The 57,671-nt window shown below is 71.8% G+C and carries 46 protein-coding genes and 1 pseudogene (1 of these 47 running past the window's edge); 37 read left to right on the top strand and 10 right to left on the bottom strand.

From position 1 onward, the window contains the following. Both AC3EO4_RS45975 and AC3EO4_RS45970 read right to left on the bottom strand, forming a co-directional pair. Positions 1-931, bottom strand: partial view of a sensor histidine kinase gene (locus tag AC3EO4_RS45975; protein ID WP_431902244.1) — the 5' end (the start) only. It extends 941 nt beyond the left edge of the window; the window shows 931 of its 1,872 coding nt (coding positions 1-931); the start codon lies at positions 929-931; its stop codon lies off the left edge, out of view. Positions 932-944: 13 nt separating this feature from the next. Beyond that, on the bottom strand, positions 945-2,609 hold the full coding sequence (locus AC3EO4_RS45970; protein WP_431902243.1) for a lysylphosphatidylglycerol synthase domain-containing protein: 1,665 nt from the start codon (positions 2,607-2,609) through the stop codon (positions 945-947). A 75-nt stretch (positions 2,610-2,684) separates the two neighbouring features. Between AC3EO4_RS45970 and AC3EO4_RS45965 the strand changes: the two genes are divergently transcribed. The 16 genes from AC3EO4_RS45965 to AC3EO4_RS45890 all read left to right on the top strand — a co-directional run bounded on the left by AC3EO4_RS45965 (position 2,685) and on the right by AC3EO4_RS45890 (position 22,314). After that, entirely contained in the window at positions 2,685-3,566 is an 882-nt protein-coding gene (locus AC3EO4_RS45965; RefSeq protein WP_431902240.1) for an NAD-dependent epimerase/dehydratase family protein, read from the top strand. After that, positions 3,563-5,032, top strand: coding sequence for a hypothetical protein (locus tag AC3EO4_RS45960; RefSeq protein WP_431902237.1), 1,470 nt, complete (start codon positions 3,563-3,565; stop codon positions 5,030-5,032). The genes AC3EO4_RS45965 and AC3EO4_RS45960 overlap by 4 nt, the downstream gene beginning before the upstream one ends. Continuing rightward, complete coding sequence (locus AC3EO4_RS45955) at positions 5,019-6,035, top strand: iron ABC transporter substrate-binding protein (protein ID WP_431902234.1); 1,017 nt, start codon at positions 5,019-5,021, stop codon at positions 6,033-6,035. Before AC3EO4_RS45960 ends, AC3EO4_RS45955 begins: the two co-directional genes overlap by 14 nt. Next, positions 6,036-7,532: an ABC transporter permease gene (locus AC3EO4_RS45950; protein ID WP_431902232.1), complete on the top strand. Its 1,497-nt coding sequence runs from the start codon at positions 6,036-6,038 to the stop codon at positions 7,530-7,532. Next, positions 7,529-8,839 carry an ABC transporter ATP-binding protein gene (locus AC3EO4_RS45945; RefSeq protein ID WP_431902230.1) on the top strand — a complete coding sequence of 437 codons (1,311 nt, stop codon included), beginning with the start codon at positions 7,529-7,531 and terminating at the stop codon, positions 8,837-8,839. The genes AC3EO4_RS45950 and AC3EO4_RS45945 overlap by 4 nt, the downstream gene beginning before the upstream one ends. Before the next feature lie 9 nt (positions 8,840-8,848). Beyond that, entirely contained in the window at positions 8,849-9,622 is a 774-nt protein-coding gene (locus tag AC3EO4_RS45940) for an enoyl-CoA hydratase/isomerase family protein (protein ID WP_379576165.1), read from the top strand. 493 nt (positions 9,623-10,115) lie between these two features. Beyond that, the gene (locus tag AC3EO4_RS45935) at positions 10,116-10,454 is read left to right on the top strand and encodes a hypothetical protein (protein WP_379576164.1); all 339 of its coding nucleotides are present in this window, start codon (positions 10,116-10,118) and stop codon (positions 10,452-10,454) included. Then, positions 10,445-11,650: a DUF6395 domain-containing protein gene (locus tag AC3EO4_RS45930; RefSeq protein WP_431902227.1), complete on the top strand. Its 1,206-nt coding sequence runs from the start codon at positions 10,445-10,447 to the stop codon at positions 11,648-11,650. The genes AC3EO4_RS45935 and AC3EO4_RS45930 overlap by 10 nt, the downstream gene beginning before the upstream one ends. 125 nt (positions 11,651-11,775) lie before the next feature. Continuing rightward, positions 11,776-12,618, top strand: coding sequence for a M55 family metallopeptidase (locus AC3EO4_RS45925; RefSeq protein ID WP_379576162.1), 843 nt, complete (start codon positions 11,776-11,778; stop codon positions 12,616-12,618). Beyond that, positions 12,611-14,164, top strand: coding sequence for a flavin monoamine oxidase family protein (locus tag AC3EO4_RS45920; protein ID WP_431902225.1), 1,554 nt, complete (start codon positions 12,611-12,613; stop codon positions 14,162-14,164). The genes AC3EO4_RS45925 and AC3EO4_RS45920 overlap by 8 nt, the downstream gene beginning before the upstream one ends. Positions 14,165-14,181: 17 nt before the next feature. After that, positions 14,182-14,697 carry a YbaK/EbsC family protein gene (locus tag AC3EO4_RS45915; RefSeq protein WP_379576160.1) on the top strand — a complete coding sequence of 172 codons (516 nt, stop codon included), beginning with the start codon at positions 14,182-14,184 and terminating at the stop codon, positions 14,695-14,697. Between the two features lie 108 nt (positions 14,698-14,805). Beyond that, entirely contained in the window at positions 14,806-17,136 is a 2,331-nt protein-coding gene (locus AC3EO4_RS45910; protein WP_431902223.1) for a serine/threonine-protein kinase, read from the top strand. A 4-nt stretch (positions 17,137-17,140) separates the two neighbouring features. Further along, entirely contained in the window at positions 17,141-18,973 is a 1,833-nt protein-coding gene (locus AC3EO4_RS45905; RefSeq protein WP_379576158.1) for a serine/threonine-protein kinase, read from the top strand. A gap of 37 nt (positions 18,974-19,010) precedes the next feature. After that, complete coding sequence (locus AC3EO4_RS45900) at positions 19,011-20,366, top strand: serine/threonine-protein kinase (RefSeq protein WP_431902219.1); 1,356 nt, start codon at positions 19,011-19,013, stop codon at positions 20,364-20,366. A gap of 195 nt (positions 20,367-20,561) precedes the next feature. Next, entirely contained in the window at positions 20,562-21,341 is a 780-nt protein-coding gene (locus tag AC3EO4_RS45895) for an electron transfer flavoprotein subunit beta/FixA family protein (protein WP_358134647.1), read from the top strand. Between the two features lie 19 nt (positions 21,342-21,360). Beyond that, positions 21,361-22,314 carry an electron transfer flavoprotein subunit alpha/FixB family protein gene (locus AC3EO4_RS45890; RefSeq protein ID WP_379576156.1) on the top strand — a complete coding sequence of 318 codons (954 nt, stop codon included), beginning with the start codon at positions 21,361-21,363 and terminating at the stop codon, positions 22,312-22,314. Between the two features lie 55 nt (positions 22,315-22,369). On the opposite strand, the gene AC3EO4_RS45885 is transcribed toward AC3EO4_RS45890, so the two are convergent. The 3 genes from AC3EO4_RS45885 to AC3EO4_RS45875 form a co-directional block, all read right to left on the bottom strand. Continuing rightward, positions 22,370-22,864 carry an HIT family protein gene (locus AC3EO4_RS45885; protein ID WP_431902216.1) on the bottom strand — a complete coding sequence of 165 codons (495 nt, stop codon included), beginning with the start codon at positions 22,862-22,864 and terminating at the stop codon, positions 22,370-22,372. Positions 22,865-22,935: 71 nt separating this feature from the next. After that, entirely contained in the window at positions 22,936-24,327 is a 1,392-nt protein-coding gene (locus tag AC3EO4_RS45880) for an MFS transporter (protein ID WP_379576154.1), read from the bottom strand. Beyond that, positions 24,243-24,743, bottom strand: a complete 501-nt coding sequence (locus tag AC3EO4_RS45875; RefSeq protein ID WP_431902212.1) for a TetR/AcrR family transcriptional regulator — start codon at positions 24,741-24,743, stop codon at positions 24,243-24,245. Before AC3EO4_RS45875 ends, AC3EO4_RS45880 begins: the two co-directional genes overlap by 85 nt. A gap of 53 nt (positions 24,744-24,796) precedes the next feature. Here AC3EO4_RS45875 and AC3EO4_RS45870 point away from each other — a divergent pair, with 53 nt between their 5' ends. After that, on the top strand, positions 24,797-25,954 hold the full coding sequence (locus AC3EO4_RS45870; RefSeq protein ID WP_431902209.1) for a cysteine desulfurase family protein: 1,158 nt from the start codon (positions 24,797-24,799) through the stop codon (positions 25,952-25,954). 36 nt (positions 25,955-25,990) lie between these two features. On the opposite strand, the gene AC3EO4_RS45865 is transcribed toward AC3EO4_RS45870, so the two are convergent. Both AC3EO4_RS45865 and AC3EO4_RS45860 read right to left on the bottom strand, forming a co-directional pair. Further along, positions 25,991-26,416, bottom strand: a complete 426-nt coding sequence (locus AC3EO4_RS45865) for a DoxX family protein (protein ID WP_379576151.1) — start codon at positions 26,414-26,416, stop codon at positions 25,991-25,993. Between the two features lie 105 nt (positions 26,417-26,521). Further along, on the bottom strand, positions 26,522-26,944 hold the full coding sequence (locus AC3EO4_RS45860) for a DoxX family protein (protein WP_431902205.1): 423 nt from the start codon (positions 26,942-26,944) through the stop codon (positions 26,522-26,524). A gap of 198 nt (positions 26,945-27,142) precedes the next feature. On the opposite strand from AC3EO4_RS45860, the gene AC3EO4_RS45855 reads away from it, so the two are divergent. Both AC3EO4_RS45855 and AC3EO4_RS45850 read left to right on the top strand, forming a co-directional pair. Next, complete coding sequence (locus tag AC3EO4_RS45855) at positions 27,143-28,729, top strand: alpha/beta hydrolase (RefSeq protein ID WP_431902202.1); 1,587 nt, start codon at positions 27,143-27,145, stop codon at positions 28,727-28,729. Next, positions 28,719-29,450 carry a hypothetical protein gene (locus AC3EO4_RS45850; protein ID WP_431902199.1) on the top strand — a complete coding sequence of 244 codons (732 nt, stop codon included), beginning with the start codon at positions 28,719-28,721 and terminating at the stop codon, positions 29,448-29,450. The genes AC3EO4_RS45855 and AC3EO4_RS45850 overlap by 11 nt, the downstream gene beginning before the upstream one ends. Here the strand turns inward: AC3EO4_RS45850 and AC3EO4_RS45845 are convergent. Then, entirely contained in the window at positions 29,443-30,003 is a 561-nt protein-coding gene (locus AC3EO4_RS45845) for a TetR/AcrR family transcriptional regulator (RefSeq protein ID WP_379576147.1), read from the bottom strand. The two genes, AC3EO4_RS45850 and AC3EO4_RS45845, sit on opposite strands and share 8 nt — an antisense overlap. A 78-nt stretch (positions 30,004-30,081) precedes the next feature. Between AC3EO4_RS45845 and AC3EO4_RS45840 the strand changes: the two genes are divergently transcribed. Further along, a complete protein-coding gene (locus tag AC3EO4_RS45840) occupies positions 30,082-31,839 on the top strand; it encodes an ABC transporter ATP-binding protein (protein ID WP_379576146.1) in 1,758 nt (585 codons plus the stop codon). 84 nt (positions 31,840-31,923) lie between these two features. Next, a complete protein-coding gene (locus AC3EO4_RS45835) occupies positions 31,924-35,118 on the top strand; it encodes a S8 family serine peptidase (protein WP_431902195.1) in 3,195 nt (1,064 codons plus the stop codon). 106 nt (positions 35,119-35,224) lie between these two features. Here the strand turns inward: AC3EO4_RS45835 and AC3EO4_RS45830 are convergent, their stop codons facing one another. Next, positions 35,225-36,277 carry a DUF695 domain-containing protein gene (locus tag AC3EO4_RS45830; protein ID WP_431902194.1) on the bottom strand — a complete coding sequence of 351 codons (1,053 nt, stop codon included), beginning with the start codon at positions 36,275-36,277 and terminating at the stop codon, positions 35,225-35,227. Positions 36,278-36,430: 153 nt separating this feature from the next. Between AC3EO4_RS45830 and mnmA the strand changes: the two genes are divergently transcribed. After that, positions 36,431-37,489 (top strand): tRNA 2-thiouridine(34) synthase MnmA, encoded by a 1,059-nt coding sequence (mnmA, locus tag AC3EO4_RS45825; protein WP_379576143.1) that lies wholly within the window; start codon positions 36,431-36,433, stop codon positions 37,487-37,489. Between the two features lie 41 nt (positions 37,490-37,530). Here mnmA and AC3EO4_RS45820 read toward each other — a convergent pair whose 3' ends face one another. Then, on the bottom strand, positions 37,531-38,160 hold the full coding sequence (locus tag AC3EO4_RS45820; protein WP_379576142.1) for an MBL fold metallo-hydrolase: 630 nt from the start codon (positions 38,158-38,160) through the stop codon (positions 37,531-37,533). 72 nt (positions 38,161-38,232) lie between these two features. Here AC3EO4_RS45820 and AC3EO4_RS45815 point away from each other — a divergent pair. From AC3EO4_RS45815 to AC3EO4_RS45745, 15 genes and pseudogenes are all read left to right on the top strand, one after another. Beyond that, positions 38,233-38,436, top strand: a pseudogene (locus tag AC3EO4_RS45815) (ATP-binding protein); the annotation flags it as partial. A 9-nt stretch (positions 38,437-38,445) separates the two neighbouring features. After that, positions 38,446-39,411 (top strand): methionine synthase, encoded by a 966-nt coding sequence (locus AC3EO4_RS45810; protein WP_431902191.1) that lies wholly within the window; start codon positions 38,446-38,448, stop codon positions 39,409-39,411. Positions 39,412-39,426: 15 nt separating this feature from the next. After that, positions 39,427-39,798, top strand: a complete 372-nt coding sequence (locus AC3EO4_RS45805) for a hypothetical protein (RefSeq protein WP_379576140.1) — start codon at positions 39,427-39,429, stop codon at positions 39,796-39,798. A 3-nt stretch (positions 39,799-39,801) separates the two neighbouring features. Beyond that, positions 39,802-43,881, top strand: a complete 4,080-nt coding sequence (locus AC3EO4_RS45800) for a caspase, EACC1-associated type (protein WP_431902189.1) — start codon at positions 39,802-39,804, stop codon at positions 43,879-43,881. Positions 43,882-43,890: 9 nt separating this feature from the next. After that, positions 43,891-44,298 carry a hypothetical protein gene (locus AC3EO4_RS45795; protein ID WP_431902186.1) on the top strand — a complete coding sequence of 136 codons (408 nt, stop codon included), beginning with the start codon at positions 43,891-43,893 and terminating at the stop codon, positions 44,296-44,298. An 84-nt stretch (positions 44,299-44,382) separates the two neighbouring features. After that, the gene (gene ligA / locus AC3EO4_RS45790; RefSeq protein ID WP_431902185.1) at positions 44,383-46,563 is read left to right on the top strand and encodes an NAD-dependent DNA ligase LigA; all 2,181 of its coding nucleotides are present in this window, start codon (positions 44,383-44,385) and stop codon (positions 46,561-46,563) included. A 26-nt stretch (positions 46,564-46,589) separates the two neighbouring features. Next, a complete protein-coding gene (locus tag AC3EO4_RS45785; RefSeq protein WP_379576136.1) occupies positions 46,590-46,799 on the top strand; it encodes an EF-hand domain-containing protein in 210 nt (69 codons plus the stop codon). A gap of 238 nt (positions 46,800-47,037) precedes the next feature. Beyond that, a complete protein-coding gene (locus AC3EO4_RS45780; protein WP_431902183.1) occupies positions 47,038-49,098 on the top strand; it encodes a putative bifunctional diguanylate cyclase/phosphodiesterase in 2,061 nt (686 codons plus the stop codon). 649 nt (positions 49,099-49,747) lie between these two features. Beyond that, positions 49,748-50,047 carry an Asp-tRNA(Asn)/Glu-tRNA(Gln) amidotransferase subunit GatC gene (gene gatC / locus AC3EO4_RS45775; protein WP_358134594.1) on the top strand — a complete coding sequence of 100 codons (300 nt, stop codon included), beginning with the start codon at positions 49,748-49,750 and terminating at the stop codon, positions 50,045-50,047. Continuing rightward, on the top strand, positions 50,044-51,534 hold the full coding sequence (gatA, locus tag AC3EO4_RS45770; RefSeq protein ID WP_379576134.1) for an Asp-tRNA(Asn)/Glu-tRNA(Gln) amidotransferase subunit GatA: 1,491 nt from the start codon (positions 50,044-50,046) through the stop codon (positions 51,532-51,534). The genes gatC and gatA overlap by 4 nt, the downstream gene beginning before the upstream one ends. A gap of 5 nt (positions 51,535-51,539) precedes the next feature. Further along, a complete protein-coding gene (gene gatB / locus AC3EO4_RS45765) occupies positions 51,540-53,024 on the top strand; it encodes an Asp-tRNA(Asn)/Glu-tRNA(Gln) amidotransferase subunit GatB (protein ID WP_431902275.1) in 1,485 nt (494 codons plus the stop codon). A 139-nt stretch (positions 53,025-53,163) separates the two neighbouring features. After that, positions 53,164-54,492: an MFS transporter gene (locus AC3EO4_RS45760; protein ID WP_431902181.1), complete on the top strand. Its 1,329-nt coding sequence runs from the start codon at positions 53,164-53,166 to the stop codon at positions 54,490-54,492. A 168-nt stretch (positions 54,493-54,660) separates the two neighbouring features. Beyond that, positions 54,661-55,221, top strand: coding sequence for an RNA polymerase sigma factor (locus AC3EO4_RS45755; protein WP_379576132.1), 561 nt, complete (start codon positions 54,661-54,663; stop codon positions 55,219-55,221). Beyond that, complete coding sequence (locus AC3EO4_RS45750; protein ID WP_431902178.1) at positions 55,214-55,984, top strand: hypothetical protein; 771 nt, start codon at positions 55,214-55,216, stop codon at positions 55,982-55,984. Before AC3EO4_RS45755 ends, AC3EO4_RS45750 begins: the two co-directional genes overlap by 8 nt. Beyond that, positions 55,981-57,588 carry a heparinase II/III domain-containing protein gene (locus AC3EO4_RS45745; protein WP_379576130.1) on the top strand — a complete coding sequence of 536 codons (1,608 nt, stop codon included), beginning with the start codon at positions 55,981-55,983 and terminating at the stop codon, positions 57,586-57,588. The genes AC3EO4_RS45750 and AC3EO4_RS45745 overlap by 4 nt, the downstream gene beginning before the upstream one ends. Positions 57,589-57,671 lie beyond the last annotated feature (83 nt).

The following is a 57,671-nucleotide window of genomic DNA, read 5'->3' as shown; positions in this document are numbered from 1 at the left end:
CCACCAGGGCGGCCAGCGTCCAGAGCCGGTGCCGCCCGTCCGACAGGCACGCCAGGAGGTACAGCGCGACGAAGCAGGCCAGCGCCACGACGAACACCGCGAGCTGGAGACCCGACGGCCGGATCTGCAGGAGGTGGCGAACCTCGTGCGGAACGATCATGAGCAGCACGGTGGCGACCACGAGGACCGTCACGACCCTGGTGGTCAGGTCGCCCGCCAGGGCCCTGGCGGGCGTGCTCTCGCGGTGGGCGTGGGAGACCGATCGGACCTCGGCGAGCGCCGTGCGCGCGGTCGTCAGGCTGGTCTCCAGCTCGTCGCGGGTCAGGTCGGGCCGCCGCAGGACGCCGACCAGCCTCTCCAGGCCGCCGCCGACGCGCGCGTTGAGCTCCTCGGCGAAGGTCAGCCGCTCGCGGGCCACCACGGCCGCGGCCAGCCCCGCCTGCGTGCTGCGCAGGTCGACGATCAGGTCGTAGAGGCGGACCACCCCGTACAGCGCCACGCCGACGAAGGCCGCCTGGCCGACGACGAGGTAGAGCACCTCGCTCAGGGTGGACCGCACGGTCTGCGCCGAGAGGAACTGGGCGACCAGCACCAGCGAGAACGCCGTCCATCGCGCCCACGGCCGCCTGACCAGCAGCAGGACGGCCGCCGCGAGGAAACCCGTGTTGCCGTACCAGGTGTTCGCGAACCACACCAGGCCCGCCGCGGTCAGCACCGCCTGGACGGCCAGCGTCCACGGCCACCAGCGCGGCCTGCGACCGTCGGTCCGCCTCACACAGTTGCGCAGGTGCAGCGCCAGCAGCACGGCCAGCAGCGCGAACGCCACCGCCTTCCGCGCGGGAGGGTCGGGGGAGTAGATGATGCCGATGACCCCGCCGAACGAGAAGCCCGCGCTGACCACCACGGCGACGAACTGGGCCAGCCGTAACATCGCGCCTCCACTGTCACGTGTTGAGCTCACGATGCACCGCGGGGATGACCTTGCGAAGGTATTTCCCGAGTTTGACGAACGATTCCCCGCTTTGTCGGAACGCGTATCGGATGGGCACCTCGCGGTAGACGAAGCCCTTGGCGAGCAGGTCGAGCGTGAGGACCTGCGCGTAGTTGTAGTCGTGGATCACTTCGGCGCTCTCGAGGGCGGCGAGGGAGAAGGCCCGGTAGCCGCTCTGGCCGTCGGTGAGGTCGCGCCGCCTGGTCAGCCGCCGCATCCACACGGTCAGCAGCCTGTTGCCGAACCTGCGGTGCGGCAGCATCCGCTCGATCGTGCCCGCGAAGCGGGAGCCGACCACGTAGTCGGCCTCGCCGTTGAGGATCGGGGCCGCCAGCGACTCGAGGTCCTCGGGGAAGTACTCCAGGTCGGCGTCCAGGTAGACGGCGGCGGCCGGTTCGAGCCGCGCCGCCTCGGCGAGGCCGCGCCGTACGGCCGCGCCCAGGCCCAGGTTGCGCGGCTGCGGCAGGACGCGGGCGCCGGCCTCCTTCGCGCGTGCCGCGGAGGCGTCCGTGGAGCCGTCGTCGATCACGAGGGTGACGATCCTTCTGCCGGCTACCCGTGTGGGGAGCCGCCTGACCACTTCGCCGATCGTGGCCTCCTCGTTGAAGACGGGGATGAAGGCGACCACGGGCGCGCTCTCGGGCACGGCCCGCGGGGCCGGGCGCGGCGGCAGGTGCCGGGGGAGGCGCAGCCGGCCGAAGTGGCCGGGGGCGGGCGCCACCAGAGCGACGCCGCCCACGGCGAGGGAGTAAGCGGTCTTCACGGCGTGGGTGAGCAGCGCGATCGCGAACGCGGTCCCCCCGGGCACGCCCAGCGCGACCATGGCGGCGGTGGCCGCGGCCTCGTAGGAGCCGAACCCGCCGGGCGTGATGGCCACGGTCTGGGCGGCGATCGTCACGGCGGTGACGGCGACCGCGTCCGCTGCGGTCAGGTCCGCCCCGGCCAGCCTGGCGACCTCGTACACGATGGCGGCCTCCAGCACCCACGCGAGGGCCGCGCATCCGAACACCGCCAGGGCACGCAGCCACGGGCGGCCCCGTCCGCCGCGAGAGTCTCTCTGCGACGGCCCAGGTGGGGCCGCGGATCCCTGTGGGCTTCCCCTGTGCCGGGCCGTGATCACGAAACCGGCGACGGCCGCCGAGGCGAGGACCGCCGCCACGGGCCACACCCACCATCCCGCCAGCGACGACACGAGGGCGGGCGCGGCGGCCAGGGCGAGCAGGACCACGGCCAGCAGGTCGGCCGAGCGCGCCCCGACCGCCGAGGCGATCACCTTGGCGGGGGCCAGCCCGGTCCTGCGCAGCACGGACGTCACACGCAGTGCCTCGCCCAGGCGGAACGGCAGCACATGGTTGCCGAGCAGCGACACGTGGATCGCCGCCCACGAGTGCCAGAACGGCAGCCCACGCAGCACCCGGGTCCACGCCCACGAGCGCAGCGCGAACGCCGCGCCGTAAAGGAGGATCGCGAAGGACAAGCCGAGGGGGTCGGCCAGCAGTGCGCGCGCGGCCGCGGCGAGCGAAGGGCCGGAGACCACGCCCGCGAGGTACCAGACGGACACGCCGAGCACGACGACGCCGACAGCGCGACGCAGTGCCTTGAACATGACGTGCCTCACGAAGTCCTTGGAGGTCAGGCCGAGTGAGGTTAGGCTACCTTTACCCTCCTATCAGCGACGAGAGGCGGGTCGCAGGTGACGGTGGTCGTGACCGGTTCCGCCGGATTCATCGGAAAGGCGCTGACCGGAACACTGCTCGCGGCGGGACGGAAGGTGATCGGGATCGACAGGGTCCCGCAGCCGCCCCGCCCGGGGCTGACCGTGCTGACGGCCGACCTCCTCGACGACGACGAGCTGGTCCGCGCCGCGCTGGAGGACGCCGACGCCGTCTACCACCTCGCCGGATGCCCTGGCGTACGCGACCACAGCCCCGGCATCGCCTGGCTCCGCCACCGCGACAACGTGCTCGCGGGCGCCAGGGTGCTGGCCGCCGTGCCACGCCGGGTGCCCGTGGTCGTCACCTCTTCCAGCTCCGTCTACGGCGGAGCGCGCCACGGGCGGCCCAGCGCCGAGACCGATCGGGTGCGGCCGCTCGGCGGCTACGCGCGCAGCAAGGCCAGGCTCGAAGCGCTCTGCGCGGGACGGCCGGCCACGATCGTCAGGCCGTTCACGGTCGCGGGAGAGGGGCAGCGGGCCGACATGGCGCTGGCCGTCTGGCTCAAGGCCGCGCTGGCCGGACGGCCGCTACGGGTGCTCGGGTCGCTGGAACGCACCCGCGACATCACCGACGTACGACAGGCGGCCCAGGCCCTCGTGGACCTGACGGGAGTGCCGGGCGTGGTCAACCTCGGCACGGGCCGGAGTCACTCGCTGCGCTCCATGGCGGCGGCCGTCGCCTCGGTGACGGGCGCGGACGTCGGCTTCGCCGTCGAGGCGGCGTCCGGTGTGGAGCCAGGCGACTCGCTCGCCGACACGCGGCGGCTGCGGTCGCTCATCGGCTGGGCGCCCGAGACGGACCTGCTGGACGTGGTCAGGCGGCAGCACGCGGCGGCGAGCCTGCTGGCGGGGGCGGCATGACGCGGTCCGAGACACCCGCCGAGGCCTCTCGCCAGGCCGCGGCCCCCGACGCCCGTGCGGCCGGTTCCCCTGCGGGGCGGAAGCTGGGCCGGGCGATGGCGGGGGTGGCTGTCCTCGCGACCGTGGCGGCCCTGCTCGGGATCGGGGTGCGGGCGAGCTTCGGCGCGCACGTCGCGGTGGACGAGCCGCAGTACCTGCTCACCGCCCTGTCGATGTACGAGGACTTCGACCTCGACATCACCGACGAGCTGGCCGAGCGCAGGTGGGCGCCGTGGGGTGGTGAGGGGCTGCCTGTGCAGACCGAGGTGCTCGACGACGGCACGCAGATCAGCCCGCACGACCCGCTCCTTCCGCTGCTGCTGGCCGTGCCGATGGGGCTCGGCGGATGGGTGGCGGCGAAGGTGACGCTCGCGCTGATGGCGGGGGCGCTGGCGGCGCTCACGCTGTGGACGGCGGTGCGCAGGTTCGGCGTGCCGTACCGGACGGCGACGCCAGGGGTGGCGGTGGCCTGCGCGAGCGCGCCCTTCGCGGTGTACGGTCAGCAGGTCTACCCCGAACTGCCTGCCGCCCTCGCGACGGTCGCCGCCGTCGCCCTCCTCACCGCCTGGCCCGCCCGCCCCCTCTCACGGTCCGCGGCGGACCCTGGTCCGCTCGCCGCGCGGCCCGCGGGCACGCCGGGGTTGTGGACGTTCGGCCTGGTCGTCACCGCCCTCCCGTGGCTGTCGGTGAAGTACGCCCCTGTGGCCGCGGTCATCGCCCTCCTCGGCCTCTGGCGCAGCAGGTCCACCGCCCTGTTCGCCGGGTTCGTCGCGATGGGCGTCGCCTACCTGGCCGTCCACCGCCTGGTCTGGGGCGGCTGGACCGTCTACGCCAGCGGCGACCACTTCCAGCAGTCGGGCGAGTTCGGTGTGATGGGCTTCGACCCCGACTACGCGGGCCGCGCCTTCCGCCTGCTCGGCCTGCTCGTCGACAGGGGCTACGGCCTGGTCGCGTGGCAGCCCGCATGGCTGCTTCTGCTGCCCGCCGCCGCCTTCGCGCTCCGCAGGCCGAGGCAGCCCGTGCTGCTGCTGCCCCTGGCCGCCGCCTGGCTGACGGCGACGTTCGTCGCGCTGACCATGCACGGGTTCTGGTGGCCGGGCAGGCAGCTCGTCGTCGCGCTCCCGCCGGCCGTGATCCTCGTCCTCGTGTACCTGGCCCGCGCGCCCAGGACGGTGAAGGCCCTGGCGGGACTGCTCGGCGCCGCGGGCCTGGTCACCTACGGCCGGCTGGTCGCCGACGGGTTCGCGGGGCGGATCACCTGGACCTCCGGGTTCGAGGACGTCGGCTCCCCGATCCACCAGGTCCTCCGCCTGGCGCTGCCGGACTACCGGCAGGGCTGGGCGCTCTTCTGGCCGTACCACGTGGCGTGGCTCGCCCTCGCCGCCGTTCTTGTGCTCACGGTAAGGAAGTCCCATGTCGCTCCGTAGCCTGGTCGCCGCCTTCCTCGTACCCATGGCGCTGCTCACCGCCTGCGGCGGCGGGGCCACGGGCCAGAGTTTCGACGACGACGCCCTGGTCGTCTACTCGGGACGCAACCAGAACCTCGTGGGCCCGCTGCTGGAGAAGCTGAAGACGGCCACGGGCCTCGACGTCCAGGTGCGCTACGGCGACAGCGCCGAGCTGGCCGCCCAGATCATGGAGGAGGGCGACCGCACCAGGGCCGACCTGTTCTTCTCCCAGGACGCGGGGGCGCTCGGCGCGCTGTCCAAGCACGGCATGCTTCGCCCGCTCCCGCAGGACCTGCTCGGCAAGGTCGACGCGAGGTTCCGTGCGGCGGACGGCACGTGGGTGGGCGTCTCAGGGCGCTCCAGGGTGATCGTGTACGACCCGCGGACGGTGTCCGCGCCGCCCAAGAGCGTGTTCGAGCTGACCGACCCCAAGTGGAAGGGGAAGATCGGCTGGGCGCCCACGAACGCCTCCTTCCAGGCGTTCGTCACCGCGATGCGACTGCTCGACGGCGAGGACAAGGCCAGGCGGTGGCTGGAGGCGATGAAGGCCAACGGCACCCAGAGCTACCCGAACAACGTCGAGATCCTCAACGCGGTCGACGCGGGCACGCTGCGGCTCGGCCTCATCAATCACTACTACTGGTACGAGAAGGTGGCCGAACGCGGCCAGAACGGCGTGCCGTCCCGCCTGGCCTACCTGCCGGGCGGCGACCCCGGCGCGCTGGTCAACGTGGCGGGCGTGGGCGTGCTGAAGAAGGTCCAGCACGCCGACGCCGCTCTCAAGGCCGCGACCTACCTGCTCGGCACCGACGCCCAGCAGTACTTCGCCACCACGACCAAGGAGTACCCGCTGATCGCGGGCGTGGCGCCCGAGCGCGGGCTGCCCAAGCTCGACACGCTCAACGGGCCCAAGATCGACCTGGGCAGGCTCGACTCGCTGGAGCAGACGCTCAAGCTGCTCCAGGACGTGGGCCTGGTCTAGATGGCCCGCCACATCCCTCCGGCCCTGCTGGCGCCCGCGGCCGTCACCGCGGGGCTCTCCCTCGCACCTGTGGCGTACCTGCTCGTGCGGGCCGTGGAGGGCGGGCTGCCGGCCTTCGCCGCCGTCCTTCTCCGCTCACGTACGGCGGAGCTGGCCGTGCGCAGCATCGGCCTGGCCGCGGCCGTCACGGCGCTGTGCGTGGTGGTGGGGCTGTCGCTGGCCTGGCTCGTCGTGCGGACCGACCTGCCGGGGCGCAGGGTCTTCGGGGTGCTCGCGGCGTTGCCGCTGGCGGTGCCGTCGTACGTGGCGGCATACACCTGGATCGCCTTCTACCCCGAAATCTCGGGATTCTGGGGGTCGGTGTTGGTGCTCACGCTCTGCTGCTACCCCTACGTCTACCTTCCCGCCACGGCCACGCTGAGCAGGATGGACCCGGCGATGGAGGAGGTGGCGCTCTCTCTCGGAAGGGGCCGCGCGCCCGTCGTGGTGCGCCAGCTGCGCCCCGCCGCGGCGGCGGGCGGGCTGCTCGTGGCCATGTACGTGCTCTCCGAGTTCGGCGCCGTCTCGATCATGCGCTTCGACGTCTTCACCACGCAGATCTACACCGCCTACCGCGCCTCCTTCGACCGGACGCCCGCCGCCGTGCTCGGCCTGCTGCTCGTACTGATCACGCTGCTGATCGTGCTGGGGGAGGCGCGCTCGCGAGGCAAGGCGGCCTACGCGCTGCAAGGCGCCCCTGCCAGACGGCGAACGGTCGTGCGCCTGAATCCCGCGGCCAAGGCCGCATCCACCGGATGGGCGGTGGCGGTGGCCGCGCTCGCCGTCGGGTTCCCGCTGGCCAGCATCGGCTACTGGCTGGTGGACGGCTCGTCGCGTGGTCTCGACCCCGCCGTCCTCGGCGCGTCCGTGGCCGCCACGCTCGGCGTCTCGGCGGCCGGGGCACTGCTGACGGGGGCGCTGGCCGTCCCTGTCGGCATCATCGCCGCCAGGCACCGTTCGTGGGCCGCCAGATTCGTCGAGCAGTCGTCCTACGTGGGACACGCGCTACCCGGCATCGTGATCGCGCTGTCGCTGGTCTTCTTCGCCGTCCGCTACGCCTACCCGCTCTACCAGCAGTGGCCGCTGCTGGTGCTGGCGTACGCGGTGCTGTTCATGCCCGCTGCCGTCGGCGCGGTACGAGCCTCCGTCGTGCAGTCGCCGCCCGTCCTCGAGGAGGTCGCGCGCTCGCTCGGACGCGGCCCGCTCGGCGCGGTCAGGTCCGTCACGCTGCCGCTGGCGCTGCCGGGCGTGGCGGCGGGCACGGCACTGGTCTTCCTGACGGCCATGAAGGAACTGCCCGCCACGCTCCTGCTGCGGCCCACCGGCGTGGACACGCTCGCCACCCAGCTGTGGACGCAGACCGGCTCGGGCTCATACGGCGCCGCTGCCCCCTACGCCGCCCTGCTCATGCTGCTGGCCGCGGTGCCTGGATTCCTGCTCGGGAGGCGTGAGATATGAGCGGGCTGACCGTTTCAGAGGTGGTGAAGGCGTTCGACGGCGTTCGGGTGCTTCGCGGCGCCTCACTGTCGGTGCGGGAAGGCAGTTTCGCCGCGGTCCTCGGGCCATCGGGGTGCGGGAAGACGACGCTGCTGCGGATCATCGCGGGTTTCGAGCGCGCCGACGCGGGGTCGGTGTCGCTCGGCGAGCGGGAGGTCACCTCGCTCCCGCCGGAGAAACGGCGGGTCGGCATCGTGCCGCAGGAGGCGGCGCTGTTCCCGCACCTGTCCGTCGCGCGCAACGTCGGATTCGGGCTTCCCCGTGGGGCGTCGCGGGCGGAGACGTCGTCGCGGGTGGAGGAGTGCCTGGAACTGGTGGGGCTGTCGGGGTACGGCTCGCGCATGCCGTACGAGCTGAGCGGCGGACAGCAGCAGCGCGTCGCCCTCGCCCGAGCGCTGGCGCCGCGCCCCGGAGTGGTCCTGCTCGACGAGCCCTTCAACGCGCTGGACAGGTCGTTGCGCGGCGTGGTGCGCGACGAGGTGAGGTCGGCGGTGAAGCGGGCGGGCGCGACCGTCGTCCTGGTCACGCACGACCAGGAGGAGGCGCTGTCGATGGCCGACGTGGTCGCGGTCATGCGGGACGGCGTGATCGTGCAGTCGGACACGCCCGCCGAGGTGTACGCGTCCCCTGTCGACCTCGGCGTGGCCACGTTCGTGGGGGAGGCGGTCGTGCTGGACGCGGTGTCGTCCGGCGGGGTGGCCTCCTGCGTGCTGGGGCGGCTACGGCAGCGGTCGAACGGCGTCGCGGGGACCGGCTTCGTCGCCCTCCGGCCCGAACAGGTCACGCTGACGGCTCCCGCCGTACCGGCCGAGGCCGGCGTTGCGCGCCCGGCCTCCCGTGCCTCCAGGAACGGCGCCGACCTGCTCGACCCCGCCGGTTCTCCCCCTGAAGCCGGAGAGGACCACGATCACGGGCCCTCCGGTCCCGCGTCGCACACCGGAGAGGACCACGATCATGGGCCGGCCGGGTCGTCAGCGGAGGGCGGCCTCGCAGGGAACGGACACGGCCGACCTGCAGGCTCGTCCCACGGCGGCGGTGTGAAGGACGCGGGCGGCGGGGACGGCGAGGGCCTCGGCACCGGGGCGGCGGCGCCGAGGGGGCGGGTGGCGCGGGTGGAGTTCTTCGGGCACGACGCCGCCGTCACCGTCACCATGGACGACGGCGTCGTGATCCGCGCCAGGACCAAGGGAGCCGCCCCCCATCAGGTGGGCGACATGGTCGAGATCGGCGTGGACGGCCCCGTGCTCTTCTTCCCCGCCGCCGGATAAGGTCGCCCCATGGGTGAGTTTGTACGCGTCGAGGTGTCCGGCCAGATCGCCACGATCAGGCTCGATCGTCCGAAGATGAACGCCCTCAACGGGCAGGTCCAGCGCGAGATCGCCGAGTGCGCCCGCGCCGTGGACGCCGACCAGGACGTCCAGGCGGTGGTCCTGTACGGCGGGGAGCGGGTGTTCGCCGCCGGCGCCGACATCAAGGAAATGGCCGACATGTCCTACGCGGACATGGCAGCCCACTCGAAGATCCTCCAGGACTGCTTCACCGCGGTCACCCGCATCGGCAAGCCGGTCATCGCCGCGATCACCGGCTACGCGCTGGGCGGCGGCTGCGAGCTCGCCCTGTGCGCCGACTTCCGCGTGGCGGGTGAGGGCGCCAAGCTCGGCCAGCCCGAGATCCAGCTGGGCATCATCCCCGGCGCGGGCGGCACCCAGCGCCTTCCCCGCCTGATCGGCCCCGCCCGCGCGAAGGACCTCATCTTCAGCGGACGTCATGTGACGGCCGCCGAGGCGCTGTCCATCGGCCTGGTCGACAAGGTCGTCCCCGACGTCGAGGTGTACGACGCGGCGCTGGCGTGGGCGGCCACGTTCGTCGGCGGCCCCACCGTCGCCCTGCGCGCCGCCAAGCAGGCCGTGGACCAGGGCCTGGAGGTCGACCTGGACACGGGGCTCGAGGTGGAGCGGCTGCAGTTCTCCGGCCTGTTCGCCACGGAGGACGCGAAGATCGGCATGCGGGCCTTCACCGAGAAGTCCAAGCCCAAGTTCACCGGCCGCTGACCCCGGGCGCCGCATCGGCCTCGCCGGTGCGGCGCCTCGCGTTCCCCTCATGCGCCGGTGCGGCGCCTGGTGTTCCCCTCATGCCCCGCCCTGGGATGCCGCCCGCCCGGGCGATGCCGCCCTCGTCCGTGGGCCGAGGACGGCCGGCCTCGGATCGGGGCCGCGTGGGCCGGGATGGTCGGATGGGGGTCGTGTGGCCCTGGGATGGTCGGTCCTGGGATGGGGATGGTCGGCCCTGGGATCGGCCCTGGGATGGTCGGCCCAGGGATATCGGTCCGGGGATGCCGGGTCGGGGTGGTGCCGGGTCGGGGTGGCGTCGGGTCGGGGTGGCGTCGGGTCGGGGTGGCGTCGGGTCGGGATCGCGGTGGTGTCAGGGAAGGTCCTGGTCCGACGATCATGGGCCCGCCGGCTCGTGCGCCGGCCCGAAGCCGGGGCGAGCGAAGGTGTGTGACCGGCCCAGGATGATGATGGTTTGCCGCTATCGTGACGTTTCATGATGCGCGTCCTGGTCCCGGCGCGGCTGAGGAAGGCCGTGCGCTCATGGTTCGACTCCCGCTACATCTCGGTCGCCGACCACCGGCAGGACATCAAGGACGCGCTGTGGGAGGTCCAGACGCTCCGCCGTGAGGTGACCACTCTCCAGGCGGAGGTGCAGCGGCTGAGGACGACTCCCAGGCCGTCCGAGGCCCGCGCCGAGCACCGGCCTGACCCGAAGGCGGAGGAGGCGCACCGGCTGGCGTTCGAGACCGCCCAGGCGCTCGACAAGGTGCTCCAGAACGAGGTGCTCGTCTGGCAGGCCATCGACGAGCTCAGGGAGCACTCGTGCGCGTGAGGTGGAACGGCGGCGAGCTGACCTTCAGGCTCGACCCCGAGGACGAGATCACCGGCAGGGCCGCCGACGGCCATCCGGTGAAGCTGGCCACCGGTTCGTGCGAGATCAGGGGCGTGCCCGGCGACGCGCACGACGATCTGTGGGCGGTGGCCGCCTGGACGATCGTGGCGCCGTGGACGCGCAGGCGGATCACGTTCGACCGGCCGGTCTCGCCGGAGCTGGCGCGGGTGCTGCACGACGGGTGGGGTGTCGAGGCGGGGCCCGTCGGCGGGACGCCGCGGGTGGCGGGCGGGACGCTGGCCCTCTCCTACAGCGGCGGCGCCGACTCCGTGGCCGCGGCGACGATCTTCCCCGAAGCACCGTTCGTGCACTTCAGGCGGGTCTCGCACCCGCGGGTTCCGAACCGGTGGCCGCACTACAGGTCGGACGTGCTGGCCAAGCTCGCCGTACAGACCGGGCGTGAGGTGACCACGGTCGACTCGGACCTCGAGTTCACGCTGGCCGAGCCGCGGCCCGGCTATCCCGAGCACCACGCGGTCGCGGCGGGCGCACTGCTGCTCGCCGACCGGATGGACCTGGGCGGGCTCGCGTTCGGCTACGAGCTGGGCTCGCGCTGGCTGGGCGGCGACCGCTACCTGCTGCGCTACACCCCGGACAACCTCATGTGGGCGCCGCACGGGGCGTGGGGGCGGCTGTTCGCGGCGGTGGGCGTGCACATCGTGCTGCCCGTGGGTGGTGTGAGCGAGGCGGTTACGATGCGGATCGCGCTGGAGTCGCCGCTGAAGGCGCAGGTCAGGTGGTGCCTCCGGGGTACCGGTGGACCGTGCCGCACCTGCGGGAAGTGCCTGTACAAGGAGCTCATCCAGGCCGCGGTCGAGCGCCGGCCGATGGACACCCCGATCACCGCCGCCCGTCCCGTGGCGCGCAAGTGGCAGGAGCCGCCCCCGTACGGCGGGCAGGAGATGATCGAGTACGGCTGCGCGCGGATCCCGGGTATCGAGAAGACGCCTTTCGCGAAGGCGGCCGAGTACCTGCGGGCGACGGAGGAGTCGACGGCGTGGCTGGACCACTGCTACCGGCCGGCGATCGAGGAGATCCCCCCGGCGTGGCGGGGACAGGTGACGGAGTTCATGGCGGCGCGCGTGGGGTTCATGGACGAGGCGCAGGCGCGGCGGGTGGAGACGTGGGGCGCGTGACGCCCGGTGGACGATGGCCGGAGCTCCCCTGGGTCGGGCTGTGAGCGAGCCGGCACCTCCCGGGGTCGGGCATCCGCGAACCGGAACTTCCCTGGACCGAACTGTGAGCGAGAGGAGGCGGTGAGGTGAAGGTCTACCTGTCGGTCGACATGGAGGGCGTGACCGGGCTGACCGACCCGGAGGAGATGCACGCGGGCAAGCGCGGTTACGAGCGCGGCTGCGAGCTCATGACCGCCGACGCGAACGCCGCCATCGAGGGCGCGTTCGACGCGGGCGCGACCAGCGTGCTGGTCAACGACGCCCACGGCTCGACCAAGAACCTGCGGATCGATCTGCTCGACCCGCGCGCCACCCTCATCCGCGGCCCCGGCAAGTCGCAGCGCATGGCCCAGGGGCTCGACTCCTCGTTCGACGCGGCGATGTTCGTCGGCTACCACGCCCGCGCGGGCGTGCAGCACGGCGTGCTCAACCACACCTGGATGGGCAAGGAGATCCAGAACGTCTTCCTCAACGGCGAGCCGTGTGGCGAGACCAGGCTGGTGGCGGCCTGCGCGGGCTTCCACGGCGTGCCCGTCGCGCTCGTCACGGGCGACGAGGCGGTCGGCGAGGAGGCCAGGGAGCTGCTCGGCGACGTCGAGACGGTCGCGGTGAAGAAGGGGATCGACAAGTTCTCGGCCGAACTGCTGCCGCCGAGCGTGGCCCAGTCGCGGATCCGTGAGAGCGCCGCTCGGGCGGTCGACAGGTTGACCGACTTCACGCCCTATGCGGCGGGCAGGCCGTACACGCTGGGTGTGGAGTGGAACTCCACGGCGATCGCGGCGGCCTGCGGACTGATCCCGGGGGTGAAGCAGGCGGGCTCGCGGGAGATCGAGTTCGTGACGGACGACTTCACCGAGATCATGGCGCTGATGGGCCTGTTCGCGACGATCGGCGGGCAGGTGGCCTGCGGCAGCGGCCCGTATGGCTGATCGGGCCACGCTCACCAGGCGGGGCCTGCTGGTCGGGATCGGCGCGGCGGGCGGCGCCGGCGCGATGTACGCGGCGATGGGCGCGCTCGGGCTGGCGCCCGCTGAGCAGGACAAGGCGTTCACCCCGCCCAGGCCGGGGGATTTCACGCTCAAGGGCAGGGGCGCCGCCTCCGTGGTCGTCCTGGGCGCGGGTGTGGCCGGGTTGACGGCCGCCTACGAGCTGGGCAAGGCGGGCTACGACTGCACCGTCCTGGAGGCGAGCGGCAGGACCGGAGGGCGCAACCTCACGCTGCGCGGCGGCGACCGCCTCACCGAGCTGAACGGCCCTGCCCAGGACGTCCGCTTCGGCGACGGCGTCTACTTCAACGCGGGGCCCGGCAGGATCGCGCCCTGGATGGTGACGATGGACTACTGCCGCGAGCTCGGCATCCCCATCGAGACCTTCGTCAACACCAACGCCGCCGCCTACGTCCACACGAACGGGCGCACGGTCCGGAACAAGACCGCGCGTGCCGACATGTACGGATACATCGCGGAGCTGCTGGCCAAGGCCACCCATCAGGGCTCGCTCGACCGCAGGCTCACCAAGGACGACAGGGAGCGGCTGCTGGAGTTCCTGCGCAGGTTCGGCGACCTGGGACCCAGGCTGGCCTACGAGGGGTCGGAGCGGCGCGGTTTCACCACCTACCCGGGCATGGGCGGGGGGACGGAGATCGCCGGGCCCGCCGGCCTGCACGACGTCCTCGCGGCGGGGGTGGGCCGGGCGATCACCAACGACTTCGGCTACGACCAGGCGACCCCCATGTTCCAGCCGGTCGGCGGCATGGACGCGATCGTCGCCAGGCTGACGGAGGCGGTCGGCCGCGACCGCATCAGAACGGGCGCCAGGGTCACCTCGATCACCGACCTGGAGCACGGCGTCACGGTCGCGTGGGAGGGCGGCGAGCTGACCGCCGATTTCTGCGTGGCCACGCTCCCGCCGCACGTGTTGGCGAAGATTTCACATAATTTCGGGCAAAAGGTAACTACTGCCCTCAAGACCCCCGTTCCGGTCGCCGCCGGCAAGATCGGCCTGGAGTACGGCAGGCGCTGGTGGGAGCTCGAGGACCGCATCTACGGAGGCGTCACCGAGACCGATCTCGACATCACGCACATCTGGTACCCCTCCTACGACTACCACGCCCAGCGCGGCCTCCTGGTCGGCTACTACAACTCCGACGAGGCCGCCCAGCTGTACGGCGCGCTGACCCCCGAGGACCGCAGGCGCAGGGCGCTCACCCAGGGCAAGAAGATCCACGGCGAGAAGTACCGGTCGGAGCTGCTGTCGAGCGTCTCCATCGCGTGGGAGCGCCAGCCCCACCTTCAGGGGGGATGGGTTCGCTGGCCGTCCTTTGATTCGTCCTTCACTCTCCTGCAACGTCCGTCGGGAAGGGTGTACTTCGCGGGTGACTGGCTCACTCACCTGGTGGCCTGGCAGGCGGGCGCCATGGAGTCGGCCAGGAGCGCCGTGACCCAGCTCCACCAGCGAGCCGCCAGGTCCGCGTGAGGCGTAGGGTCCTGGTCATGACACTGATCTGGGTCCCCGCGCTCGACCGTCCCGACCTGCTGGCCGAACCGGTGGCGCTCGCAGTACGTCAGATGGAGGAGGAGGTGCGCGTGGCCGAGATCGACCCTGACCTGGCCGACACGGCGGCCTTCTGCGACGAGTACGGGGTGGCGATGGACGCGTCGGCCAACTGCGTGGTGGTGGCCGCCAAGCGCGGCGGCGAGGTGCGCTACGCCGCCTGCATGGTGCTGGCCACGACCAGGGCCGATGTCAACGGCGTGGTGAGAAAGCGCCTCGACGCGCGCAAGACAAGCTTCGCCCCCATGGACGATGCGGTTTCGCTGACCGGGATGGAGTATGGAGGTATCACGCCGCTCGGCCTGCCCGATGACTGGCCGATCCTGGTCGACAGCAGGGTCGCCGCGCATCCCAGCGTGATCGTCGGCAGTGGGGTGAGGCGATCGAAACTGGCCCTGTCAGGGGCCGTACTGGCCGGGTTGAAGACCGCGGAGGTCCTGGACCTGGCGAATTGAGACCAACGCGATACCGATGATTGGGAAACCCATGGGGGCATTTCAGACGTTACACATGCGTGGGAATGTGACCTTGAGGTTCATCTCTGGGGCGGGGTTTGAGCCGGTATGGTGCTTCATGCCATGAACGATGACCGACTAGGCCCTTACCGGCTGCTCAGGCGGCTAGGTGAAGGCGGAATGGGCGTTGTCCACCTCGCTGTCGACCCGCAGGGGCGACAGGTGGCGGTCAAGGTCCTGCGCGCGGAGGTCGCCGGCGACGATGTCGCCAGGCGGCGGCTCTCGCGCGAGGTCGACACGATGCGGCGCGTGCGCAGCAAGTACATCGCCGAGGTCCTCGACGCCGACGTGACGGGACACCGGCCCTACATCGTGACCCGCTACGTCCCTGGACGTGCCCTCGACGAGATCGTGAAGCACGACGGGCCGCTGGAGCTGCCCGCGCTGGCCAGGGTCGCCCACGGCGTGGCGTCCGCTCTGGCGGCCGTCCACTCCGTCGGCGTGATCCACCGCGACCTCAAGCCCGGCAACGTGCTGCTCCTGGACGGCGACCCCGTCCTGATCGACTTCGGCATCGCCCAGGCGGTGGACGCGACGAGGCTGACGCAGACCGGCATGTTCATCGGCACTCCCGGCTACCTCGCGCCCGAGATCATCGAGGGCCACGAGGCGGGCCCCGAGGTCGACATCCACGCGTGGGCAGGCACGCTGCTGTTCGCCGCGACCGGCCAGCCGCCCTTCGGCAAGGGCACGCTGGAGATGATCTTCTACAACATCACGGCGGGCAAGGCCGAGGTGTCGGCGGCGCCGCGCGAGCTGCAGCCGCTGCTCAAGGCCGCCTTCCAGCGTAACCCCTCCAAGCGGCCCAAGGCCGCGGACCTGGCCGAGCAGACCGCGAGGCTGGCGCCCAGTCCGGCCAAGGTGCCCGACGAGATCTCCACGGTGCCGCGCCCCGACCGGCAGAGCGCGCGTCCTGCCACCGACCCCGCCGACATGCCCACCCCCGCGATCCCGCCCGCGCGCCCGCCGCTCGGGTCGCCGTCCTCCTCCAGGTCGTACGGCACGCCCGCCCCCGGCAGCCAGGAGTACGTCTCGCTGCTGGGCAACCAGAGCCCCCCGCCGACCGGCAACCAGAGCGCGACGGGCGGACAGAGCCAGGCAGGCGGTCAGGGCGGACCAGGGGTCCTGGGCGGACCAGGCGGCCAGAGCGGCCCCAGCGCTCAGAGCGGGCCAGGCGGCCAGAGCGGGCCAGGCGGCCAGGGCCCTGCGGGCACCCAGGGCCGGCAGGGCGAGCACGCGACCACCGGCGGCGACCCGTGGCCCACGCGGCGGGTGAGCCCCGAAGAGCTGCGCCAGATGCGCGAAGAGGCCTCCGCCCAGCCGTGGGACGTGCCGACCCGCGCGGCCAACGACCCGCCCGCCGGCCGTCCGTGGCCGGCGGCGGGACCGGCCAACCATCAACCCCCGCCCGCCCAGGGCACAGGGCAGCCCTCAGGCGGCTACCAGCAGGGGCCTGGCTCGTTCCCGCCCGCCGCAGGCGGCCAGGCGGGCGCGCAGGGCGGGCGCTCCGGCTACCAGGGCGTCCCGCAGCAGGCTTCGCCGTATCCGCACAGGGACGGCGACATCCCCACGCGCAGGGTCCGTCCCGACGCGTCCGAGTTCCCCTCGCCCTACGGGCAGCAGCCGTACCAGGCGGTGCCCCAGCAGAGCCATCAGCAGGGTCTCCAACAGGGACATCAGCAGGTGCCCCAGCAGGGCCACCAGGCCCCGCACGACCCCGAGACGTGGCGCGAGCCGCGCATCCCAGGAGCGCGTCCCGGCCTGGCGTTGCAGCGCTCCAAGGCGTACGGCGTCGCGGGCGCCATGCTGCTCATCATCATGATCGTGGTGGCCGTCCTCGCCCCCCTGGTGGTGAGCGCGGTGGCGATCCCCGTCGCCGTGCTGCTGCGCGCCGCCGACCTGGCGCAGCCCCAGCTGAACGCCAGGCGTCCGACCGGCGCCGCGGCGGCCGACGTGCTGAGGGTGTTCGCCCAGCCCGCCGCGCTGCTGAAGTCGATCGGCATCACGGTCGCGCTGGTGCCGTACGCGCTGATCCTGGGACTGCCGGTGACGCTGCTGCTCACCGTGCTGACCTCGATGCCGCTGAGCAACGCGCTGGCCTGGGGCGGAGCGATCGCGCTATGGACGGTGTGCGCCGGTCCCGGCGTCGAAGCCCCAGGACGGCAGATGCGGAGGACGCTCGCGTCCCTGGTTCCGTCGCGTACCGTGGCCATGGGGGTCGCGGGCGTGCTCGCGGTCGGAGCCGCGCTCTCACTGGTCCTGGCGTACGGCACGGTGCCCGACACGGGCAGACGGTCCGTATGGACACCGGTCGACGTGAGCTCGATCACGGACCAGCTCCAGGGCCTCAGGGGGAAGGCGGACCAAGGAGGGGGATGAGTAGATGAGCACCGGCAACACCCAGGCACCCGAGCGTCTCGGACCCTACCGGCTCGTCAGGAAGATCGGCGAGGGGGGCATGGGAGTTGTCCACCTCGGGATCGACGAGGAGGGGCGTGAGGTCGCCATCAAGGTGCTGCACCCCCATGTGGCCGCCGATCTCAAGGCGCGTGACAGGCTGACGCGCGAGGTCGAGACCATGCGCAGGGTGCGCAGCAGGCACGTGGCGGAGGTGCTCGACGCCGAGCTGGTCGGGGGCCAGCCGTACGTCGTGACCAGGTTCGCGCCCGGGCGCACGCTCGAGGAGACGGTGCTCACCGACGGGCCGCTGCCCGCCCAGGAGCTCATCAGGCTGGCGCAGGGGCTGTGCGCGGCGCTCGTGTCCATCCACGCGGCCGACGTCATCCACCGTGACTTCAAGCCGTCCAACGTCATGCTGGTCGACGGCGAGCCTCTGGTCATCGACTTCGGCATCGCGCACCTGGTCAACGCGACCAGGCTCACGCAGACCGGCATGTTCGTCGGCACGCCGGGCTACCTCGCGCCCGAGATCATCCGTGACTCGGAGATCACCCAGGCGGCCGACGTGCACGCGCTGGCCTCGACGGTGTTCTTCGCGGCCGTGGGCGCGCCGCCCTTCGGCACCGGCACGTTCGAGGTCATCTGCTTCAACATCATGGAAGGCAGGGCGCAGCTCGACAAGGCCCCAGGGTGGTTGCGCGGCTGGCTCGGCAGGGCGCTGTCGGTCGACCCGCAGTCGCGGCCGAGCGCGCAGGAACTGCTGCGGATGGCGCGGCAGCTCGACCCGTCGGTGACGGCCTTCAACGAGACGCCGCCCAGCGGCACGCGCGTGCTGGAGCAGCCGGGCCAGACCAAGACGTTCGGGCGTGACGACAGCTACTCCGACCTGCTCCCGCCCGTGGAGTACGCCAAACCGCCCAGGCCCGAGCCCAAGCCCCGCAAGGAGCCGAAGCCGAGGCAGCGCGAGGAGCCCAAGCCGCCGCCGTACGTGCCCGCGAACGTGCCGCAGTACCGGCCGCCGGCGCCCTATCCCGACCAGCGGGTGGCGGGCTTCGCCCCGCCGCCGCCGCAGCAGCAGGCCGCGGTCAGGCCGTACACGCCACCGCCCGCGCCCGCGTCCCAGCGGCCCTACGCGCCGCCTCCGGCCGAACGGCCGAGGTACCGCGTCGGGCACCCGCTCATCGCGGGACTGCTGCTGGCCCTGCTGGTCGCGCTCGCGGTCATGATGCCGGTGATGGCGGCGGCCGCGGCCGTGGTGATCGCGCTGGTGCTGCGCGTGGGCGAGTACCTGTTCGGGGATCTCGTCGCGCGCCGCCAGCTGCGTGGCAGCAGCGCGGCCGATCCCGCGCTGATCCTGCTCGGGACGCCATGGGCGCTGATCAAGGCGTCGCTGGTGTCGCTGGTGCAGGTGCCGCTGTCGATCCTGTGGGGCGTGTGCGTGTGGGGCGTGCTGCACTACGGCCTGAAGGTCCAGAGCGACCAGGCCGTGGCCTACGCCGCCGGCGCCTTCGCGGCCGGCCTGTTCGTGCTGCCGGGCGGTGGAGCGCCGCGCAAGGCGGTCACCCGCACGCTGACCAGCGTGATCCGCAGTCCGGGAGCGGGCCTGGTCGTGGCGCTCGTCGTCGGTACGGCGGCGCTGCTCGCGGTGATGTTCGCGATGGGCCAGGAACCGACGTGGCACCCGTGGGAGCAGCCCTCGGATGTGGTGAGGGAGCTGACCCGCAGCGCGAGGGACAGCGTGACCGGCCTCATCACGGGGCTCATCGACTCGCTCATGACCAGCCTCGGGCTCGGCTTCCTGTCACCCTGGTCATAACGTGGTCTCCCGCCTCAGGGCGGGGCACTATGGAGTCATGAGCGAGCCGGACGGTGAGCACGTTGGCCCCTACCGACTGCTGTCCACGCTGGGCTCCGGAGGGTTCGGCGAGGTGCACCTCGCGCTCGACCCCGAGGGGCGCACGGTCGCGGTCAAGCTCCTGCACCCTCACGTCGCGGCTGACGCCCAGGCGCTGACCAGGCTCGAGCGCGAGGTCGAGACCATGCGCCTGGTCGAGGGGCCGTACGTGGCCGAGGTGCTCGACGCGTCCCTCGCGGGCGACAGGCCGTATCTCGTGACGCGGTACGTCCAGGGGCGCCCGCTCAGCGTCGTCCCCGTGCCCGTGGCCGATCTGCGGCGGCTGGCGAGGGGGCTGGCGCAGGCGCTGCTGGCCATGCACGAGGCGGGCGTGGTCCACCGGGACCTCAAACCGGCCAACGTGATGATGGCCGACGGCGATCCCGTCGTGATCGACTTCGGCATCGCCTCCGCGCTCGACTCGCTGTCGGTCACCGCCTCGGGCGCGGTGATCGGCACGCCGGGCTACCTCGCGCCCGAGGTGCTGGAGGGGCACGAGGCCGGAGCGCCCGCCGACGTGTTCTCCTTCGCCGCGACGCTGGCCTACGCGGCCACGGGGCGCCAGCCGTACGGGACGGGGCCGCTGTCGGCCGTCGCCTATCGGGTGGTCCATCACGAGGCGGACCTGGAGGGGGTGCCCGCGTGGCTGGAGCCGCTGCTGGGCGACTGCCTGCTGCAGGATCCCGAGGCACGGCCGACGGCCGCGCAGATCTGCGCCGTGCTGGCCGCGGACGCCCCCGCCCGCGGCCGTCACGGCGTCACAGGCGCGGGTACGGCACGCCGCCGTCCCGCGCTGAGCCAGGACCAGGAAGCGGCGCTGCTCGAGGCGTCGGGCGGTCGCGGCGCCGGCAGAGGCGGGTTCTTCTGGGTGGGCAGGCGGTCCGGCACGGGTCCCGCCCATCCGGGCGAGCCGGACGTGCACGGCCTGTCGACGCGCGAGTGGCGGCCGGGCAGGGACGGGCACGTCAGGACGGTCGAGGAGTCCAGGGCCCTGCACAGGGAGAAGGTCCGCAGGCGGTGGGTGATCGGCTCGGGGGTGTTCGCCGCGCTGCTCGCGGCGGCCGCGCGGACCCCGCTGCCCGAGGTCTCCCTGTTCCTGCTGGCCTCCTACGCATTGGTCGTGGTCGCCGACGCGGCGGTGGCGCTGCTCTCGCGCGGTCTGTTCAAGGTCCGCCGCATGGTGACGGACCTCACGTCCGTGGCGGGGGTGGCGGTGCTGTGGCTGGCGCTGAGTGCTCTGTTCAGCCCTTTCACGCTGGCGCTCTTCGCCGGAACCGCGCTGGTCGTGGGTGTGGTCTTCCTGCTGAACGCCTGATAGGGATTTTCGATCGGGGGCATCGCGAGCCTCTGGAACAAAGTTCGGTATGGTGGGACGAGCTGCGGGTTTGCGTCAAAGCTACTCATGGGTAACATGACGACCCGAGGGGCCGTGCAGCTGGCGCCCCGGGCAGTCTGGCAGTCTGGACAGCACTCATCCGAGCATGCGATCACGGGAGGTCGGCCACCGGCCATGAACATCGTCGTCTGCGTGAAGCAGGTCCCCGACACGGCGACCGAGCGCAAGCTCCGGTCCGATGACAAGACGCTCGACCGCGACGCCGTCGACGGCGTCGTCAACGAGCTTGACGAGTACGCGGTCGAGGAGGCCCTGAAGCTCAAGGAGGCCCACGGCGGCGAGGTGACCGTCCTCACCATGGGCCCGGGCAAGGCCACCGAGACCATCCGCAAGGCCCTGGCGATGGGCGCGGACAAGGCGGTCCACCTCAGCGACGACGCCCTGCACGGCTCGGACGCCCTCTCGACCTCCTACGCGATGGCGCAGACGCTGAAGAAGATCGGGTTCGACCTGGTCATCCTCGGCTCGGAGTCGACCGACGCGCGCACCGGCGTGCTGGCCGCCATGCTGGCCGAGCGCCTCGGCGCGGCCCAGCTCACGCTGGCCAACAAGGTGGACGTCGAGGGCTCCTCCATCTCCATCCAGCGACTGACCGACTACGGCTACGACAAGGTCGAGGCGACGCTGCCGGCCGTCGTCTCCGTGGTCGAGAAGATCAACGAGCCGCGCTACCCGTCCTTCAAGGGCATCATGGCGGCCAAGAAGAAGCCGGTCGAGACCCTCTCCGTGGCCGACGCCTCCATCGACGCCGCTCAGGTCGGCCTCGGCGCGGCCTGGTCCGAGGTCGTCGACTTCGCCGCCGCTCCTCCGCGCGCGGCGGGCACGATCGTCAAGGACGAGGGCGACGGTGGCGCGAAGGCCGCCGACTTCCTCGCGTCCAAGAAGTTCATCTGAGAACGGGGGTTTTGCTGATATGTCGGAGATTCTCGTTCTCGTCGAGCAGGTCGACGGTGAGGTCAAGAAGGTCACGCTCGAGCTGCTGACCCTGGCCCGCTCGCTCGGCACCCCCTCGGCCGTCTGGGCAGGCCCGGGCTTCACGGCCGACGCCAAGGCCAGGCTCGCCGAGTACGGCGCGGAGAAGGTCTACGTCGCGGGCTCCGCCGACGTGGTCGACTACGTCGTCGCGCCGAAGGCCGAGCTGCTCGCCCAGCTCGTCGGCAGCGCCGCCCCGTCCGCCGTCCTCGTCGCCGCCACGGCCGAGGGCAAGGAGGTGGCCGGCCGCCTGGCCGTCAAGACCGACTCGGGTGTCATCACCGACGCGGTCGGCGTGGGCGACGGCCTCGTCGCCGACCAGTCCATCTTCGGTGGCGGCGTCAACGTCCACTCCCGCGTCACCAAGGGCACCCCGATCATCGCGGTCCGCCCCAACTCCACCGCCCCCTCTCCCGCCCCCGCGGCGGGCGCGGAGGAGGAGGTGTCCGTCGCCCTCTCCGACGCCGCCAAGGCCTCGAAGATCGTCGACAGGGTCAAGCAGGAGAAGGGCGCCCGCCCCGAGCTCACCGAGGCGGCCATCGTCGTCTCCGGTGGCCGCGGCGTCGGCTCGGCGGAGAACTTCTCGGTCATCGAGAACCTCGCCGACGTGCTCGGCGCGGCCGTCGGCGCCTCCCGCGCCGCCACGGACGCGGGCTGGTACCCGCACCAGTTCCAGGTCGGCCAGACGGGCAAGACCGTGTCGCCGCAGCTGTACATCGCCGCCGGCATCTCGGGCGCGATCCAGCACAGGGCCGGCATGCAGACCGCGAAGACCATCATCGCGATCAACAAGGACCCCGAGGCGCCGATCTTCGAGCTGGCCGACTTCGGTGTCGTGGGCGACCTGCACCAGGTCGTCCCGCAGCTCGCGGACGAGGTCAGCAAGCGCAAGTAGAACCAGGCAGGCGGAAGGCGGCGGCTCCTGTCGGGGCCGCCGCCTTCCTGCCGTTCTAGCCCGCCAGGGCGGCTCTGATGCGGTCCGCCAGCACGCGGGCCTGCTCGACGTCCCACGGGATGATGCCGTTCTCGCTCATCAGCGCGTAGAACTGCTGCTCGTGGTACGGCGTGCCGGGCGGGAGCGGTGCCACGTGCCAGTGCAGGTGCGCGTTGCCCTGCTGGCTGCCCAAAGCGAGCAGGTAGGTCCGCTCCGACGGCACGGCCGCCTCGACGGCGAGGGCGACCTTGCGGACCACCGCCATCAGCGCCGTGTAGGCGTCCTCGTCGAGGTCCCGCACGGCGTGCTCGACATGGGCCTTGGGCGAGACGAGCGTGTAGCCGGGGACGGTGGGATACCTCGCCAGGAAGGCCAGATGCCCTTCGTCCTCGTAGAGGATCTCCTCCAGGTCGTGCGCGGGATCGCCGGCGACGATCGCGCAGATGAAGCAGGGGCCGTTTCTCGTTCGTTCGACGTAGGCGTCCAGGTCCATGCGTTCAGAACGGATCATGGACCGATTCTTCCGCCTCTTCACCCGGGGGCGCCTGCCGTACGGTTCGGCGGGCGCCCGGCGGGTGAGGGTCAGGCGGCGAGCTCGGCGGGCTCGCGGCGCTCGACGGGGGCGATCGTGATGATCTCGGGCTCCGCGCGCGGCAGTAGCCGCGCGGCCAGCGCGATGAGCACGCCGAGGGCGACCGCGATGCCCAATGCCGTCCTCAGCGACGTGAGGTCGCTGAGGAAGCCGATCACCACGGGGCCGAGCAGCAGGCCCGCGTACCCCATCGCACCCGCCTGGGCGATGGCGGGGCCGGGGTTGTCGGTGGAGGTGCCGGCCAGCGAGAGCGTCATCGGCGAGATCGTCGCCACACCGAGACCCACGAAGAACATCGCGAGGACGGCGATCAGCGGCGTCGCGGCCGTGAGCACGATCGTGAACGTCGCGGCCGTGGCCAGACCCGAGACGGTCATGATGCCCCGGACGCCGAAGCGCGAGCGCAGCCTGTCGCCGCCGATCCTGGCGATCAGCATGCCGACCTCGAAGATCGGGTAGCCGAGCGCCGCGACCGCCTCGGTCGCGCCCAGCTCGTCCCGCATGAACAGGCCGTTCCAGTCGGCGACCGTGCCCTCGACCATGAACGCGAAGAACATGATCGCGCCCAGCAGGTAGACGATCGGCGGCATCCGCCTGCGCGTCCTGGTGACGGTCACGGCCACCGGGGTCTCGGGCAGGTAGGTCCGGCCGATGATCATGATCAGGGGGAGCGAGACGAGAGCGACGAGCGCGAGGTTGCCGGTGAAGGACAGGCCGAAGGCGATCGCCAGGCTGCCGACGCCGCCCGCGGTGATCGCGCCGACGCACCATCCGGCGTGCATGCCGTTCATCAGCGGCCTGCCGTAGGCCTGCTCGACCGTGGAACCCTGGGCGTTCATCGCGATGTCGACCGTGCCGAACGCCATACCGAACACCGCGACCGCCACCAGCAGCGACGGCAGGTTGGGCGCGCAGGCGACGCCGAGCAGCGACAGCGCCGTCGCGGGGCCGCCGACCCGTAGCACCGTCCTGCTGCCCGCGCGGCTCATGACGCCGCGCATCGCCTGCATGGTGACCAGCGCGCCCAGGCCCCACACGAGGAGGACCACGCCGATCGTCGCCTCGGACAGTCCGAGCTTGTCGGTCAGCGCGGGGATGCGCACGGTCATCGTGCCCACCATCAAGCCAGCAAGGACAAAAGTGAGGATCGACCCATAACGGGCAGTCCTCAGGTCGCGGGTCATCGTCAACACCTCTCGGGATCGTTCAATGACGCCCCTGCGGAAAGCGCGCAGGGGCGTGGTCGTGTTCGGTGATTTGGGGGAGGGGAGGGGGGAGTGGCGCGGTGGAAGGCGCGCTACAGCAGGGCGAGGAGGCGGGCCTCGAGGGCCTGGAGGTCGCTCTCGGTGTTGAGGTCGGGGTCGTGGCTCGCCACGTCCCACAGGCCCTCACACGCCAGCCGTACGATCTGGGAAGCCACGGGGTCGGGCTCGTCTGCCAGCCCCTCGCGGTGCCACCTGGCCATCGCGTCGCGCAGCGGCGCGAGCAGGAACAGGTTGCCCGAGGCGCCCGTCACGACCGCCCATCGTCGCAGCCGGCCCGAGCGGACGGCTGTCAGCGTGGCGCCCATGTACCGTTTGGTGTAGGTATCGCCCTGCTGTGCCGCCATCAGGTCGTCGAACTCCGCGATGAGCCGCTCGACCATGCCCTTGATCAGGGCTTCCTTGCTGTTGAAGTGGTAGAGGAGACCACCCTTGCTCACGCCGGCCCTGTCGGCTACGGCGGCGAGGGTGAGCGCGGCGGAGCCCTGGTCGCAGAGGAGGTCCTCTGCCGCATTCAGCAACTCGTCACGCTTCATGCCTCTACTATACCGTCCGGACGGTACAGTAGCAAACGAGATACTCTGATCGGGTGAGTCCGGCCTACCTCGATCACGCGGCGACCACTCCGATGCTTCCCGAGGCCATCGAAGCGATGACCCGGCAGCTCGGCCGCGTGGGAAACGCTTCGTCGCTCCACGCTGCGGGACGGCAGGTCCGGCGGGTGGTCGAAGAGTCCCGAGAGACGATCGCCGACGCCCTCGGCGCGCGCCCCAGTGAAGTCGTCTTCACCTCCGGCGGCACCGAAGCGGACAACCTCGCCATCAAGGGCCTCTACTGGGCGCGCGAGCCGCGCAGGCGCATCCTCGTCAGCTCGGTCGAGCACCACGCCTCACTCGACCCCGCCGCGTGGCTCGCCGACCGGCAGGGAGCCAAGGTCGACCTGCTCGAGGTCGACGCCGACGGCAGGGTCCACCCCGACACGCTGCGCGCCGCCATCGAACGCGACCCGTCGGACGTCGCCCTGGTCAGCGTCATGTGGGCCAACAACGAGGTCGGCACCGTCCAGCCGATCCCCGTGCTGTCCGCGATCGCGCGCGAGCACGGCATCCCCTTCCACACCGACGCCGTCCAGGCCGTCGGCATGCTGCCCGTCTCCTTCGCCAACTCCGGCGCCGAGGCGCTCACCCTCACAGGACACAAGGTGGGCGGCCCCATGGGCGTCGGCGCGCTGCTCCTGGCGCGCGGCATCACGCCCGTCTCCGTCCTCCACGGCGGCGGACAGGAACGCGACGTCCGCTCCGGCACCCTCGACGCCCCCGCCATCGCCGGCCTGGCCGCAGCCGTCTCCGCGGCGGTGAAGAGCCAGGAGGACCAGGCGCGCCGCCTCACCGCCCTGCGCGACGACCTCATTCAGCGGGTACGGCAGGCCGTGCCCGACGTCATCCTCAACGGCGATCCCGTCGACCGGCTCCCGGGAAACGCGCACTTCTCCTTCCCCGGATGCGAAGGCGACGCGCTGCTGATGCTGCTCGACGCCAAGGGCGTGGAGTGCTCGACGGGGTCGGCGTGCTCGGCAGGGGTGGCTCAGCCGTCCCACGTCCTGCTGGCGATGGGCGCGGACGTCGCGGCCGCCCGCGGCTCCCTCAGGTTCACTCTCGGACACACCTCGACCCAGCAGGACGTCGACCGGCTGATCGAGGTGCTCCCCGCTGCGGTCGAGCGCGCGCGCCGCGCGGGCCTCAGCTGATCGCACGGGCCTCGCGGGCGGACGTGGGAGCGCCGGTCAGGCCACGCCGTTGTGGGCGGTGAGATGCTCGCGCATGCGGATACGGCTCAGCCACGTGTCGAGCGCCCACGCGCCGGGGCCCATGACCGCGATCAGCAGGAACGACCACGAGTAGACGGCGGCCAGCTCGCCCTCGTTCTGCAGCGGCCACAGGGCCTTCGGCTGGTGGACGAGGAAGTAGGCGTACGCCATCTCGCCCGAGCAGATCAGCGCCGCGATGCGCGTGAACAGCCCGAGAAGGACCAGGCCGCCTCCGACGACCTCGATGACGCCCGCGTACCACTGCGGCCAGACGCCGACGGGAACCGCCTCGCCGCCGAGGGCGCCGAACAGCTTGGCCGCGCCGTGGCAGGCGAACATCAACCCGATGACGATGCGAAATATAGACAGGACATACGGTCTGACCGTATCCAGAACGTTCATGATGACTCTCCTCTTCTGGAGTGCTCTGCCCGCTCGGCGAGGCATGCTGGGCCGTCCGGAAGAGATTTGGGCGGTATTTGACTGATGCGCAAAGGCGCCGGCGAGTCAGGCCGTTGAGGGAGGCGTGACGCGCCCCCTTGCGCGGGTACGGCTCAGCCACGTGTCGAGCGCCCACGCTCCGGGACCCATCACCGCGATCATCAGGAAGGCCCAGGAGTAGGCGGCGGCCAGCTCGCCCTCGTTCTGCAGCGGCCACAGGGCCTTCGGCTGGTGGACGGTGAAGTACGCGAAGGCCATCTCGCCCGAGCAGATCAGCGCCGCGACGCGCGTGAAGAAGCCGATGATGACCAGGAAGCCGCCGACGAGCTCGATGATGCCCGCATACCAGCCAGGCCACTCGCCGGGGCGGACCGCGTCGACGCCGAGGACGCCGAAGAGCTTGGCCGCGCCGTCGGAGGCGAACAGCAGCCCCAGCACGATGCGGTACAGGGACAGGACGTACGGTTTGGCCGACTCGACGAGTTTCATAGCCGCTCTCCTCTCCTGCTGAGCTCTGCCCACCAGATGAGGCGCCTCAGGTGGTGCCAAGGAGATTTGGGATGGATTTAACTGATCCGCCACGTTTGGCGCTGGTTGACACCGATGATCTCCGGGGTGAAGGTTGCGGCACGCGCGTCTCCAGGGGCAGGTGGACCGTTGATCATGATGCGAACATCCCGATGGATCATGTCGGTGCTTCTCCTGCTGGGCCCGCTAGCCGTTCCTGCTCGCGCGTCGGCGGCGCCGCCGATCTCCTGGCGGCCCTGCCCGGCGGGCCAGGCGGAGAAGGCGGACTCGGCGGACTTGGCTGACCCGGTGGTCGAGTGTGGGTCGGTGCGCGTGCCGATGGACTGGGATCACCCCGGCGGCGCCATGATCGAGATCGCGGTGGCCAGGCGGAAGGCGACGGACCCGTCCCGCCGCATCGGCTCGCTGGTGTTCAACCTCGGGGGCCCGGGCATCGCGGGCGTGGAGGCGACCGTCGACGCCGCCGACGTGTTCTCGGCGGAGCTGCTGGAGCGGTTCGATCTCATCGGTTTCGACCCCCGGGGCGTCCCCGGCAGCCCGCCGGTGCTCTGCCCGGCGATCCCCAATCAGCCAGACAATCCGGCCACCGCCGAGGAATACCGCCAGATGCTGGCCAGGCTCAACGCCTACGACAAGGCGTGCCGCCGGCTGTCAGGGCCGATCTTCGACCACGCCGACACCATGAGCGTGGCCCGTGACGTCGAGGCCATCCGTGCCGCCCTCGGGGAGCGGACGATCTCCCTCTACATGCTGTCGTACGGCACGCTGCTCGGCCAGCTGTACGCCGAGCTCTTCCCCCGCCGGCTGCGTGCGCTGGTGCTGGAGGGGAACCTGGATCACAGCCTCCGCCGGCCGCAGGACTTCCTGACGACCAGGGTCCGCACGTCGGAACGGGCGTTCCACCTGTTCGCGGAGTGGTGCGGTGAGCCGTCGTCCGGCTGCGCCCTCAGCGGGCAGGACGTGGTGAAGGTGTTCGACGAGTTGAGGGCGAGGGCCGAGCGCGGGGAGCTTCGCGATCCGGACTTCCCGGACTTCGCGCTGACGCCGGAGTGGCTGGCGGGCAGAGCCGAGTTCGGCATGGCGGACCAGTCACTGTGGCCCGGATTGGGCGACTACCTGGCGGTCCTGAAAGGTCAGGCCGCACCACGCACCACCCGGGAAGGGGAGCCGCCGCGGACCAACCAGGACCCGTACAGCGCGATCTTCTGCGCGGACTTCCGCTGGCCGATCCGCGACTTCCGCGAGCTGGTACGGCTCCGCGACGCCGTACGGCACGCGGCCCCGCATCTGCGATGGACCTTCACCGGCTGGAGAGACGTCGTGGGTTGCCAAGGACGTGACATCACCACCCGCTACCCGCAGCGGCCCTACCGGTTCAGGGACGGCACGCCGCCGGCCCTGCTGGTGAACAGCCGCCACGACGTCGCCACTCCGCACGAGTTCGCGGTGACGGTGTCGCGGCGGATGCCGGGCAGCGTGCTGCTCACCTATGAGGGCGTCGGCCACCGGACCTATGACTTCAGCCCCTGCACCCGTGCCGCGATCGACGGCTACCTCCTGACCCTGGCACTGCCACGGCCCGGTGCGACCTGCCCAGGGGTGCCGGTGACAGGCCAGGCCGATCGTCGGACGACGGCGTCGCCTGGGGCGACGACCCGCCGTCAGGTCTGGCACCCCGCGCGGATGCCGGGTACCGACGCGATACGACCGCGCGGCGCGGGAGCCGAGGACGTGGATGCTCGCTGAGGACTTCGGGTACCGGGTGCTGCCGGGCGCGGCGATCGACACGCCCGGCGTGGACGAGGTCCTGCGGGGCCGGGAGAGGGGCCTGCGCGTGGGCCTCGTCGTGCTCGCCGTCGAAGCCCTGGCGCTGGCGCTCGTGGCTGTGAGGGAAGGCCCTGGGTCGGCGGCGGCCGTCGCCCTCGCCGTGGTCCTTCTGGTGACCGCCGGCCCTGTCCTGCTGTGGCGCAGGGCGCGGCGGAAGGAGAGAGCGATCATGACCACGTACGGCTGGCAGGTGTGGCCCTGTGCCGTCGAGGTCGTCCGCGTGGTCGCCGCCGAAGGACGGCGTGAGCGGGGGCGGCGATGGGCACACCAGAGCCGGGTGGTGCTGCTGCGACCGGACGGGCAGGCCCAGTGCTCGTTCCCGCCTCCCGATGAGGGCGCGCGTCCGGGGGAGGGCGGGCGTCCGGGGGGCGGCGCGGGTCTGGGGAGCGGTGCCGGTTCGGGGAACGGCGGGCGTCCGCGGGAGGGCGGGCGTCCTGATGAGGGCGCGGGGGCGGGGCAGGAGGTCTGGTTCGCGGGCGACACCCGGTTCGGCGGGATGCTGGCCGCTCCTGGAGGGCTTCCCTTCCGCTACGTCACGCGGACCAGGCCAGGGCGGGCCAAGGCAAGCCCGGAGGAGGACCGGGCCGCGGCGACCACCGGGTTGATGCCCCGCTCCTGGCGTCCCGGCGGCCTCACGTAGCGAGGGACTTCCTGAGCGAGCGCAGGCACAGCCCCAGCGACTCGTGCTTGGACGCGCCGGAGTCGCGGATGTGCTGCCACGCGGTGTAGAGCACGGACCACACGAGCTGCTGCACCCAGTCCGCGGGCAGCTCGGCGTCGATGACGCCCTCGGCGTGCCCGCGCTCGATCAGTTCGAGCAGCGCCCGGTCCGAAGGAGTCTCGACCTCCCACTTCTCGCCCGCCATCAGGTGCGGTTCGGCGAAGACGAGCATGAGCCCGTCGCCGAGCTCGAAGTACTGCTGGCACAGCCGGTCGAGCGCCTGGAGCGCGGGGCCCTCGCCCGGCCGGGCCCGCTCGGTGGCCACCGCGATCTTCTCCAGGAGGTCGTCGCCGATGGCGGTGATCAGGTCGGACCGCTCGGGGAAGTAACGGTGGATCGTGGTGCGGCCTACTCCGGCCGCCGCGGCGACGTCGCTCAGCGACGCGCCGGGGTTCTTCGACAGCGTGGCGACCGCGGCGTCGAGGATCGCGCGCCTGGTCCGTGCGCGCATCCCTGTCTCAACAGTCGTCATGTGTTCCACATTAGCTCACCGTGCACCACTGTGGAACGAGCTTGACCGTTATGGAACAGCTGTGTTCCACTGGAGAGCATGAGTGTTCCCAAGTTCCCGCGACTCCGCGTTCTGTGGTCGTTCGCCAGGCCACACAAGGGCAGGCTGGCGATCGGGCTGCTGCTCGCGCTGGTCGGCTCGGGGCTGAGCCTGGCGACGCCCATGGTGACCAAGTGGGTGCTCGACTCGCTCGGCGCCTCCGCCTCGCTCGACGGCCCGGTCGCGGCACTGCTGGTGCTGCTGCTGATCGGGGCGGCCATCTGGTCGTGCCAGTGGATCCTGCTGGGCGCGCTCGGCGAGCGCGTCGTGCTGGACGCCCGCGAGGCGATGGTCCGCAGGCTCTTCAGGGCGAAGGTGTCCGAGGTGACCAGGCGCCCGACGGGCGAGTTCGTCACCAGGGTCACCTCCGACACCGTGCTGCTGCGCGAGGCCGCGTCCTCAAGCGTGATCGGGCTGATCAACGGCGTGATCATGCTCATCGGCACGCTTGTCCTGATGGGCGTGCTCGACCTCGTGCTGCTCGGCACCACGGTCGCCGCGGTGCTGGTGGTCGGCGTGCTGTTCGCCGTCCTCATGCCGGCCATCGCCAAGGCGCAGGAGCAGGCGCAGGAACACGTGGGCAGGCTCGGCGGCGTCCTGGAAAGCGCCCTGCGCGCGATCAGGACGATCAAGGTGAGCAGGGCGGAGGACCGCCAGGCCGACCGCATCATCGCCGACGCGCGCGCGTCCACCCGCCACAGCGTCCTCGCGGTGCGCAGGGAGGCCATCGCCTGGACCCTCGCGTGGGCGGGCATCCAGCTCGCGATCATCCTCATTCTCGGCATCGGCGCATGGCGGGTCGGAGCCGGCCTGCTGGAGGTGTCCAGCCTGATCGCGTTCCTGCTGTACGCGTTCGCGCTGATGGAGCCGGTCACCGAGCTGAGCCAGAACATCACCGCGCTCCAGTCGGGGATCGCCGCCGCCGAGCGCATCAGGGCGGTCGACGACCTCGAGCTGGAGAGCGACGTGCCGGTGACGCGGCAGGAGGGGGCCGCCGCGTCCGGCGGCCCGATCCTGGAGCTGCGCCAGGTCTCGGCCGCCTACGGGCCCGACGCCGAACCGGCCGTGCGCGGCGTCGACCTGGTGATCCCGCGCAGGGGCCACACGGCGATCGTCGGGCCGTCGGGCGCGGGCAAGACCACGCTGTTCTCGCTGCTGCTGCGCTTCCTCGAGCCGCAGCGGGGAGAGATCCTGCTGGACGGCGTGCCGTACACCGGGCTGACGCACGAGCAGGTGCGGGAACGGCTCGCCTACGTCGAGCAGGACACGCCGATCGTGCCGGGCACGATCCGCGACAACCTGTTCTTCTCCCACCCCGACGCCACGGAGGAGGAGTTGCGGCGGGTCCTCTCCGAGGTACGGCTGGCCGACATGGTGGACAGGCTCGGCGACGGGCTCGACACGGCGCTGTCCTCCACCTCGGTGTCGGGCGGCCAGCGGCAGCGGATCGCGCTGGCGAGGGCGCTGCTGCGCACCCCTGACGTGCTGCTCCTCGACGAGGCGACAGCCCAGCTCGACGGGCTGACCGAGGCGGCGGTCCAGGAGTGCATCAGGTCACGCGCGAAGGCCGGCGCGGTGGTCACGGTGGCCCACCGGCTCTCGACGGTGATCGACGCGGACCTGATCGTGGTGATGGAGGACGGCCGCGTACGCGCCCAGGGCACCCACGAGGAGCTCCTGGAGTCCGACGAGCTGTACCGGCGGCTCGTCGAGGCGCTGCGCATCGCCTCGCAAGGAGTGCCTGCCGCAGTGGCGTGACCTGCACGGGTGAAGAGAGCGAGAACCCGATCGCGGACTTCGGCGAACAAAGGGAGATCGTTTCCTTCACCCGTGAGGCAGGTCATGACATTAGGAAAGTCGCTCATCGCCGCGCTCCTGGCCGGGGCGGTCGGCATGACGCCCGCCCAGGAGCCGTCGCCCCCGACCGCGCAGGCACAGGCCGGCACGGCCAAGGCGAGCGGGGTCACCCTGATCACCGGTGACCGCGTCGTGGTCACCGGCCGCGGCCACCGTGTCGAGCCGGGACCCGGCAGGCGGGTGCGCTTCGCGAGCCAGGTGCGCGGAGGGCACCTGTACGTGATCCCGTCCGACGCCCATGCGCTGGTCGCCCAGGGGGTGCTGGACCGGCGGCTGTTCGACGTCACCCAGCTGCTGGCCTGGGGATACGGCGACGCCGACACCCCCGACATCCCCGTGATCTCGCAGGCGGCGGACGGCCAGGCTCTGGCCCCTCAGGGCGCACGACAGACCCGCCGGCTGTCCAGCCTCGGGATGAGCGCGTCGAGCGTGCCCAAGGCCGGCGCAGGGCAGGCGTGGAAGGACCTGACCGGCGGCGGGGCCCGCGCCCTGGCGGCGGGCACCACCAAGCTGTGGCTGGACGGCCGACGGTCCTACTCCCTGGACCAGAGCGTCAAGCAGATCGGCGCCCCCCAGGCGTGGCAGCAGGGCATGACCGGCAAGGACGTCACGGTCGCCGTGCTCGACTCCGGCTACGACCCCGACCATCCCGACCTGAAGGACGCGGTGGTCCAGGCGCGCAACTTCAGCACCGACCCCGACGTCCGCGACACTCTCGGCCACGGCACCCACGTCGCCTCGATCGTCGCGGGCAGGGGCGAGAAGTACCGCGGGGTGGCGCCGGAGGCGAAGCTGGCCGTCGGCAAGGTGGGCAACGCCTCGGGCCCGACAGACTCCGCCATCCTGGCGGGCATGGAATGGGCGGCGGTCGAGGTCAAGGCCAAGGTCGTCAACATGAGCTTCGGCGACGTGGACAGCCTGGAGCTCGACCCGCTGGAACAGGCGGTCAACACGCTGTCGGAGCGGACCGGCACCCTGTTCGTCGCCGCGGCGGGAAACGGCGGCCCCAACGGCAAGGTCGGCAGCCCCGGTAGCGCCGAGGCCGCGCTGACCGTGGGGGCGGTCGACAAGCAGGACCGGTTGGCCGACTTCTCCAGCGTGGGGCCGCGGACGAGCGACCACGCGATCAAGCCGGACGTCACCGCGCCGGGCGTGGGCATCGTGGCCGCCGCGGCCTCCGGCACGGCCGACGGCCCCTACGTGGCCTACAGCGGCACCTCGATGGCCTCGCCGCACGTCGCGGGAGCGGCCGCGATCCTGGCCCAGCGGCACCCCGAGTGGACGGGGGCGCAGCTGAAGGCCGCGCTCATCGGCAGCGCCAAGCCGTCGAACGATGCCACGCTCTACCAGCAGGGCGCCGGGCTGGTCGACCTGGTGCGCGCGCTCAAGCAGCAGGTCGTGGCCACGCCGGGCAACGTGTGGGCCGCCTTCCCGTGGAACGGCACGGGCGAGCGGGTGACGACCAGGACGATCACCTACGCCAACGCCGGTGACGCCCCGGTCGGCCTCGACCTCGCCGTCGACGGCGAGGTGCTGAAGCTGTCCGCCGACCGGGTCGAGGTGCCCGCGAAGGGCGAGGCCTCGGTCACCCTCACCATCGACGCGGGCGGCAAGGCGCCAGGCGACTACGCCGGGACGGTCACCGCCCGGTCGGGTGAGACCGTGATCCGCACGCTGGCCGGCGCCTACGTCGAGCCGGAGTCCTACGACGTCACCATCACGGCGACCGGCAGACAGGGGCAGCCGGTCGACCCCAGGGCCAGTACGGTCTACGACCCGACGAGCGGGACCATCCACGAGCCGGCCTTCCGGAACGGCGTCGCCAAGATCAGGCTGCCCGAGGGTGACTGGAACCTCCACACCGAGATCACCGAGAAGATCGACGGGAAGTGGGTGGACACGATCGCCGTCAAGCCGCTGAAGGTCGACGGCGGTGACCGGCAACTGGCGGTGGACGCTCGCGAGGGCAAGCCGGCCAAGGTCACACTCGACGACCCGACCGCCCAGCCTCAGCGCAGTTTCAGCTACGGCCTCGCCCATGGCAAGTGGAACTCCTGGGTGCTGGCGGGCGGCGACGTCAACAGCGAGTTCTTCGTCGTTCCCGTCCGTCTGCCAGGGCTGACCTACCATCTGGGGACCCTGTGGCATAGCAAGGACGCCTCTCCCAGCCCGTACGTCTACGACCTGGTCCACCACCACACCGACGGCATCCCCGAGGATCCCACCTACAACGCCAGGCAGCAGGACCTGGCGAAGGTCATCTCGACCTACAAGGCGTCAGGAGTGGCGGCCACGGGCATGCCGCTCGCCGGATTCCGCGCCATCGACATGCCGGGCATGAACCTGGGGAGGCTGGTCGGTGAGATCAGCCTGCCCGGCACGCTCACCCAGTACCGGACTCCGGGGCTGACCTACGATAGCGGGCTCGAGGTCGGCACGTCCGTCCTCATGGACGGCGGCAAGGTCATGAAGCGCGGTCAGACCAGCGAGGTGTGGAACACCGCGGTCAGTGGCCCTTCGTTCCTGCTGCCGGGCGGCAGCCGTACCGGGGACAGGCTCACGTTCTCCGCCGTCGGGTCGTTCGCCGACGGGGGCGCGGGGAGATCGGGCTCGGACAGCGCCGCCACCGGCACCGCCGCCCTCACCAGGGACGGGCGGGTGGTGGCCAAGGCCGACCTCGCGAACTGCGGGATCTACGAGCCGAAGGCGTGTGAGCTTCGCGCCGACCTCCCCGCCGAGTCCGCCGCCTACACGCTGACCGCGTCCATGCGCAGGCAGGTGCCCTACTCGGCGCTCTCCACGGGAGTGGAGTCCGTCTGGACGTTCACGTCCTCGAACACCGCCGAGGAGCGACCGCTCCCGCTGATGGCGATGCGTTACGCGCCCGCAGGGCTCGACGACTCCAACCGCGCCAAGCCGGGCTCGCTGACGCCGCTGCCGATGTGGACCGAGCGGAACCCGGGGTCCGCGAAGGCGGAGGTGAAGTCGGTCCGGCTGGAGATGTCCTCCGACGACGGCACGACCTGGCGCCGGATCCCGGTCGTCCGCACCGGCCAGGGGTGGACCGCCGTGGTTCCGAACCCGCGCACGCCGGGATTCGTCTCACTCCGCGCGGTGGTGACCGACGCCGCGGGCGCCGGTCTGACCCAGACGATCACCCGGGCGTACGCCGTGGGCTGATCCCCAGCCTCTGGTACGGCTGAGCGCGCAGCCGTACCAGAGCACCGCGTTCCCGCGCGAGCGCGCCCAGAGCACCGCCGGGTGCCTCGCGGGCGCCCGTGGCCCGCTAGGAGAGGAAGGGGGCGACGGAGGTCCAGCCGGGGTCGGTGACCACATCGACGAGCGGCTGGCCCTCCTCCCAGCTCACGATCAGCTCCTTGGCGTGGATGGCGGCCTCGCCGGTCGGGTCGGCGTAGACGTGGATCACCCTGGCGCCCTCCGCGCTCAGGTGCGCCGCCAGCACCCCGTCGGCGTGCAACCTGCTGAGCCTGGCGGCCAGCCGCTCCTCGAACTCCCGCAGCGACGCGAGCGACTCGCCCACCGGCAGGCCGTTCTCGTCGGCGCGCGCGTAGGGGAGGGTGATCTGGATGTGCTGGTCGTAGAGCGGGTAGTCGACGGGCCGCAGCGGATAGCGGGCCGTGGCGACGAGCGGCGCGCCGCCGGCGGTCTGTCCTTCGAGCAGCGCCCACTGCTCCTCGGCGAACTCGGAGGCCAGGTCGGCGATCACCGCGGGCAGGTGCACCGCCTCGACGGAGTCGATCGGCTGGAACGTCGCGGCGGTGATCTCGCCGACCCATCTGGCCACGTCGTCCTCGCCGAGCAGCCAGTCGAGGGCCAGCAGCGTGGCCTCCATGCGGGTCTCCTCGTCCAGCATGACGAAGACGGGGTGGAAGGCCGCGATGTCCATGCGCGGGTTCCCTCTCGGGACGCGCAGGCCGAGCAGCAGCTTGTCGAGCGCGAACTCGTAGCCGCCGACGTCGAGCGTCAGCTCCATCGCCTCGGGGTTGGCCTGGCGCGAAGGGTGGTACTCCCACAGCGCGTCGCTCTCCGGCGCGCCCTTCACCCACCTGTGAGCCAGCGAGCGCAGCTCCGGGTCGCCCGCGGACGTCACCACCAGCGCCTGCTGGGCCTGCCTGCCCGGGGCGACCTCCCAGACCAGGCCGGGATGGATCGCGGTGACGGCGGGCGCGATCAGCTCTGACAGCCGCTCTGCCTCACCCGCCTCGACCAGCGCGTCGATCTGGGGCCTGGTCTGCTGCCACCACTCCCAGAACTCCGCCAGCCCGTCGCCGGTCGCGCCGGCCTCTTCTTCGTCGTCCTTGCGCCCGAACAGTCGCATAACCCAGCATTCTCGCACCCCACAGGCGCGCATCTCTCCGATCCCGTCCGGTACGGCGAGCCGGTCCCGCGCCTCCACGCTCGACCGGCGCCACCGCCGAAGGGCCGCCCGCGGGGCCGGGAAGCCACCGGCGGACGGTAGTCTCGAATCGTCATGGGACTGCGTGTGCTTGCCGCCATGTCGGGCGGCGTCGATTCCGCCGTGGCCGCCGCTCGGATCGCCGAGGCCGGTCACGATGTCACCGGTGTGCATCTGGCGCTCTCGGCCAATCCGCAATCCCACCGCACGGGCGCCAGGGGTTGCTGCACGGTCGAGGACTCCAGGGACGCCCGCCGCGCCGCCGACGTGATCGGCATCCCGTTCTACATCTGGGACATGGCCGAGCGCTTCCAGCGCGACGTGGTCGAGGACTTCGTGGCCGAGTACGCCGCGGGCCGTACCCCGAACCCGTGCCTGCGCTGCAACGAGAAGATCAAGTTCGAGGCGGTGCTCGACAGGGCGCTGGCGCTGGGCTTCGACGCGGTGGCGACCGGCCACCACGCCAAGCTCGAGGACGGCGTGCTGTCCAGGAGCGTCGACCAGGGCAAGGACCAGTCCTACGTGCTCGGCGTGCTCACCAGGGAGCAGCTCAAGCACGCGATCTTCCCTCTGGGCCACTCCACCAAGGCCGAGGTGCGCGTGGAGGCGGCCAGGCGCGGCCTGACCGTCGCCGACAAGCCCGACAGCCACGACATCTGCTTCATCGCCGACGGCGACACGCGCGGCTTCCTCGCCAAGCGGCTCGGCCAGGAGCCGGGCAGCATCGTCGACCAGGAGGGGGCGGTCGTCGGCTCGCACGAGGGCGCCTACGCGTTCACGGTCGGCCAGCGCAAGGGCCTCCACATCGACCGTCCCACCGCCGACGGCAGGCCGCGCTACGTGCTGTCGATCGAGCCGGTGTCCAACACGGTGACCGTCGGGCCGAGGGAGGCGCTGCAGGTCTCCGAGATCGTCTGCACCAGGCCGGTGTGGAACGGGCCCGACCGCTTCGACGACCTGTCGGTGCAGCTGCGGGCGCACGGCGAGGTGTACGGCTGCCACTTCGAGGAGCGGGACGGCCAGGTCGTCATCAGCCTCGACAGGCCCGCGACCGGGGTGGCGGCGGGGCAGGCGGCCGTGCTCTACTCGGGCGACACGGTCATCGGCTCCGCCACCATCTCCACCGCCTCCTGACGAACCGGCGGGGCCCGGGCGGTCCCGCCGAGGTCAGCGGGTCAGGACAGCGTCACGGAGTCACCGACCGCCAGGCGGCGGATGTCCGCCCCCTGCTTGTCGGCCTCCATCTTCAGCCAGTTGTCCACCAGTCCCAGCCCGGCCTCGCTGTACAGGGCGTCGTGGGTCGAGTACGCCCGGGCGGGCTTCACCGTGCGCAGGTACTCGATGACCTCCGACAGCTTCAACCACGGCGCCCCCGTGGGCACGAGCAGCGTCCCGACCTCGGCCGGCGGCACCGTGAACGCGTCGCCCGGGTAGAACAGCTCCTCGTCCACCAGGAACCCGACGTTGTCCACGATCGGCACGTCGGGGTGGTTGGCCGCGTGCCACTCGCCGAACACCTTCACCGAGAACCCCGCGTCCTCGAACGCGTCGCCGTGCCGTACGGTCTGGACGCGCAGCCCCTCGGCCGCGCCCGACGCGACCCCCTCACACGTCCACACCGTGACCTCGGGCGACAGGGTGAGCAGCTTGTCCCGGTCGGCGTGGTCGAAGTGGTTGTGGGTGATCAGCACGGCGTCGGCCCCGTCGAGGGCGGCGGCATCGCTGAACGTGCCGGGGTCGATGACGAGGACCTTGCCGTCCTTCTCGATCCTGACGCACGCGTGACCGTATTTGGTGAGCTTCATCCTCCCCACGATAGGTCAGGGCTCCTGTCCCGTGACGGCGGGACATCCCGCGCCTAGGATCACGCCAGGGCCACGGCGTGCCTGGTGCGGCTGCTGCGCACCGGCGACGAGCTGCGCGTGGTCGTCTCCGACGACGGGATCGGACTGCCGGCGTCCCCGCCCGCGGGCGTCGGGCTGACCTCGATGAGGGAACGCGCGGCCGAGACGGGCGGTGCCTGTACGGCAGGCAGACGGGAGGGCGGCGGTACGGAGGTGACGGCCCGGCTGCCGCTCTAGGCTGGGCCCATGTCTTTTGGCGCAAGCGGTATCGGATCGCACCCCGGTGAGGACCATCTCGAGGCCCTCAGGACGGTGTTCGGGGAGCTGCCCGGCCTGCCGTACCTGCCCGAACTGCCGGGAAGGGGCGTCGGCGCCGACATGGTCGGCCGCACGGCCTCGCTGCTCGTCGACCTGCCGGTGGAGGTCCAGCCCTCGGGCTGGCGGCTCGCCTCCCGCCCGGGCCGCGACCACCGCAGGGCCGTCGACCACCTGGCACGCGACCTCGACGGGCTCGAGGAGGTCGCGGAGGGCTACGCGGGCCCGCTGAAGCTGCAGGTGTGCGGGCCGTGGACGCTCGCCGCGGCGATCGAGCTGCGCCACGGCGACAAGATGCTGTCCGACCCCGGCGCCGTCAGGGACCTCACGGACTCGCTGGCGCAGGGGGTGGCCGACCACGTCGCGAGCGTGCGCAGGCGGGTGCCCGGCGTCATCGAGATCGTCCTGCAGCTCGACGAGCCGGGACTGCCGGGGGTGCTGGCGGGCACCGTCCCGACGGCCTCGGGGTTCGGGCGGCTGGCCGCGGTGGAGGAGTGGCGGGTGGAGCAGTCGCTGCGGCTGTTCCCTGGGGCGGTCGTGCACTGCTGCGCGCCGAGGGTGCCGATCGCGCTGCTGCGCAGGGCGGGCGTGCGGGCCGTCTCGCTGGACGCGTCGCTGCTGTCCCGGCGCGACGAGGACCCGATCGGCGAGGCCGTGGAGGCGGGCGTCGACTTCTTCCTCGGCGTGGTGCCTGGCGTCGACACCAGGCTGCCCGACCTCAAGGTGATCGCCAAGCCCGCCGTGGAGCTGTGGGAGCGGCTCGGCTTCGCCGCCGAGGAGCTCCAGAACAGGGTGGTCCTCACACCCGCCTGCGGCCTGGCGGGGGCGTCACCGGCGTACGCCCGCCTGGCCTTGTCGAAGTTGAGAGAGACGGCAAGAGCCCTGCAAGCGGGGTGAGCTATCCATGAGGGCATGATGCTCCCCGCCATCGCGCTGGTCGCCGTGCTCGCCGCGCCCCCACAGGTGTGGCACTGGGGTCCCGTCTCCGCCACGAACGCGGCGGGCAGGGCCCATGGCCTGGTCACCCTCGACGGGTCCGTCTTCACCGTCTCGGGCAGGCTCACCGACACGGGCAAGGGCTGCTCGTGGCTCGCGTTCAGGTGGACGACCGACGTCGGCGCGCACAGGTCCAAGACCATCAAGAACTGCTCGAACAGGGCGTTGAAGTTCGCCTTCAAGCCGGGGACGATGCTCTCGATGGAGGGCAGGGTCTGCCGCGGGACCTCCACCAAGCCCACCGGCAGGTGCTCCGGCTGGGACGGGGTGTGGGCGCAGGGGGGCTGACGCGTGACGGCCGGTGACTTCGAGGGCGCGAGCGCGCTGCTCCTGGGCACCGGCACGCACGCCCCCGGGTCGGACCTGCCCGATCTGCCCGCGGTGGCGCGCACGCTCGACGACCTGCGCGAGGCGCTCCTGACGAGGTGCGGGCTCGCCTCGGCGCGGGTCGTCCTCGATCCCGCCTCGCCGCGCGAGATGGGCGACGCGATCGCCTCCGCCGCGTCCGCCGAAGGGCCGCTGATCGTCTACTACGCCGGGCACGGCCTGGTCAGCAGGCGCGGCGCGCTCCACCTGGCGGCGGCGGAGACCGTCTCGCGCCCCCTCGGCCTCGAGCACACGGCGCTGCCGTACGACCTGCTACGCCGCTACCTGCTCGACAACGTGGAGGGGCCGCTCGTCGTCGTCCTCGACTGCTGCTTCTCCGGGCGGGCCATCGACGGCATGTCGGACCCGTGGGACGTGGCGGAGATCTCCGGCGCCTACGTGCTGACCTCGGCGGGACGCAGCGAGCCCTCCTTCGCCCCCGAGGGGCTGCGCCACACCGCCTTCAGCGGCGCGCTGCTGCGGCTGCTGTCCGCGCCACCGCCCGTGCTGACCCTCGCCGGCCTGCACCGCCACCTCAGCAGGGACCTCCCCGCCGCGGGCTTTCCCAGGCCGCGCGTCCGCACCACGGGGAGAGCCGGCGAACTGGTGCTGCTCCGCGCACCCTCGGCCGGGCACCCTCCGGTACGGCAGGCGCCCGCGGCGTCCTTCGACGGCTCGCCCTACAAGGGGCTGGAGGCGTTCGGGACGGCGGACGCGGCGCTGTTCTTCGGCAGGGAACGCCTGGTGGAGACGCTGGTCAGGCGGCTGGACGACCCGGAGCCGCTGATCGTCACAGGGGCGTCGGGCTCGGGGAAGTCCTCGCTGTTGAGGGCGGGGCTCGTGCCCGCGCTGAAGCAGCGCGCGGCGGGCACCTCGATAGCGGTGATCACGCCGTCGGAGCCCGTTCCCCCGGACGTGGACGTGCTGGTGGTGGACCAGTTCGAGGAGGCGTTCATCGCGGGGACCCTCCCCGGGTTCACGGGGCGGGTCGTGCTGGGCGTGCGCGCCGACTTCCTCGGCAGGTGCGCCGCCGTACCCGAGCTGAGGGCCGGTCTGGAGCGCGGGCCCGTCGTCGTGGGTCCGATGAGCGCCGACGAGCTCCGCGCGGCCGTCGAGCGGCCCGCGCTGGCTGCCGGGCTCACCCTCGAACCCGGCCTGGTCGAGCTGCTGCTGCGCGACCTCGGCACGGAGCCGGGACGGCTCCCGCTGCTGTCCCACGCCCTGCTGGTCACCTGGCAGCGGCGGCGCGGCGGCACGCTGACGGTGGCCGGCTACCAGGCCGCGGGCGGCATCGGCGGCGCGCTGGCCGCCACGGCGGACGACGTCCTCGCCTCGCTGCCCTCACCGGAGGCGGCCCGTGCGGTCTTCCTGCGCCTGGTCCACGTGGGCGAGGGCACCGACGACACCCGGCGACGGGCGGACCTGGACCGGCTGCTGGCCGAGGTGCCCGACGCGCTGGCGGCCTGCGAAGTGATCGACGCCTTCGCCGCCGACACCGCCAGGCTCATCACCATCGACGGCGTCGCCGTCGCCATCACGCACGAGGCGCTCCTGACGGCCTGGCCCGCGCTGCGCGGCTGGCTCGACTCCGACAGGACCGGCCTGCTCGTCGAGCAGCGCGTGCTGGAGTCCGCGGCGGCATGGGCCGGCGACGACGCGGGCCTGTACCGGGGGGCCAGGCTGTCGCTCGCCCGCGAGTGGGCCGAGGGCAGGCCGGTGGGCCCGGCCGCCCGCGCCTTCCTCGACGCCTCGCTCGCCTTGGAGGAGCGCGAGATCCTCGCCGCCCGCCGCCGCGCCAGGCGCAGGGTGCTGCTGTCGGCCGTGCTGGGCGTCCTGCTGGTCCTGTCGGTGGCCGCCGGCGGCATCGCCCTCCACCTGTACGGCAGCGCCGAAGCCGCGCGCAGGAGCGCGACCGCCCGCGCCCTCGTCCTGCAGGCCAACGCCCAGATCCAGGCCGATCCGCCGGCCGCGCTCCGCCTGGCCCTCGCCGCGCTCGCCGTCGAGCCTGGCGAGCGCCACGAGGCCGCGCTGGTCGGCCTGCTCGCCGGCACCTCCTACGGGGCCAGGCTGAAGGGCGCGGACCAGGACCTGCTGGGCCTCGCCTACAGCCCTGCGGGCCGGACGGTGGCGACCGTGGGCCTGGAGGGGACGGCCGAGGTGTGGGACACCTCCCGGCCTCACGCCCCCGTACGCCTCGCGGCGCTGCGCGGCCACGCCGGCAACGTGCGAGCGGCGGCGTTCAGCCCCGACGGCCGCACGCTGGTCACCGGCGGGGACGACGGCATCGTGATCGTCTGGCGGGTGTCCGACTGGGCGCGGACGGACACGCTCGAACCGGGCCGCGGGAGGGTCTACGCGCTGGCGTTCAGCCCGGACGGCGGGCGGCTCGCGCTGGGAGCGGCCGAGGGCGCGCTCGTGTGGCCGGTCGGCGGCGACCGGGCCGAGGCCGTCCTGGAGACGAGAAAGGACGACCCCGTCAGGTCCGTGGCCTTCACGAGGGACGGCAGGCGCGTCGTCACCTCCACCAGGTTCACCGACTGCACGCTGTGGACGCCCGCCGACGGGAGCGCCGTGCGCTTCTCGTCCCCGGCGCCCGTCGAAGGGGAACAGGCGCAGGTCACCTGGGCGATCGCGGTCAGCCCCGACGGCAGGTCGATCGCCACGAGCGGGCAGCGCTCGCGCGCCTACCTGTGGAACATCGAGGGGGCCAGCCCGAGGCTGGTGGCCGATCTGGCGGGACACGCCTCCGCGGTGAACGCCGTGGCCTTCAACGGCGACGGCAGGCTCCTGGCCACGGCGGGCGGTGACGGGCGCACGATCGTCTGGGAGGTGAGCGAGGGCGCGCCGGTCCAACGGGCCGTGGTCGGCGGGCGCACCGGCGGGATCACGGCCGCGGCCTTCGACCCTGTCACCTCCGACCTGGTGACCACCGACAGCGACGGCATGACGGTCCTGTGGGAGACCGCCAGGTTGCGGCCGCCCGCCGTACTGGCGCGGCTGCCGCAGCCGGACGTCGGGCGAGGGGCGCTCGCCGGCGACGGCGGACGGCTGGTGACGGTGACGGCCGAGCACGCGGTCACGCTGTGGGAGCTGGGCTCCGGCCTCACGAGAGCCGCGGCCCTCGCCGAGGACGCGGGAGAGGTGTCGGCGCTGGCCGTGGACGGCACCGCCGTGCTGGTCGGCAGGGAGGACGGCAGCGCCGTCATGTGGAAGGCCGGCGCCACCCCGCCGGACACCCCGCCGGCCGGTCGGCCGGTTACCCGGCCGCCCGGGGCCAGGGTCACGGCGGCCGCGACCACGGGCGGCATGGCCATGGTCGGCGCGGAGGACGGCAGCGCGACGCTGTGGCCCGGCCCGACCTCCGATCCAGTACCACTGCCGCGGGGCGCGGGCCCTGCAGGCTCGGTGGACGCCGTCGCGCTCAGCGGGGACGGGCGGCTGGCCGCCACCGGCGACGCCCATGGCCTGGTCAGGCTGTGGACACTCGAGGAGCCTGGAAGGCCGGTGCTCGCGGGGTCGTTCGCCGCCGACCCCTCCGGGATCGTCTCGGCCGCCCTGTCATCCGACGGGCGCAGGCTGCTCACCGGTGGCAGCGCGAAGCTCGCCACGCTGTGGGACGTCTCCGATCCCGTGCGGCCCGTCCGTCTGGCCGGCCTGGCCAACGACGGCGCTGTGGTCTCGTCCGTCGGCTTCGCCCTCGGCTCGGCCGTGGCGTACACGGGTGCGGGCGGCGGGCCCGTCAGCCTGTGGCGCCTGGAGTCGTCCGGCCAGGCGCGCAGGTACGCCACGCTGCCGGCGGCCGACGCGGTCACGCTGAGCGCCGACGGCAGGCGGATGTTCGCCGTCGGCGCCGAGACAGGAGCCGTCGTGTGGGACCTCGCGTCCTACGCCGCCGTGCTGCGCGACCCCGTGGCGGCCGCGTGCGGGATCTCGCACGGCGGTTTCGACGAAGGGGAGTGGACGCGCCTGACCGGCGGGCTTCCCTACCAACGATCGTGTCCTTAGGAGATGACCATGAGAAAGCCACTCTTAGCCACCGCTCTGCTGACCGGCCTCGTCCTCACGGCCGCCCCTGCCCACGCCTCCTCGGTCACCACGGTCCACGGGCCGTCGGGCAACTGGGCCAGCGTCAACGCCTCGATCGGCTCGGGCAGGCTGACCGTCAGGCTGCCCCAGGTCAGCGACGCCCACGACGAGAAGTGCACGTGGGTGATCCTGCTGGTCCGCCTCCAGGAGGACTCGGCCAGGCGGGTCGTCACCCGGTGGCAGGCAGCCACCAACCGCAACTGCTCGAACAGGACCAGGGCGCTGCCCACCTTCACCAGGAACGGCGTCGAGCGCGCGTGGGCGCAGCTGTGTGTGAGGCCGGCGACCTCGCCGCCCGCCGGGGCGTGCTCCACCTCGTGGACCCGGCTGGTCTGAGTGATGAACGGCATGGCCGGGCGGGAGCCAACTGTCGGTGCTCCGAGATAGCGTTCTCTCAGGTTTGACGGAGGGAGTGTGCCGATGAGCGCCGAGGTCGAGGGCGTGCCCGTGGACGCGCTGAAGCGCCACGCCGAGCTGAGCGAGCTGGTCGAGGAGGCGCGCTGGCGCTATTACGTCCTCGACCAGCCCACGGTGAGCGACGCGGAGTTCGACGCGTGGTTCAACGAGCTCCTCGCGCTCGAGCAGGCGCACCCCACGCTCCAGACGCCTGACTCGCCGACGCAGAAGGTCGGGGCGCCCGTCTCCGGCGACTTCGCCAAGGTGCAGCACCTGCAGAAGATGGAGAGCCTCGACAACGCCTTCAACGACGCCGACATCGCGGCCTGGCAGGTCAGGGCGGAGCGGCTGGCCGAGGGCGACCCAGGGCCCTACCTGTGCGAGCTGAAGATCGACGGGCTGGCGATCGCGCTCGTCTACAGGGACGGCAAGCTGGAACGCGGCGCCACCAGAGGCGACGGGCGCACGGGTGACGACGTGACGGCCAACGTCCGCACGATCAAGGGCATCCCCCACAGGCTCGAAGGCGACGACCTCCCCTCGCTGGTCGAGGTCCGAGGCGAGGTCTACATCCCGGTCGAGGAGTTCAAGAAGCTCAACGAGCAACTGGTCGAGCAGGCCAAGCCGCCGTTCGCCAACCCGCGCAACGCCGCGGCGGGCACCCTGCGGCAGAAGGATCCCCGCATCACCGCGCAGCGGCCGCTGCGGATGCTCGTCCACGGCGTGGGCGTCTGGGAGGGCGCGGCCGAGGCGCAGGCCCAGTCGCAGGTCTACGACCGGTTGCGCGAGTTCGGCCTGCCGGTGAGCGATCTCTACCGGGTGGTGCCCGACGTGACGGGCATCAACGACTTCATCGAGCACTACCGCGAGCACCGCCACGACCCCGCCTACGAGATCGACGGCGTGGTGGTGAAGGTCGACAAGATCAGGACACAGCGGGAGCTCGGCTCCACGTCGCGGGCGCCGCGCTGGGCGATCGCCTACAAGTACCCGCCGGAGGAGGTCAACACCAAGCTCCGCGACATCGAGGTGGGCGTGGGGCGCACGGGGCGCGTCACGCCGTACGCGGTGATGGAGCCCGTGGTCGTGGCCGGGTCCACGGTCGAGCGGGCCACCCTCCACAACGCCGCGATCGTGGTCAAGAAGGGCGTGCTCATCGGCGACACGGTCGTGCTGCGCAAGGCGGGCGACGTCATCCCCGAGATCGTCGGGCCTGTGACGCCGCTGCGCGACGGCTCCGAGCGGGCGTTCGTCATGCCGACCCACTGCCCCGAGTGCGGCACCGAGCTGGCTTACGAGAAGGAGGGCGACGCCGACCTGCGCTGCCCCAACGCCCGCTCCTGCCCCGCGCAGATCCGCGAGCGTCTCTACTTCGCGGCAGGGCGGTACGCGCTCGACATCGATGGTCTCGGCTACGTCGCCGCCACCGCGCTCAGCCAGCCCGTCCCCGAGCAGGAACCGGTGCTGCGCACCGAGGCCGACCTGTTCGACCTCACGCTGGAGCAGCTCATCCCTGTCCGGTCCGTGGTGCGCGACCAGGAGACGGGGCTGCCCAAGATCGACCCGAAGACCGGCGAGCCCAAGGTCGTCTCGTTCTTCTCCAACGTCAACGGTGAGGCCAGCCAGAACGCGCTGAAGCTCATCGACGAGTTGGAGAGGGCCAAGCAGGTGCCGCTGTGGCGGGTGCTGGTCGCGCTGTCGATCCGCCACATCGGGCCGCCCACCGCCCGCAAGCTCGCCGAGGCGATGCGCTCCATCGACGCGATCATGAATGCTTCGGAGGAGGAGCTGGCCGCGGTCGAGGACATCGGCCCCCGCGTGGCCGCCACCATCCGCGAGTGGTTCGAGATCGACTGGCACCGCGAGATCGTCGAGCGGTGGAAGGCGGCGGGCGTCCGCATGGAGGACGAGCCGGCTCCTGAGAAGGGCCCGCAGATCCTCGAAGGCCTCACCTTCGTGGTCACCGGCACCCTTGAGGGCTTCACCCGCGATTCCGCCGCCGAGGCCATCACCAGCAGGGGCGGCAAGGTGTCCGGATCGGTGTCGAAGAAGACCGCCTTCGTGGTGGTGGGGGAGAACGCCGGGTCGAAGTATGACAAGGCGGTCAGCCTCGGGGTGCCCATCCTCGACGAGGCCGGTTTCCGCGTCCTGCTGGAGCAGGGTGCCGAAGCCGCTGCGGAGGCGGCGGTGAAACCGGAAGAATAGCCCTCTCCACCGGAAAGGGGGCACATATGTCGGATCTCGGCGGTGAGCGGCTCGCGGAGCTGCGCCGGACCTTCGACGCGATCGATGCCAGCGGCGACGGTTTCATCAGCCAGGCGGAGTTCCTTCGCCACTTCCCCGGCCTGCCCGGCGAGGCGCTCGCCTCGCTGGAGCAGAACGCCGACGCGGACGGCGACGGCAGCATCTCCTTCGAGGAGTTCGTCCGGCTCATGGGGTGAGCCGCGGCGGGTGGGGATGGGGCGGCTGTGAGGGCGGCCGCCCCTTGATGTCAAGGGGGCGTCCCAGGGGATGGGGCGGTGGTGACCAGGGGGCACCTCTGTCGTACAAAAACGGAAATAAGGCGCTACTTGCTCCTAAATATGGACAATTGGCGTGACGGAACGTAGGCGGGTGGTTTCGGGAAGTGGGGTGGAGGTCGTACCCTCCCATAGTGACCTCTTGGGGGTTCTGTTACCGATGACCGACCCAAATGACACGCGCGACACGGGACCACGCGTAGGAAGCCCGCTGTGGGCCTTCCTTGCCGGCGTCTCCGTGATCGGCTTCACCGCCCTGCTCGTGGCCGAGCTGCGGCTCGACCCTGCCGACCTGGTCCAGCTGGCGAGGACGCCGCTGTTCTGGGTTCTGGCCGTGCTGGTGGTGCTGGGCGAGCTGCGCCCCGTGATGGTGTCCTCGGCGACCGCCGTGGGCGGCACCTACCCGGCGACCATGTTCACCTTCGCCGTGTTACTGCACTTCGGACTGCCGGTGGCCGTGCTCATGCAGGTGGTCGGCATCACGGTCAACGGGATCGTCACCCGTAAGGCCTGGCACAGGGTGATGTTCAACATCGCCCAGGCGACGCTGGCGTTCACCGCGGGCGCCGTGGTGCTGGGGATGTTCGGGATCGTGCCGAGCCCCTCGGCCCCCTGGGTGCCCGTCGGCTTCGCGCTGGTCCCGATCGCGCTGTCAGGGGTCGCCTACTTCACCGCGCGTGCGCTGCTCGTGTGCGGGGCGGTCGCGTTGCACGAGCGCCGCTCGCTCAGCAGGGTCCTGCGCGCGACGGTCGGCCCCCAGGCGCTGGTCTACACCGGGCTGCTCGGGCTCGCACCGCTGGTCGTCGTCGTCATGCAGGACTCGCCGGGGCTGGTGCCGCTGTTCGTGGCGCCGCTGGCGGCCGTCTACTTCACCGCCACCCTGTCCATGCGCCGCGACCACCAGGCCATGCACGACGAGCTGACCGGGCTGCCGAACCGCAAGATGCTGATCGTCTCGACGGAGGAGGCGCTCGCTGAGTGCCGCCAGGACGAGCGGGTGGGCCTGTTCCTGATCGACCTCGACAGGTTCAAGGAAGTCAACGACACCATGGGACACCCGGTCGGCGACCGGCTCCTCCAGATGGTGGCCCACCGGCTGACCCATTCCGTACGGCCCGGCGACGTCGTCGCGCGCCTCGGTGGCGACGAGTTCGCGGTGCTGCTGCCGTCCATAAGGGACACCCACGCGGCCAGGGAGGTCGCCGCCAGGCTCAGGGCCGCGCTGACCGAGCCCGTGCGCCTGGAGGGCATGACGTTCGACATGGACGGCTCGGTCGGCATCGCCCTCTTCCCCGACCACGCGCCTGACTTCGAGCTGCTGCTGCAGCGGGCCGACGTGGCGATGTACCTGGCCAAGGAGGGCCGCACAGGCGTCGAGCTCTACCAGCCCGACAAGGACCGCAACTCGCCCGAACGTCTCGGTCTGCTCGGCGACCTGCGCCGCGCGGTCGACAACCGGGAGCTGCGCCTGCACTACCAGCCCAAGGTCGACCTGACCACGGGCGAGGTGCGCGGCATGGAGGCGCTGCTGCGCTGGCGGCACCCCGTAAGAGGGCCGATCTCGCCGGCCGACTTCATCCCGCTGGCCGAGCAGTCCTACCTGATGCGGCAGATCACCGAATACGTCATCGACGCGGTCATGGAGCAGGCGGCCCGGTGGTGGCACACCGGGCTGCATGTCCAGATCTCGGTGAACGTCTCCGCCCGCGACCTGCTCGACTCCGCGCTGCCCGACCAGCTGGAGGCGGGGCTGTCCCGCTTCAGGCTGCCGCCGGAGGCCATTCAGCTCGAGGTCACCGAGCGGATCCTGATGGGCGATCAGGCCTACACCCACGAGACGATCAAGGCGCTGGCGGCGCTCGGGGTTCCGCTGGCCCTGGACGACTTCGGCACCGGCTACTCGTCGCTGATCAGGCTGCAGCGGCTGGCCGCGTCCGAGGTGAAGATCGACGCGTCGTTCGTGCAGCGGCTCTCGTGCTCGGAGGACGACGAGCGGATCGTCCGCTCGATCGTGGACCTGGTGCGGTCGCTGGGGCTGCGGTCGGTGGCCGAAGGGGTGGAGTCGGACGACATCGCGCTCCGGCTGGCCGACATGGGATGCGACATGGGCCAGGGCTGGCTGTTCGGCCGTGCCATGGCGCCGGCCGACGCGACGGTGTGGCTGAGGGAACGGGTCGGGGTCCGGGAGATCGACTACGTGGAGATCACCCAAACCGTCTGACCCGCGCCCGCCACTGGGGCGGCTCTCCCGCATCCCACGGTGAGGGCCGCCACCCTCGGACCCGCCGTCCCGACTCACCGTCGCCCTCGATGGCGCGCACCACCTTCGTGCGATCCGCCACCTGGGACGCGTACACCACCTTTGTACGATCGTCACCCCGGGACACGTGCTCCACCTTCGTGCGATCGTCACCCCAGGAACATGCTCCACCTGTGTGTCACCTGCCCCGGCGGTTGGCCCCCCGGGTCACCGTCCATCTCGGGTGGTCGTCGGCGTCCTCGGGTCGCCGCCACCCGGGGGTGTGCGCCACCGCCGGTCGACACGGCGCTCAGGTCGACACGGTCGATACGGCGCTCGGGTTGACGCGGCGCGTGGGTCGGCGCGGCGCTCGGGTCGACGTGGTCCTCGGGGGTCCAGGAGGTGCTCGGCTTGGCCGGGTCTCATCGTTCCGGTCGAGGGCCCGGGGTGCACCCCAGAACGGATGGTGGCCGTCTCGCGGCCGGCGTCCGCCGCAGGGTGTCGAGGGCGGCGGCAGCAGAGAAACGCACGGTGATCGTGTTACGGGCGTGATAATGGGTCGGCCACCCTGCGTCAAGAGCCCTAGGATGACACTGTCCAAACTCCATCCACGAAACGGGTTCAACGACTCATGTCCGCCATAACCCGCGACGAGGTCGCGCACCTGGCCCGGTTGTCCCGGCTGGCGATCTCCGACGACGAGCTCGACCACTACGCCACCCAGCTCGATGACATCATCGCCGCGGTCGCGAAGGTGGCCGAGGTCGCCGCTGAAGACGTCCCGCCTTCGTCGCACGCGCTCCCGCTGACCAATGTCTTCCGTGCCGACGAGGTGCGACCGTCCCTCACTCCCGAGCAGGCGCTTTCGGGTGCTCCGGCCGTCGAGGACGACCGCTTCCGGGTTCCGCGCATTCTCGGGGAGGAAGCATGAGTCTGATCCACAAGTCCGCCGCCGAGCTGGGCGCGCTGATCGCCACGGGCGAGGCCAGCGCCGTCGAGGTCGCCGAGGCGCACCTCGACCGCATCGAGCAGGTCGAGCCGAAGGTCCAGGCCTTCCTCCACGTCGACCGCGAGGTCACGCTGGAGCAGGCCCGTACGGTCGACGCCAGGCTGGCGGCAGGGGAGAAGCTCGGCCCGCTCGCCGGCGTGCCGATCGCGCACAAGGACATCTTCACCACCAAGGACATGCCGACCACGGCCGCCTCCAAGATCCTCGAGGGGTGGCGCCCGCCGTACGACGCGACCGTGACCGCGCGGCTGCGCCAGGCGGGCCTGGTCATCCTCGGCAAGACCAACCTCGACGAGTTCGCGATGGGCTCCTCCACCGAGAACTCCGCCTACCACGTCACCCGCAACCCCTGGGACCTCTCCAAGATCCCCGGTGGTTCGTCGGGCGGGTCGAGCGCGGCCGTGTCCGCCTACGAGGCGCCGCTGTCCACCGGCACCGACACCGGCGGCTCGATCAGGCAGCCCGCCGCCGTCACCGGCATCGTCGGCATGAAGCCGACGTATGGCGGTTCGTCCCGTTACGGCCTGATCGCCTTCGCCAGCTCCCTCGACACGCCCGGGCCCTTCGCCCGTAACGTCATGGACGCGGCGCTGCTCCACGCGGCCTTCTCCGGCCACGACCCGATGGACTCCACCTCCATCGACGCGGCCGTGCCCGACGTCGTGGAGGCGGCCAGGAACGCCGACATCGCGGGGATGCGCATCGGCATCGTGAAGGAGTTCGGCGGCGAGGGCTACCAGCAGGGCGTGCTCAACCGCTTCCACGACGCCGTCGAGCTGCTGGAGTCGCTGGGCGCGAAGGTCGTCGAGGTCTCCTGCCCGTCGTTCACGACGGCGCTGCCGGCCTACTACCTCATCGCCCCCTCGGAGTGCTCGTCCAACCTCGCCCGCTTCGACGCCATGCGGTACGGCCTGCGCGTCGGCGACGACGGCACCCGCAGCGCCGAGGAGGTCATGGCGCTGACCAGGGCCGCGGGCTTCGGCCCCGAGGTCAAGCGGCGCATCATGCTCGGCACCTACGCGCTGTCGAGCGGCTACTACGACGCCTACTACGGCCAGGCGCAGAAGGTCCGCACGCTCATCGCGCGCGACTTCGAGGCCGCCTTCCACCAGGTCGACGTGCTGATCTCGCCGACCACGCCGACGACGGCGTTCCCGATCGGCGAGCGCGCCGACGACCCGATGGCGATGTATCTCGCCGACCTGTGCACGATCCCGTCGAACCTGGCGGGCAACGCGGCCATGTCGGTGCCGGTCGGCCTCGCCGACGAGGACAACCTGCCGGTCGGCCTGCAGATCATGGCCCCGGTGCTGGGCGACGACCGCTGCTACAGGGTCGGCGCCGCGGTCGAGAAGGCCCTGGAGAGCCGCTGGGGCGGCCCGCTGCTGAAGGAGGCTCCCGCGCTGTGAGCGTCATGGCATACGACGAGGCCATCGACCGGTTCGAGCCGGTCCTCGGCCTGGAGACCCACGTTGAGCTGGGCACCGTCTCGAAGATGTTCTGCGGCTGCCCGACCACCTTCGGCGCTCCGCCCAACACCCACACCTGCCCGACCTGCCTCGCGCTGCCCGGGTCGCTTCCCGTGGCCAACGTCGAGGCGATCGAGTCGACGATCAGGATCGGCCTGGCGCTGAACTGCTCCATCGCCGAGTGGTGCCGCTTCGCCCGGAAGAACTACTTCTATCCGGACATGCCGAAGAACTACCAGATCTCGCAGTACGACGAGCCGCTCTGCTTCGACGGCTACCTCGACGTCGAGGTCGAGGGCAAGGTCGTGCGCATCGAGATCGAGCGGGTCCACCTGGAGGAGGACACCGGCAAGTCCACCCATGTGGGCGGCGCGACCGGCCGCATCCACGGCGCCGACTACTCCATCGTCGACTACAACCGCGCGGGCATCCCGCTGGTGGAGATCGTCACCAAGCCGATCCCCGGCACGGACAAGCTCGCACCCGAGGTGGCCCGCGCGTACGGCGTCGAGCTGCGGGAGCTCATGCGCTCACTGGGCGTCTCCGACGTGCGCATGGAGGAGGGCTCCATGCGGTTCGACGTCAACGTCTCGCTCATGCCGCGCGGTTCCTCCGAGTGGGGCACCCGTACGGAGACCAAGAACGTCAACTCGCTGCGCAGCGTCGAGCGGTCGGTCCGCGGGGAGATCCAGCGGCAGGCGGCGATCCTCGCCGAGGGCGGCAGGATCACCCAGGAGACCCGCCACTTCCACGAGGACACCGGCACGACCACGTCCGGCAGGTCCAAGGAGGAGGCGCAGGACTACCGCTACTTCCCCGAGCCCGACCTGGTGCCGATCGCCCCCGACCCCGCCTGGGTGGCCAAGCTCAAGGTCGAGCTGCCCGAGCTGCCGTCGGTGCGCCGCAAGCGCCTGCAGGCCGAGTGGGGGGTGACCGACCACGACATGGAGTCGATGCACAACGCCGACGCCATCGAGATCGTGGAGGCCACGATCGCCGCGGGCGCGCCCGCCGCCGACGCCCGCAAGTGGTGGATGGGCGAGCTGGCCCGCAGGGCGAACGAGGCCGGCACGTCGCTGGCCGAGCTGCCCATCACCCCGGCGCAGGTCGCCAGGGTGACCGAACTGGTCGCCTCGGGCGCGCTGAACGACAAGCTGGCCCGTGAGGCGTTCGACGGCGTCCTCTCAGGCGAGGGCGGCCCCGACGAGGTCGTCGCGGCGCGCGGCCTGCAGATCGCCGACGAGGGCGAGCTGGCGTCGATCATCGACGGCGTCCTCGCCGGCAACGCCGACGCGGTCGAGAAGGTCCGCTCCGGCAAGATCGCGGCGGTGGGCGCGCTGGTCGGCGGTGTCATGAAGGCCAGCCGCGGCAAGGCCGACGCGGCCCGGGCCCGCGAGCTGATCCTGGAGAAGCTCGGCGTCTCCGAGTAGACGATCCCGCTGTTCGAACCGGACGGCCCCGGCGCGGAACCTCGCGCCGGGGCCGTCCCGTAGCCTAGGGCGATGTACGGAGAGGGCCTAGGACCAGCGCACGATGTGCGCGCGGGGGTGCGTCCGTAGCGTCGGCGTCATGACGCACAAATCACTGACAGCCGGTCTGGTGGCGTTGGTCTCGCTGGTGGCCTTCGAGTACATCGCGGTGGCGATCGCCATGCCCGTCGTGGCTCGCGAGCTCGGCGGCCTCCACTTGTACGGCTTGGCGTTCAGCGGCGCGATGGCCGCCGCGGTGGTCGGGACGGTCCTCGGCGGCCGATGGGCCGACCTGAAGGGCCCGGTCGCGCCCCTGTGGACGGGAGTGGCCGGGTTCATCGGCGGCCTGCTGCTGGCGGGGCTGGCCTCCAGCATGGAGATGCTGATCGCCGGCAGGCTCGTGCAGGGCTTCGGCGGCGCGCTGGTCAGCGTCGCCCTCTACGTGGTGGTGGCCAGGGTCTATCCGGAGGAACTGCACCCGAAGATCTTCTCGTTGTTCGCCACGGCGTGGGTCGTGCCCTCGATGGTCGGTCCCGCGATCGTCGGGCTGGTGGTCGACTCGCTGGGCTGGCGATGGGTGTTCCTGTCCGTCCCCGTGCTGACCGTCATCGGTGCGCTGATCCTGGTGCGCGGCCTGTCGGGGCAGCCGGTCACGGGTGGGCAGGCCGAGCCCGCTCCCGGTCTAGGCAGGAAGGTCGCGTGGGCGGCGCTGACGGCCGTGGGCGCGGGCCTCATGCAGTACGGCAGCGACGGCAGGCTCCCGCTGCTCGTCGTGGGTCTCGTGGTGCTGCTGGTGGCGCTGCCGAAGCTGCTGCCCGCGGGGACGCTGCGCGCGGCCAGGGGGCTGCCCGCCGTCGTGGCCCTGCGCGGTCTTTCCGCGGGCGCGTTCTTCGCCGCCGAGGTGATCGTCCCGCTCATGCTGATCAGCGAGCGCGGCATGTCGCCGCTGATGGCAGGGTTCGCCCTCACCGGTGGCGCGCTGACCTGGTCGTTCGCCTCCTGGCTGCAGGGACGTGAGGTGTTCGGCAGGACGGCGAACCTGGTCGGCGGTACCGCCGCGCTCGCGCTCGGCATCCTCGCCATGGGCGTGGTCACCTTCGAGGCCGTGCCCGTCGCGTTCGCCTACCCGGCGTGGATCATCACGGGGTTCGGGATGGGCCTGATCTATCCGACGCTGTCGGTGCTGACGCTGGAGCTGTCGAAGCCGGGCGAGCAGGGCGTCAACAGCTCGGCACTCCAGGTCGGCGAGTCGGTGTTCTCCGTGGTGTCGGTGGCGGTGACCAGCGCGCTGTTCGCCGCGGCGGGCCAGGGGTACTGGGCGGTCTACGCGGCCACGCTCGTCATGGCGCTGGTGGGCCTGTGGGTCGCGCCCCGCTTCCAGCCGCTCTCGGCGGGTTCCAAGGCTCCGGCGCTCGCACGTCTGTCATGATGTGCGCCACGTGCGGGGAACGGTCACCGTTCCCCGCTTTGCGGCGTCATGACCAGGCCGCCGATCATGTGAGCGCCCAGGGGAGCGGGCCCGCTGAAAGACGACCGTGAAAGCGAATCCGTCGATCGGGTGATACCTGTCGACAGCTTCGCCCACGGAAGGCCACCCATGACCGCAGCCGCGGTGCGCGACCCTGATCTCGCCGAACCCGAGGGGTTCAGCGAGATCTTCGACGCCTACTTCGGGGAGATCCACAGGTACGTCGCCCAGCGGCTCGGCCCCGACGACGCCGAGGACGTGGTCGCCGAGACCTTCCTCACCGCCTTCCGCAAACGCGACCGCTACGACCCCGGCAGGGCGAGCGTCCGGTCCTGGCTGTACGGCATCGCCACCAACCTGGTCGGCAAGCACAGGCGCACGGAGATCAGGGCGTTGCGCGCGATGGAACGCGTGTCCCCCGACCGCGACGTGCCCGGCCTCGCCGACGTCGTGGCGGTGCGGGTCAGCGCGCAGAGTCTCGGACCCAGCCTGGCCGGCGCGATCGCCCGGCTCGGCAAGGGCGACCGCGACGTCCTGCTGCTCGTCGCGCTCGCCGGACTGTCTCACGAGGAGATCGCCACCGCGCTCGGCATCCCGTACGGCACGGTCGGCTCCCGGTTGAACCGCGCGAGGAAGAAGCTCCGCAAGGCCCTTGGCGGCACCAACCCGATGGAGGGCGACCGTGGATGACCTGCGGAAGATCCGGGAGCTCTATGGCGAGCCCGAGGAGGGCCCCGGCGTCAGGAACAGGGTCAGGGCCAGGATCGAGGCCGGCGGCGGCAGGCGGCGGCCGCGCTGGACGCCCATGCTGGCGAGCCTCGCGGTCGCGGCCGTCGCCGCGGTGGCCTTCGCCGTGCCGAGGCTGATGACCGCCCACCCGGCCGAGGACAAGGTGAGCGTCCTGCGCGCGGCGGCAGGCGTGGCGGAGGTCCTCCCGCCGACGAAGGGGGCCTACTGGCACGTCAAGCGCCTGATCAACGACTCCGAGGTCAGGGAGCTGTGGGTGGCGAGGGACGGGCGCGCGTGGACGACGACGCGCAGCGGCACGACCACCGTCAGCGCCCCCACCAAGGAGCCCTTCACGATGGACGGGCACCCCATGACGATCGCCGAGATCGAGGCTCTCCCCGGCGACCCCGTCGCGCTGCGCGCCCACGTGAACGGCATCCTTCGCGACGTGCCCGAGCGGGAGCGCGGAGGCGTGGTCGCCGACGCGCTCAGCGGCCTGCTGTGGAGCAAGCCCGCCCCGCCTGACGTGCGGGCCGCCGCCTACCGGGCGCTGGCCGAGCTGCCCGACGTGCGCTACCTGGGCAGGTCGACCTTCGCCTACGACGTGCGCGGCGTGAAGCGCGAGCTGGTCATCGACCCGCGCGACAGCCAGGTGGTCAAGGCCATCACGGGCGTCGCGACAGAGGTCGTGCTCGAAGCGGAATGGACTGACGAGAAGCAGTGAAGCGTCCGATCGTCTTGGTGCTGCTCACGCTGCTCACGGCCGCCTGCCTGGTCAGGCCGGGTGACCCGAGCCTGGCCGACGCCAGGGGCAGGCCGATGTGCGACAGGAGCCAGTTCGCCGCCGCCGACGTCATGAAGGGCCCGATCTCGTTCGTCGGTCTCCCGGCCGTGGAACTCGGCACCGACCTCGACTGGCGGATGGATCCGTACCGCAACCGCTCGTGGGCCCTCAACCTGCATTCGCTGCGCTGGATCGGCCGCCTCGTCGTCGCCTACGAGAGCAAGGGCGACGCCGCGCCCCTGCGGCGGGCCGAGCGCACGGCCCACGACTGGGTGAAGGACAACCCACGCGGCGGCGCGGACGTCAGCGCGTGGGCGTGGGCCGAGCACGCCGTCGCGTTGCGCGCGCCCGCGCTGGTCTGCCTGAGCACCTACGTGAAGGCCGACTGGCTGTCCGACTCGCTCGTCGAGCACGCCGAGGTCCTGGCCGACGCCGCGCTCTACAAGGGCGGCCACAACCACGGCCTCGACCAGGACATCGCGCTGCTGGGCATCGGCTGCAGGCTCGGCGTCCCCGAGTGGCGCGACCTGGCCCTGCGCAGGATGACCGAGTCGGCCGAGCGCGCCATCGACGGGCAGGGAACGCTCCAAGAGCAGGCTCCTCGCTACGGCGTCTACGTCCACCAGCGCCTCGGCGTCGCCTTCAACAGCATCAGGGAGTGCGGCGTCGGCGTGCCGTCCGCGCTGGCCGCCAGGCGAGCGGCCCTGGAGTCCTACGTCGCGCACGCCATCCAGCCCGACGGCAGGCTCACCGCCATCGGGGACGGCCCCGCCGACATGCGGCCCACCGGCTTCCGGCGCCCGGGTGACACCGTCGGCGTCTTCGACGGCGGCTACGTCTTCGGCAGGACCGGCTGGTCGCGCGACTCGGCGTTCTACTCGATCAGGTTCGGCCCTCCGCGCCGCTACCACGGTCACGAGGACCACATGAGTGTCACCTACCAGGCCGAGGGACACGACGTCCTGGTCGAGGCGGGCTTCCACTCCTACGAGAAGGGCGACTACCCGAGATGGACCGTCACCCCCGAGGCCCACAACGTGCCCGTGGTCGAGGGCAGGCCGTTCCGCCCGGGTACGGCGACGCGCCTGGTGGGTTCGTCCATCACCCGTACCAGGCAGAGCTTCGAGTTCACCGACGACGCGTACGGCGTGAGCCGTACCAGGAAGGTACTGGTCAACCACGGGCGCGACGTGCTCGCGGTCCTGGACGAGGTGCCCGAAGGGAACACGCTGCGCAACCTGTGGCACCTCGCTCCGGGCCGCAGGCCGACGCTGGTGCAGCTGGAGATGCCCGCGTGCGAGGAGGTCGGCGGACAGCGGGAGGGCAAGGGCGAGATCTCGCCGGGCTACCTCAAGCGCGTTCCCTCGGTCACGATCACCTCGCCCGCTGCCCGGTCGCTGCTGACCGTCGCCGTTCCGGGCAGGGCACGGGTGACGTGCGACGGCACGACCGTGACCGTGCGCACGGAGGAGGGCCCCGTCACCTTTCCCGCGGCCCTGACCGCCTCCCAGCAGCGCAGCGGCGCGCGAACCGGCCGTCCATGACGAGGCGGACGAGGCCGGACGCGCATGACGTGACGGAGGCAGGCCGGGCGCCCATGACGTGACGGAGGCCCCGCCGGGTGGAC

Source organism: Nonomuraea sp. bgisy101, from assembly GCF_057708945.1.
This window is presented reverse-complemented; position numbering and strand designations above follow the sequence as displayed.

What these genes read in the sequence shown, in the direction of transcription:
- AC3EO4_RS45960 (WP_431902237.1), top strand. Translation starts at nt 3,563, where the DNA reads ATGACGCGGTCCGAGACACCCGCCGAGGCCTCTCGCCAGGCCGCGGCC.
- AC3EO4_RS45955 (WP_431902234.1), top strand. Translation starts at nt 5,019, where the DNA reads ATGTCGCTCCGTAGCCTGGTCGCCGCCTTCCTCGTACCCATGGCGCTG.
- AC3EO4_RS45950 (WP_431902232.1), top strand. Translation starts at nt 6,036, where the DNA reads ATGGCCCGCCACATCCCTCCGGCCCTGCTGGCGCCCGCGGCCGTCACC.
- AC3EO4_RS45945 (WP_431902230.1), top strand. Translation starts at nt 7,529, where the DNA reads ATGAGCGGGCTGACCGTTTCAGAGGTGGTGAAGGCGTTCGACGGCGTT.
- AC3EO4_RS45940 (WP_379576165.1), top strand. Translation starts at nt 8,849, where the DNA reads ATGGGTGAGTTTGTACGCGTCGAGGTGTCCGGCCAGATCGCCACGATC.
- AC3EO4_RS45935 (WP_379576164.1), top strand. Translation starts at nt 10,116, where the DNA reads ATGATGCGCGTCCTGGTCCCGGCGCGGCTGAGGAAGGCCGTGCGCTCA.
- AC3EO4_RS45920 (WP_431902225.1), top strand. Translation starts at nt 12,611, where the DNA reads ATGGCTGATCGGGCCACGCTCACCAGGCGGGGCCTGCTGGTCGGGATC.
- AC3EO4_RS45915 (WP_379576160.1), top strand. Translation starts at nt 14,182, where the DNA reads ATGACACTGATCTGGGTCCCCGCGCTCGACCGTCCCGACCTGCTGGCC.
- AC3EO4_RS45910 (WP_431902223.1), top strand. Translation starts at nt 14,806, where the DNA reads ATGGTGCTTCATGCCATGAACGATGACCGACTAGGCCCTTACCGGCTG.
- AC3EO4_RS45905 (WP_379576158.1), top strand. Translation starts at nt 17,141, where the DNA reads ATGAGCACCGGCAACACCCAGGCACCCGAGCGTCTCGGACCCTACCGG.
- AC3EO4_RS45900 (WP_431902219.1), top strand. Translation starts at nt 19,011, where the DNA reads ATGAGCGAGCCGGACGGTGAGCACGTTGGCCCCTACCGACTGCTGTCC.
- AC3EO4_RS45895 (WP_358134647.1), top strand. Translation starts at nt 20,562, where the DNA reads ATGAACATCGTCGTCTGCGTGAAGCAGGTCCCCGACACGGCGACCGAG.
- AC3EO4_RS45890 (WP_379576156.1), top strand. Translation starts at nt 21,361, where the DNA reads ATGTCGGAGATTCTCGTTCTCGTCGAGCAGGTCGACGGTGAGGTCAAG.
- AC3EO4_RS45885 (WP_431902216.1), bottom strand. Translation starts at nt 22,864, where the DNA reads ATGATCCGTTCTGAACGCATGGACCTGGACGCCTACGTCGAACGAACG.
- AC3EO4_RS45875 (WP_431902212.1), bottom strand. Translation starts at nt 24,743, where the DNA reads ATGAAGCGTGACGAGTTGCTGAATGCGGCAGAGGACCTCCTCTGCGAC.
- AC3EO4_RS45865 (WP_379576151.1), bottom strand. Translation starts at nt 26,416, where the DNA reads ATGAACGTTCTGGATACGGTCAGACCGTATGTCCTGTCTATATTTCGC.
- AC3EO4_RS45860 (WP_431902205.1), bottom strand. Translation starts at nt 26,944, where the DNA reads ATGAAACTCGTCGAGTCGGCCAAACCGTACGTCCTGTCCCTGTACCGC.
- AC3EO4_RS45855 (WP_431902202.1), top strand. Translation starts at nt 27,143, where the DNA reads ATGTCGGTGCTTCTCCTGCTGGGCCCGCTAGCCGTTCCTGCTCGCGCG.
- AC3EO4_RS45850 (WP_431902199.1), top strand. Translation starts at nt 28,719, where the DNA reads ATGCTCGCTGAGGACTTCGGGTACCGGGTGCTGCCGGGCGCGGCGATC.
- AC3EO4_RS45845 (WP_379576147.1), bottom strand. Translation starts at nt 30,003, where the DNA reads ATGACGACTGTTGAGACAGGGATGCGCGCACGGACCAGGCGCGCGATC.
- AC3EO4_RS45840 (WP_379576146.1), top strand. Translation starts at nt 30,082, where the DNA reads ATGAGTGTTCCCAAGTTCCCGCGACTCCGCGTTCTGTGGTCGTTCGCC.
- AC3EO4_RS45835 (WP_431902195.1), top strand. Translation starts at nt 31,924, where the DNA reads ATGACATTAGGAAAGTCGCTCATCGCCGCGCTCCTGGCCGGGGCGGTC.
- AC3EO4_RS45830 (WP_431902194.1), bottom strand. Translation starts at nt 36,277, where the DNA reads ATGCGACTGTTCGGGCGCAAGGACGACGAAGAAGAGGCCGGCGCGACC.
- mnmA (WP_379576143.1), top strand. Translation starts at nt 36,431, where the DNA reads ATGGGACTGCGTGTGCTTGCCGCCATGTCGGGCGGCGTCGATTCCGCC.
- AC3EO4_RS45820 (WP_379576142.1), bottom strand. Translation starts at nt 38,160, where the DNA reads ATGAAGCTCACCAAATACGGTCACGCGTGCGTCAGGATCGAGAAGGAC.
- AC3EO4_RS45810 (WP_431902191.1), top strand. Translation starts at nt 38,446, where the DNA reads ATGTCTTTTGGCGCAAGCGGTATCGGATCGCACCCCGGTGAGGACCAT.
- AC3EO4_RS45805 (WP_379576140.1), top strand. Translation starts at nt 39,427, where the DNA reads ATGATGCTCCCCGCCATCGCGCTGGTCGCCGTGCTCGCCGCGCCCCCA.
- AC3EO4_RS45795 (WP_431902186.1), top strand. Translation starts at nt 43,891, where the DNA reads ATGAGAAAGCCACTCTTAGCCACCGCTCTGCTGACCGGCCTCGTCCTC.
- ligA (WP_431902185.1), top strand. Translation starts at nt 44,383, where the DNA reads ATGAGCGCCGAGGTCGAGGGCGTGCCCGTGGACGCGCTGAAGCGCCAC.
- AC3EO4_RS45785 (WP_379576136.1), top strand. Translation starts at nt 46,590, where the DNA reads ATGTCGGATCTCGGCGGTGAGCGGCTCGCGGAGCTGCGCCGGACCTTC.
- AC3EO4_RS45780 (WP_431902183.1), top strand. Translation starts at nt 47,038, where the DNA reads ATGACCGACCCAAATGACACGCGCGACACGGGACCACGCGTAGGAAGC.
- gatC (WP_358134594.1), top strand. Translation starts at nt 49,748, where the DNA reads ATGTCCGCCATAACCCGCGACGAGGTCGCGCACCTGGCCCGGTTGTCC.
- gatA (WP_379576134.1), top strand. Translation starts at nt 50,044, where the DNA reads ATGAGTCTGATCCACAAGTCCGCCGCCGAGCTGGGCGCGCTGATCGCC.
- gatB (WP_431902275.1), top strand. Translation starts at nt 51,540, where the DNA reads ATGGCATACGACGAGGCCATCGACCGGTTCGAGCCGGTCCTCGGCCTG.
- AC3EO4_RS45760 (WP_431902181.1), top strand. Translation starts at nt 53,164, where the DNA reads ATGACGCACAAATCACTGACAGCCGGTCTGGTGGCGTTGGTCTCGCTG.
- AC3EO4_RS45755 (WP_379576132.1), top strand. Translation starts at nt 54,661, where the DNA reads ATGACCGCAGCCGCGGTGCGCGACCCTGATCTCGCCGAACCCGAGGGG.